The following is a 57,671-nucleotide window of genomic DNA, read 5'->3' on the forward strand; positions in this document are numbered from 1 at the left end:
CATGTCCGTTATTTCATAATTATACAGAAACTCTAATGTGCTGTATTCGGAAAACGGTTCAACAAAAGATAGTGAAGCTCTGGCACCATCTGTACCATTACGTTGCTGAATGAAATATCGTTGCTCGAATTGACTTATTATTGGGTCCACTGGTGTTGAATCAACGGATACATAATAATCCCACACCTCCTCTAATTTACGTTGGCTATTAAAATTAAAGGAAATACTTCCCAATAACTTTCTACCCTGTTTCTTAAAAGCTTTAGCGTACAATATATCAAGATCCAAATTGGGGTTTTTGTGCGAAGATGAATCTCGATATTTTCCATCGTTAGTTATATTGTTATTTTCAACCAACCTGGTCCTCCGATTCCAAACAGAAACTTCGTTGTATGAAAATACCGGCTTTACCTCCAAGATATCGTGATTCTTGAAACGGTGTTTAAGTTCAGCTGTGAGTCGATGAAAATTATCATTATTAGTTATAACATAGTCTTCCTTATTCCGAATCCGGTTACCGACATAATCCGAGCTCAGAATGGAATTCCCCTCCGTAACGTTTTCTTTCCTGGTGAAGCTATAACTCGCATTGAACTGTGTATGTTCCCCCAAATTGTCCGAAAAGCTAAATCCCAATGATTTTATATTATTAAGACCGTCTGTGGGATCTACAAAATCATTGACATCAAACAGTGATTTTTCTCTTTCTCCAATCCCGGTCGGCGAACCAAACGAAAATAAACTCGTATTGGTATTATTGATGGACCCTATCAACGAGAATTCCTGTCCGTCATCAAAGCGATTAAATCCCCCACTGCCGATATAGCGTTCCCTCGTTCCTACCCCTCCGGTTAACTGGCCAAAAGAAATACGTTTCCGGTCATCTTTAAGGACGATATTTAGAATTTTCTCCGGGTCTTCCGCCGTAAATCCTCTATCTATTGCATGATCATCGCGATGGTTTAATATTTGTATGCTTTTGATAAAATCAGCGGGCAAATTGCGGGTGGCCGTCAGTACATCGCCTCCAAAGAATTTTCTACCGTCCACCTGTACAGATGAAATAGGTTTCCCCTGTGCGTATACCGTACCGTCGCGAGAAACCTGGATACCCGGTAATTGCTTCAGGGCCTCCTCTAAAAGTGAATTCGCCCGAAAGTTAAACGCATCCATATTATATTGGATGGTATCACCGGCGTAAACTACCGGAATAGTCTTTACAATGTATACGCCCTCTATTAATGAACTTTGCGGTCGTAATACCACATTGGGCATGACAATAAAGCTTGATAAATTTTGGGATGACAGTGTTCTGTTGACAATCTGATAACCCAACATGCTGTAAGAAATCCGGATATCCGAACCTTTAACATCTTTAACACGATAGTATCCCGCATTCGACGTTATAGCCGTAACCGTGTCTTGTGTACTTGTCAATCGTACCGTGACACCTTTTAGTCTCGTTCCAGCGGTATCCACCACAAATCCCTGAATCTGGCGTGACTCCGTTTGGGCTTTTGCTCCAACCGAACCCAGCCCAATAAAAAAGAGCGTTGCAATCAGGAATATAAGATACCGATGATGTCTCACAAAAAACTAACGTTTACGCATTTTCGTCAATATACCAAAAAAAATGAAATTCAATAAAAGTTTATATAATAACGTTATATCACGGTTATTGCGTATAAAAGAAAAGCGGGTCATTCCATTTCGAAACGACCCGCTTACGTAGTTCTTTTCAGGAATTACTCTCCGTCAAATGTTACTTTAACCAAATGCTTATCAATTTCCCAACGGCCTGTACCATCTTCACCAATCACATCAAACAATTCCAAGATACGACGGGCTACATATTCTTCTTCCACCTGTTCTTCTAAAAACCATTGTACAAAATTGAACGTAACATAGTCTTTAGACTTCATACATCTGTCTGCAATATTGTTAAACTGCTCTGTTACGTGCATTTCCTGTTCTAATGTTTGCTCAAAGACACCACGGAAAGATTCGAAGTCCACGGGTATATTCGTTATCTCAGGAGAAATGGCGCGTCCACCACGGTTATTGATGTAGTTGAAAAGTTTTAACATATGCTCGCGTTCTTCGTTCGCTTGCTTAGCAAAAAATGTTGCTGAATTGTCAAGCCCTTGATCATCACACCAAGACGACATCGCTAGATAAAGTGCTGATGCATGTGCTTCTACCTTTACCTGTGCATTTAATATATTTTCTATTTCCTCCGATAATGAAGATTTTAATTTCAATAGATCTTTCATATTTATTTTGTTTTAATCTTAAACACCTTTACTTACAAAATAACAATGTATCCCTCACATTGTTTATGCAAAGATAAATCAAGAAAGCGCAAAACAGATAAATAAAGTGCAATACAAATTAAGTCTAAATTACAGAAAATCGACCTTAACTTGTTTAGAATCAGTACAATTAAAAGAGTTAAATAGCAAGCAGAGCATCCTTGCGAAGAATCTTTTTTATCTCGCTATTCAGTTCTATCATAAACTTTGCACCAGTTAAAACTTCCCTTAAGTTTAAAATATCTTGCACGGAAAGGAGAAAGCATCTTTCGGTACGGTGTGGCATTATAATCTCAAAATCAGCAGCACGTGATGTGTCAGCTAACATACGGGTGATATCCAAAGTATCTATACGTTTCTTAAACAGGAAAAAATCCGAGATTTTAAATGCAGTAGTTGTTTGTTGAAATTCTAGCCAATAGCAGTTTTTTCGACTACATTGGTATACTGCTCCATGTGTTGTTTTAAATACTTCTTCTACTTGTGATAATGGACAAATCATCGTTCTTTTGAAATTCGCTGAGCAAATATATATCTTATTCAGATTCAATCCAAATAAATTGCAGAGAAAGTAAATAAAAAAAGCTGATCTTTCGATCAGCTTTACCTTTTTTCCATTTTGCTTTTTAAAATTCCTCTTCGGGATCGCTCAATAGCTCCTTGTGGTTACTTACTGCTGTCCTAGTTTTTGTTTTATGTTTATTGATCTGTCGCCGTAGTGATTCTACAGCAATGTCGGTTGCTTCTTCAAAACTTTTCGCCTGTGCTTTGGCAAATAACTGGTTACCCGGTATGTTCATCTTCAATTCTACCACCTTGTTGGCTTCATCGTCTACATTCTCCAGACGAAGATAACATACGCTTTCAATGATGTTGTCCAAAAACTGCTCTAGTTTAGCTGTTTTCTTCTTGATGAATTCAACTAACTTTTGATCAGCATCAAACTTGATAGATTGCACAGTAATGTTCATTTTTCCTCCTTTTTTGTTTAAGCCTTTGGATGGGCTTGTTTATAAATAGATTTTAATCTTTCCACAGAGTTATGCGTGTAAACTTGCGTTGCCGCTAAACCAGCGTGACCCAGTAATTCCTTTATTGCATTCAAATCTGCCCCATTATTCAAAAGTGCGGTGGCAAAGGTGTGTCGCAACACATGTGGGCTTTTTTTCTGCTGGGAAGTGATACGTCCCAGATACCGCCGTACTGTCCGGTAAATCAACGAGGGATAAGCCTGCTTTCCTTCTTTGGTAACGATTAAATAGGTTGATTTGTTTTTAAAATCTTGCGCATATTTCAACATCAAATAGCGTCGAATTTCTTCCAACAGTGTTTGGTGCACAGGCACTAACCTCTCCTTTCCTCGTTTTCCAAATATGAGTATCCGTTTGTTATAGGTATCGATATTGCGCTCTTGAATGGCAAGCAATTCCGATAACCGTATACCCGTTCCAAACAACAACTCTAAAATGACGAAGTCGCGTGCCTCCTCAAAGCTTTCCGGATCCGTACCGCCCATATCTAGCAAATCCACCATTTTTTCCTGCTCGACCACTACAGGCAATCTTTTAGGGGTTTTGAGCGCATGAACCAGCTGCATAGGGCTTGAAGCCACAAAGTCTTCTCTGACTAAAAATTTATAAAAAGAACGTAAGGACGATATAGAGCGATTGATACTTGAAGCTTGTCTACCATTCTCTTTCATCATCGCTAGATAATGTCGGATAATTCGATAATCTACTGCTTCAAAAGCAATTTCTTCAGTTAATAGAAAGTTTAGAAAACGATCTATTTCCAACGCATAGGCCGAAATGGTATGAGCAGAATAACGTTTCTCAAACTCTAAAAAACTCAAAAACCGTTGCTTATTCATCATCTATATCGTTCTTCTATAAATATAGCAAAAAGAGTGATATAAAAAAATTTATTAAGGTATTTTAAGAAAACGAAGAATAAAAAATAGCTCACAGTTTTAGACTGTGAGCTAAGTTATAGGGTAAACCGGCAATAAATACTTACAGTTTCGTATTTACGTCGATAGCATTCAATTCGTTAAAGGCTTGTTTTAGTCGTTCTACAAATGTCTCTTCACCTTTACGTAGCCACACGCGTGGGTCGTAATATTTTTTGTTCGGAGAATCTGCACCTTCCGGGTTACCGATCTGTGCTTGCAAGTAATCCCGATTTTTTGCTTCATAAGCACGAACACCATCCCAGAACGCCCATTGCATATCGGTATCGATATTCATTTTGATAGCTCCGTAAGAAATAGCTTCTGCAATTTCTTCCGGTGAAGAACCTGAACCGCCGTGGAAAACAAAGTTGACCGGTTTCTCCGCAGACAGGTTAAATTTCTCACGGATATACTCTTGTGAGTTATGCAAAATAACCGGTTGCAACTTCACGTTACCTGGTTTATATACACCATGTACATTTCCAAATGCCGCAGCTACTGTAAATTTATCTGATACTTTTGATAACTCTTCATAAGCATAAGCTACTTCTTCTGGTTGCGTATACAATTTCGAACTGTCTACATCCGTATTGTCGACACCGTCTTCCTCTCCTCCCGTCACACCCAATTCAATTTCGACAGTCATGCCAAGCGGCTTCATGCGCTCTAAATATTTTCTTGAAATCTCGATATTCTCTTCGATCGGCTCTTCTGATAAGTCCAACATATGTGAAGAGAATAATGGCTTTCCGTGTTGTGCAAAGAATTTTTCGCCCGCATCTAAAAGACCGTCAATCCATGGCAATAATTTTTTAGCCGCATGGTCTGTATGTAATATAACAGCCACTCCATAATGCTCCGCTAGCAAATGTACGTGCTGTGCAGCCGATACCGCTCCCAAAATACAGGCTTGCAATCCATCATTGTTCAATGATTTACCTGCATAAAACTGTGCTCCCCCATTTGATAATTGAATAATGACAGGTGAGTTGACAGCTTTTGCTGTTTCCATAACGGCATTGATTGAATTTGTCCCAATCACATTTACCGCAGGTAAAGCAAATTTATGTTTTTTAGCAATCTCAAAAAGTTCTTGTACTTGATCACCAGTTAAAACACCCTTAAAATCTTTTAGGCTCATATTTTTTCTATTATTTGTGTTATTCGAGACTAAAGGTATGGAGTTTTTTTGTACCACGCAACACTTAGTGTAAAAAATACACAGCTGTGAATTGTATACGTAAAAAAAAGTAAGATTGTAAAAATTCGAAAAATATACGACTACTTTTTCCCGACATCGTCCTATTTTTTCTTTTTATATTGATAACAAAGCGAATTTGTCGCGTTATATTTTTCTTTGGTAAGGCTATGAATTCAAAAAGTTGCCGTAAAAAGGAAATAAAGAGGATGACGATTTCCATAACAAATACCGCTATTTTTAATAATATTAATATCTTTATCACATCAACAAATTTAAAAGAATAGCTAATGGCACTACAGGTATACGGAATTAAGAATTGCAATACAGTAAAAAAAGCATTGACATGGCTGGATGAAAACAAAGTTGATTATACCTTTCATGACTACAAAAAAGAACCTACAACATTGCAGCAACTAGAGACGTGGGAGAAAGAGGTTTCGTGGGAATCCTTAGTCAATAAAAAAGGAACAACCTGGCGGAAACTAAGTTCCGAAGATCAGGCAGCCGTAGTTGATGCCGATTCGGCGAACAAAGTTCTTTTAAATAATAACAGTATGATTAAAAGACCCTTAATAGAATCACCTAAAGGTATTATATTAGGCTTCGATGAAGAGGAATACCGGGCAAAACTTAAATAGCACTATGATAAAAAAAATTATTTGCACATCGCTTGCTGCTGTGTTGCTGGTGGCAGGTCAGTTAAGTGCACAAACAAACAGCGTCTACGATTATACAGAAGCTTTTAACCCTATTTTTTATACGCAGAATGGCTCTCCTTATCGTTCCGCCAGCGGAAAACCAGGGCATGCATACTGGCAAAACCGGGCGGATTATACCATCAAAGTATCTTTAGATGAACAAACAAACCGGGTTTCTGGACGTTTATCCATCCACTATACCAACAACAGTCCGGACGATTTACAACATCTTTGGTTTCAGCTCGACCAAAACCTCTTTCATGAAGATTCACGGGGACAAGCTACTATTCCGTTGCAAGATAGCCGCTACGGCTCTGCAGAATCTGACTTCAAAGGAGGGTTTCAATTAACAAATCTTCATTTTTCAGACGGTTCGAAGGCATCCTACGAAGTCATTGATACGCGGATGCGATTGGAATTGCCTAAAGTATTAAAAGCTGGTGGCAATTCGCTCAGCTTAGAAATGGAATTTTCTTATACAGTTCCGGAATATGGAGCCGACCGTACAGGAATATTGGATACTAAAAATGGAAAGATATATACCATCGCCCAGTGGTATCCCCGGGTATGTGTTTATGACGATGTTTTGGGCTGGAACACAGAACCCTATATCGGCCCAGGTGAATTTTACCTTGAATTTGGTGATTACTTAGTGGAGATTGATGCTCCAGGCGACCACATTGTCGTAGCCGGCGGAGAGCTCCTTAACCCTAACGAAGTGTGGACGTCCGAGCAGCTTTCCCGGTATAAACAAGCCTCTGGAAGTGAAAAAACGGTCTTGATCCGATCAGCAGAAGAGGTAACTAACGCTGCATCACGTCCAAACAAAAAACGCCTAACATGGAAATATAAGCTGGATAACGCCCACGATTTCGCTTGGGCCTCTTCAAAAGCTTTTATTATAGATGGCGCAAAAATAAACAACCCTAGCGGTAAAAGCGCTTTGGCGTTATCTGCGTATCCAGTTGAAAGCAATGGAGGCAATGCTTGGGAGCGTTCAACGGAATATACGAAAGCATCTATCGAGCATTACAGTAAAAAGTGGTTTGAGTATCCTTATCCGGTAGCTGTCAATGTAGCCTCCAACGTTGGAGGTATGGAATATCCCGCTATCTCCTTCTGCGGCCATACGGCAAAAGCAGGTAATTTATGGGGTGTAACTGACCATGAATTTGGGCACAACTGGTTCCCGATGATTGTCGGAAGCAACGAGCGCCTACATGCCTGGATGGATGAAGGCTTTAATACGTTTATCAATGGTATATCAACCGAAGCCTTTAATAAGGGAGAATATCACAAAAAATTCGGGAACCGCAACAGTATGGCTCCCGCATTTTCCAGACCTGATTTGGAGCCCATCATGTCGACACCTCAGAACATGAAAGAAAAAAACATTGGCATCCTCGCCTATTATAAACCCGCATACGGCATCCGACTATTACGTGATGAGGTGATCGGTGCGGAACGTTTTGACAGGGCTTTCCGCAAGTATATCGAATACTGGGCATATAAACACCCTACGCCTGATGATTTTTTCCGTACTATTGAAAATGAAACGGGTGAGAACCTCGCGTGGTTTTGGCGCGGGTGGTTTAAAAATAATTGGGCGTTAGACCAGGCCGTCCGCTCCGTTGAATACGAAGGTTTAGATCCTAAAAATGGCGCCGTTATCACAATTGACAACCTACAAAAATTACCAATGCCCGTCGTCATCGAGGCAACAATGGAGTCAGGAGAAAAAATAAGGAAAAAGCTGCCAGTAGAAATATGGCAACGTAACATATCTTGGCGTTTTAAGCTCAAATCTACAGAAAAACTAACGAAAGTCGTCATTGACCCAGATAACGTTTATCCGGATATTGATCCGAAAAATAACGTCTGGCCAAGGAATTAGTGATGAGTAATGATAATAATTGAGAATATAATGAAAAACATATCATATTTGGTTTCCCTATTCTTTCTGCTTCTTTTTGGAATAGGTTTTAGCTTTTCAGTAAATGCGCAGGAAATTAAGGGTATCGTACATGAATTGGAAAGCAGCCAGCGGTTGAGAGAAGTTACCGTCAAGAACCTTCGTACAAACGAAACCACAGAAACGGATACAGAAGGTAATTTTACAATATCTGGAAAAATTAACGATTTATTAACTTTTAACCAACCGGGGTATGAGGTGGACACTGCCTTTATTTATCAGGAAGGTGTACAACGGATCTACCTAGTCCGCGATAGCAAGTCGATTGTAATCGATGAGATCGTGATAAGCCGCCTTACGGACAGTCGGCTGGCCGCCGAAATAGAAAAAGCTAAAAATGAGGGACAGGTTACAGAAGCTTCGCAAACGCGTGGCGGACTAAGGCTTTCGCTTTCCCGCTTATTTGGCAGACAAAGCAAGATGGCCCGCAAAAATTTGGATCTTCTGCTGGAAGAACAGAATAATCGAAAAGTGGATCGCTTGTTTAGCGAACAGGCTATTCGTGCTGTTATACCACTTACAGTTACGGAAATGGCGCTTTTTAGGGAGCAGTTCCGTCCATCGTTGGAATTTATAGAAACGGCTTCGCCAGAGGATTTGAGAGTATATATACTCGATTCTTACAGCAAATTTAAATCGAAAAAATAAGACTTCATCAACCCTTATAAACAACAGAATTATGTTATATAAAAAGTCTATACCACAAATCATCCAAGAAGCAAGAGAAAGTGGGGAGCATACGCTAAAACGGACACTTTCAAGTACCGGATTGGTCTCTTTAGGAGTTGGTGCTATTATAGGTGCAGGGCTTTTTTCCCTTACAGGGATTGCCGCAGCCGAGAACGCGGGTCCAGCCGTTATCCTTTCTTTTATCATCGCTGCTTTGGCATGTTCTTTTGCCGGACTTTGTTACGCAGAATTTGCTTCCATGATTCCCGTGGCAGGCAGCGCATATACCTATTCCTACGCAACGATGGGCGAATTTATGGCTTGGATCATCGGTTGGGATTTAGTCTTGGAATATGCATTGGCGAGTGCCACGGTAGCCGTCAGCTGGTCGCAGTACTTCAATGAACTCCTGATGACTTTCGGGCTATCTATCCCATCGGAATTCTTAAAAGGTCCTTGGGAAGGCGGCTATGTAAATATTCCAGCTATTATCATTGTTTGTCTCTTATCCTTACTATTAATGCGGGGCACAAAAGAGTCCTCCACAGTTAATAATATACTGGTTATTCTAAAAGTTGGGGTGGTTTTGATATTTATCGCTTTGGGATGGAGCTTTATTGATTCGTCAAATCACGTCCCTTTTGTCCCGACAAACGAAGGGGAAGAAATGGTAAAAAGTGGCGATATGAGTTTATGGTCTTTTCTACACAGTGACTATTTCGGAGAGTTTGGGATTAGCGGTATCCTGAGGGCTGCGGGCGTTTTGTTTTTTGCTTTCATCGGGTTTGATGCCGTGAGTACAGCAGCGCAGGAAGCTAAAAATCCCAAACGTGGTATGCCAATCGGGATTATCGGATCACTCATTATCTGTACGCTTCTATATGTCCTTTTCTCTTATGTGATGACCGGTTTGGAAAACTACAAATCTTTTGAAGGGGATGCCAAGCCCGTAGCCACGGCATTCGCAAATACAGGCTATACATTTCTCAATACGGCGCTTATCATCACGATCATTGCCGGTTATACCTCCGTTATCCTTGTGATGCTGCTAGGGCAAAGCCGTGTGTTTTATTCCATGAGCAAAGACGGATTGCTACCTAAAATATTCTCCGACCTTTCTAAAAACCAGACACCTTGGAAAACGAATCTCATATTCATGGTATTCGTATCTCTTTTTGCCGGCTTTGTTCCTATCTCCGATTTGGGGCATATGGTTAGTATCGGGACTCTATTTGCCTTTACGTTGGTTTGTATTGGCGTGTTGGTACTTCGGAAAACAAGCCCGGAAATCGAAAGGCCATTCAGAACGCCATTAGTTCCGTTAGTGCCCGTATTAGGTATTATTGTCTGTTTGATTTTGATGGCGTCTTTACCCGTAGAAAGTTGGGAACGTTTAGCAATTTGGTTAATTATCGGTATTGCAATTTATTGGTTCTATAGCAAAAAGCACAGCAAGGTCAGGCAATCTCATCGTAAATTATAACTATAGCGCTATGAAATACAGATTGTTAATGGTTCTTTTATTTTCGACAGCATCGATTAGTTATGCGCAAAAAAAGGATGCTAAATTGGAGCGTATACTACGGAACGAAATAAAAGATTTTCAGGGGGATGTAGGGATATTCGTACAGCATTTCAAAAAAAACAGAACGGTAAGCATACAGGCGGATACTATCTTTCCTACCGCTAGCGTAGTTAAAGTACCTATTCTTGTTGGGGTTTTCGATAAAATAAAGCAAGGCAAGCTGAAATTAAATGATTCTTATATCTACGATGCGAAACGTGTTTACGGCGGTTCAGGGCTGATGCAGTTTTATAAAGATAGTGCACAGACGAACCTATCCACGATGGTTTCGTTAATGCTGACCTATAGTGACAACGTAACTTCGATCTGGTGTCAGGAACTTGCCGGTGGCGGCACGGAAATCAACCAGTTAATGGATGAACTGGGGCTTCCGAATACCAAAGTAAATTCACGTACGGAAGGTCGCCAGAAAATCTGGGAAAAATACGGGTGGGGACAAACCACACCGCGAGAAATTGCTCAGCTAATGACATTAATAAGACAGGGCAAAGTCATCACTCCTCGCCTTTCCGATAAAATGTATCGCTACTTGAAAAATCAATATTATAACGGTGAAGCCCTATCCCAGCTTCCAGCCCATATCGCAACAGCCTCCAAAACCGGTGCATTGAACCAAACGCGTAACGAAGTGGTATTTGTGCATGCTCCATCGGGTGACTTTGTTTTTGCTATTTTAACTAAGAACAATAAAGACCAGCGTTGGACGCGCGATAACGAAGCGGAAGAGTTGACAAGACATATTGCCAATATATTATGGAATTATTTTGAACCCAAAGAAAAGTTTAAAGCATACGATCCTGTACTTTAAACTTTTCTTTCACGGGGAAAATTACCTTTTTACAATTTGGATATCATCTAATACAACGTTTGTTTTACCGTTATTTTTAAACCAAACCCGCATTTTCTTCTTGTAATTATCATATTCCTTTCCCGATCTGAAATCTACTCTATTTCGCCGGAACTTATTACCTCCCCGCCCTTCAATCGCGACTACGGAACTTAATGAACCGTTGACGAGAGTAACGTTATCAACCGATCCGACAATATCTGTTTTACCTTTTGATTCGTAAGTTAAACGATAGTCTTGATCGTTATCCAGATATACATATTGTTCAATGTATTGTCCAGGTTCCAAGACGATAGCATTGGTCTTTTTTGTACCTGCTTCTGCAACGATATGTCCTGTACCCTCCCATGGCATTAATGCGTCACCATCATCAAATCCGGGGTTAGGGAGCTCATTCCCATCTTTTAAAGGCCATTGATACATCCGAATGTAATCCACTTCCATATTTACTGTCCCTCCACCTCCATAACTACCCAGAAACACGTTCATAAAATGGTTTGGTGAATGCATATTTTCCTTATCACTATATTCTTTGATCAAGTCGCCATTGATGTAATGCTTAATGGTGGTTGGCGACCAAAGGATACCGTGGATAACCCAATTATCAAAGTGATCGTATCCTTCTGCGATATGGGTATTCAGATTGCGTAAAAACCTACCGTTTTGATCTACATGACCGTGCAACACAAATTGGGCAGAAATATATTCAAACACATCGATTTCAAAGACCTGTCCTTTTGGGCGAACGCCTTTTACACCGTTTACTTCTGTGCCTTCTTGAAAGTAATTCCGTAAATCCGGGCCGGGGGCATCAAACCAAAAGGCGGTATTCAATCCTCGAGGTTTGCCTGTATTCTTTCTTTTTACTTTCACCTCAAAATATCCCCCTCGGCTATTATCCAACAGGCATTCGTTTGTACGCCAATCATACGTTTGTATAGAAGATATTTTTTTATTATTTTTTTGATCGTATACACGAACAGGCAAGCTATCGCTAGTATATAAATTGATCGTCTTACCATTTAAAATGTAAGCAGGTTGCGCTAGGTTGTCATTGCGCATATCTTCTTCAAAATCACCTCGCAATTGATCTATACTGGAGTAATAGTTGGTAGACCATTTATTCCGGTTGAGTAGAAGATCATTAAACTCATCGTGCCAAAAAAGTTCCATTCCCGTCGGGACGGCTGTAGAACTCGGGGTATTCTTGAGCTCTTCTATCTCTTTTGGCGAAAGGCGCCAGCTTTTCTCTGTGATTACCTCTACCGATACGGATGTGCTTGTCCCTGAGCCGTTACAAGCTTCTACCCAAACCTTATACTTGCGATCAGCTGTTACGTCCGTGATGTAATATCGGTTCTGTGGCGATTCAACTATTGCATTCGCTTCATTTGGTTTCTTTCCTGTATCCGACCAATACAACTTATAACCGCCCTCGTGATTCGGGGCCGGATCCCAGTCAACCCGAATCCAGCTTCTCGTTCCCAAGGCTTCCAATTGAGAAGGAGCCATAGGAAGCTGCGCGTAGCTTCCTATAGTTAAAAATAAAAAAATGACTGTTAATATTTGTTTCATTAATGTACTCCTATTGATATCCTTCATTTTGTTTAATAACATTATTGCTTTCGTTCACCGCTGTACGTGGTAAAGGAAAGAGCACACGCGTTTCATTGACATTACTTGCACCATCGTCGATAGCGCGCTGTATAAAAAGACCCCAGCGAATTAAATCATCTCTTCTCCATCCCTCACCCCAAAGCTCAAATAGACGTTCATCCTGTATCTTTTCTAAAAATTGTGTCTTATTAAGGTTCTCTGGCAAAGGATCTAATCCGGCGCGCTCCCGAACATCATTTATTGCGCTATACGCTTCTTGATTCGGTCCTCCGTTTGCTTCATTAATACTTTCTGCCAACATGAGCAGGACATCCGCATACCGATAAACAGGGTTATCGACCGCGCTGTTCTGGCTGCTGGTGCGGGATGGATCGGGTGCAAACTTAACGGGTACTGCTCCTATATGACCCGCCGTACGCGCATTCTTATAAATAATATTTCCGTCACCATCTCGTCCGGTGGGATACTCTTCCAGTAATACACGGAGACGTCTGTCATTTTGGTCGAACTTATCATAACTATACCAGCGCATTTTATAGCCATCCCACGCCGTTAACTCGACACCCGACGGGTCTCTATAATCCGTAGGTAATGCATGTGCCAACCACATATTGGTGTAGGCGTCTCCTCCTGTCGCGGTGGAAACCACGGCCAGAATCATCTCATTGGAGGCGCCTCCTTTGCTCGCCATGCTGAACAGATCTTCATAATTCTCATCCAGGCTGTACCCTAATGTTTTTATTTCCTGCCCTACCGTCACGGCTTCTTCCCAACGTTTTTCCTGCATATACAGCTTCATCAGGCCGGTTAACGCAGCAGCTTTGGAAAACCGTCCGTAATTGTCTCCTGTAAATCTACTGGGCAATACAGCGGCAGCATCTTTCCAATCTTGCTCGATTTGTTTCACCATCTCTGCTGCTGATGGTCTGGGTACCGGTGGAGCTGCCGGATCGGCGGCGATGGTAGCATCCGTAATGATGGTCAGCGGACCATAATTGAAATACAGCAATTGGGCATAATGTGCGCGCAAGGCTTTTAACTCTGCGATGTAACGATCTTTCAGCGCCTGATCTATCACCGCGTTCTCTATATCGTTTAACACGATGGCAATCCTAGATATATAAGGCAGATAACGTCCGTAATTATGTGTAACCCAGCCGAAATCCGGTGTGAAATTAAGGTTGTGCATCCGTACCCAGTCGCCTCCCCAAGCACATATGCCTTCATCGGTGGTCATCATGGCTTGTGTACGCCAGCCATACGTGCCGCTTCCCCATCCCCCTTGCCAGTCATCTCCACCAGCCATACCTCTATAAATTGCATTAATGCTTGCCAGCAGGCCTTCCGGTGTAGCAACAACCGAATTTAGATCGCCGTATGTCTTATATTCCAATCCTTTCTCACAAGCACCAAATAACATGGATAGGCCCAGAAGAGGAGTGATCCATATTTTTTTTCTCATCTTACTTATATTGATTTTCATGATTCTACAACATTAAAAATTAGCGTTTATTCCAAATACAAAACTTTTTACCAGCGGATAGAAGTTACCGGCGTCAAGCTCGGGATCTAGTCCGGGATACTTCGTAATCGTAAACAGATTTTGCATATCAAAAGACAAACGTAGATTCGAGAATAACTTCTGTTTACGCATCATCTGTTGTGATAATGTATATCCTAACGTGATGTTGCGCGCACGCAGAAATGTCGCATTGAGCAACCAATAATCTGCCCCGTTTTGAAAACTTGAATAATTTTCATCATACAGCGCGGTCGGCATTTGTCCGTATGTGTTGTTGATATGCCATCGATCACGCGAAACCGGCATCGCATTAAACCCGTATCTATCTGTGGTAAGCTCCTCGACTCTGCCGCTCGCTATCGGCGACCATTTTTTCAGTTTCATTCCGGACAGGAAGATGTTCAGATCAAACCCTTTGTAGTTAAGTGTGTTCCCGATACCAAAATTGAACTGTGGATCAGCGTTGCCAATATACGTTTTATCTGCTTCTGTGATCTGCCCATCTGGTTCCGTTAAATTGCCATCGGTATAGCCGTGAATATCCCGCAAGATTATTCCGCCCGGAAGCATGCCGGACATGTGGGCAGGAGCTTCGCCGTACCTACCGGTAAATATACCATCCGAAAGATAGCCAAAGAGCGGATTGAAGAGCGCATCCCTTCCTGTCGCTATTTCATGTCTCTCTAACGTGCGCAGCATTTCAGGAGAACGTTCTAACCAATAATTCAAATAATGGGAGAAATTGAATGTTGTATTCCACGAAAAGCCGTCCGGCTCGGAAGTCACGAAGTTTCTGGTTTCCAGATTAATTTCATATCCCGTAGAACGGGTCTTGCCTGCGTTGCCATAAACACCACCGATGAGAAAGCCCGATGGATAAGGTATCCAGGAAATCAAATTCCGAATGGTTTTGTTATAGTAATCAACCGATCCGGAGACACGCTGATTAAATAATCCAAAATCCAGACCGACATTAAACTCTCCCGCCGTCTCCCAGGTTAAGTTCGGGTTAGCGGCACGACTCAATTCCAGTCCAGTCTTAACTATTCCGTTCCCGAAAAATGTATTACTCGCATTGTACAATGCAGACGCTGCTGATTGAAAATCACTATTACCAGTCTCCCCGTATCCAGTTCTCAGCTTCAAAAATGAAATCGGCTCCAAGGTTGACATCCAACTTTCATCCGATATAATCCATCCCGCTGATAATCCCGGAAACATACCCCACTTTCTGTTCTCGGCAAACACGGAAGCACCATCACGGCGTAGGGAAGCCTGCAAGGTGATATTGTTATTGTATGTATAGATTACTCTTCCGAAATAAGATGCCCAAATACTTTCACTCTTACCCGACGCGACAAACGGCCTATCAGCCTGACCAGCTCCTAAATCATAATACTGTAAAGCATCCGAAAGAAAGTTTTGATGTCCGGCACCAAACGTATTCCACACTGTTTGTTGGAAACTATATCCTAACATCGCACCAAATGTATGTTTTTCATTAAATTCTTTATCGTAATTAATGATATATTCATACAATTTCGTTTGATGATCTGCCTGACTAATATTGGCGGCACCTCCTACCTGTGAGCCATACAGAAAGTCGGTTGAAAAGTATGACGAGCGTTTTTGATACGATTGGTCGTAGCTGAAGCTTGCTTTTGCCTTTAGTCCATCTATTATAGTCCACTCTCCATAAGCAGATGTGAGTACGCGCTTGGCGTTGGTCAAATCGGTATTGGTTGTATAGGAAAGCGGGTTGGGTATATTCGGATAAAACGGATTCAGTGGGTAACTTCCATCCTCCGCCTGCAACGGTACAACAGGTGCCCAATAAATTGCCGAGGTAACGATACCCCCATTTTCTAACGTTCCTCCGGTAACGGTATTATTTGCCAATGAATTGGACACGATCACGTTACTTCCCAATTTGATTTTTTCGGAAAGCTGATGGTCCAGATTCATTCTACCGTTATATCGTTTGTAGTCTGTCCCGATAATCACCCCTTTTTGGTCGAAATAGTTGCCGGAGATAAAGTAGGTTGTCTTATTGCCTCCTCCGGATAAGGAGATATTATGCTGCTGTGTATATCCACCTCGTACAATGGCATCTGTCGCCAGCTGTCTGTCCGACGGCATATTGTTCATCTCATCGTCGGTAAATGCCGGTGTGTACGGATCGGTTATCTCATTTTCATTCTTTGTACCATACCACGGCCCTATCTCGTTGTCGCGGTGCCACATTTCCAAGCGAAGTAGATTTCGCTGTTCCATATATTCTCTTACACCAAACACCGGATACATCTTATCTGCCTGCTGTATCCCATAATTGCCCGAATATTGCAAAGTGGATTGCCCATCTCTCCCTTTTTTTGTCGTAATCAATACTACCCCTGCTCCTGCCCGTGCACCGTAGATAGAAGCCGCACTGGCATCTTTCAATACTTCGATGGATTCGATATCGTTGGGATTAATAAAATTCATAGGCGATTTGCTAACGCCTGCGCCGCCGTATCGCCCTCCGACACCACCAGACCCCAATTCCGGTTGTCCGGCATTATCGTTTACGGGAACACCATCTATCACATACAATACACCCGCGTTTGCAAAAGAGGGATTACTGCGGATTTTCACATTTACCCCTGCACCTGGCTGCCCCGTAGGTTGCGTAACTTCCAGACCAGCAGCCTTACCTTGTAGCATCTGCTGAAAATTGGCCGCTACACTCGTATTTAGATCGTCATTGTTAATACTTGATACAGCGCCGGTCAAATTCCTTTTTCTTACCGAACCATAACCAATGACAACTACTTCATCTAAAGAACTGCTTGCTGCAGCCAGCTGGATTTTCAATGCAGATTCTCCCTGAAATACAATCTCCCTCGTTTCATATCCCATTAAATTGACAACCAGAATATTACCCTGAACTGCTTGGATACTGAACCGCCCTTCATTATCAGAAGACGTTCCTCGGGATGTCCCTTTTACCGATATGCTGGCTCCTGCTAACGGAGCTCCCTCGTTACTGAGAATCGTTCCTTCCGCTTGGGTTTGTTGCTGCTGTGCCATGGAAGTGATGGTTTTGGTACCAGCGCCCTTACGTTTTAGGACAACAATCCCCTCTTTAATCTCATAGGTCAATGGTTGTCCCTTCAAGAGCTGATCAAGAAGTTCCGTAATACTAGCGGCTGTTACAGACAACGAAACAGGATGTGTATCTCTAAGGTGGTTTTTAACATAGAAAAAATCCAAGTTTGTCGTTTTCTTGATTTCCGCTATAGCTTGCTCAAGGCTTTGTTTTTTTAAACGAAGCGTGATAGACTGAGATTTGGCTTGAGCCGTTAAATACAGAAAGGAAAACATACAGATGCATATCAAAAAAATCTTATGCTCTGATAGGCTATACCATTTCCTTAAATTTGAAACACGGGGCTTCCATATTCTTTTTTTTGAAATCATATTTATTAAGGCTAATTGTTATTATTTAATTGTCGTATTTTACTTATTTTGTCCGCTTGGAAAGGCTCTTCATATTTGTTTACATAGGCATACTATTTTAATTTTCATATAATTCGGTTATTTAACGTTTAGTAACTATTACTGTCCTGTCTTTTATCTCGAATTTTAATAGCTCTGTCTGTTCAATGACGGTCAGCACTTTTGAGATATTCTCAAATTTCGAGATGGTTCCTTTCATAACATCATTCGGCATTTGCCCTTTGTAAATGACTTCTACACTATACCATCTAGAGAGCTTTCGCATGATTTGATAAATATTTTCGTCATCAAATTCAAAAAAGCCCATTCTCCAGGCTATTGCAGCAGATATATTGGCGGACTCTATACTACTCATTCCTTTTGCATCCGTCTTTAATTGTTGACCTGGCTTCAATATAAAGGCACTGTTTATTCCTACGCTTCCTTCTAATAAGGTGGTTCTCGTTTCTCCCTCGTCTGCATAGCTGCTCACATTAAAATGTGTTCCATATACCCTTATCTTCTGATCTTTAGTTTCCACGATAAATGGTTTCTTTGTATCCTTTGCTACTTCAAAATACGCTTCACCTTCGAGTTGAACTTTACGCTTTTCTGCAGCATGGAAGGACGACGGAAATGTTAATGTGGACGCAGCGTTTAACCAAACCTTGGTTCCATCTGGCAATACCAGCTGATATTGCTGTCCTCTATCTGTTATCAGCATGTTCGTACCAGCTACACCTCCCGATTGCACAATGCCTTCTTTGTATTGTAATGTACTATCAGATGTTTTTACAATAGATGCATCTGTAGCATCAGAAACTGTTCCTATTCCGGTAGACTGTAAATCTATTTTTCGTCCATCTGCTAATACCAGTACACCTGCTGATTTTCCCGGCTGTATATCTTCGATTTCGGCATACTCATGATTTTCAGAAACTTGATCTCCATTCCATAACCAGATACTAAACAAAAGACAGACAAGCACTGAGGCCGCTACTTTACTTATATTAAAATATAGCCGCCTGCGTCTTTGTACGATAATTTCGGCGGAAACATGTTCAAATATTTGAACCTTTTTCTGGTTCAATAAGGTTTCAGACAAGGGTATGCCTTTATCCTGTTTTATACGACAGAAGGTATTATATAATACAAAATCGGCATCATCAGCAGTTCCTTTGCATATCCGATCTATAGCTTGATTCAATTGTTGTTTATCCATATACAGTTCCTCTTTTTTCAGAGGTATCTATATAATAAGATACATAGATAAGGGGCATCCCCTAGTCGATAAGGATTTTACATTAAAAAAATAAGGAAGGAGTTTTTTCCGAGATAGGTCCTCAATTTCTTAAGGATAGATGTCATGTGATTTTCCACCGTCTTTTCCGAAATATTCATCTCTGTAGCGATTTCTTTATTCGTCTTATATTGTTCCCTACTTAAACGAAAAATCTTTTGGGCTTTGGGAGGAAGGGTATTTACAAATTCCGCGATGATGAGCTTTAGCTCTTTAATTTCTAGCGGATCTTCAATCAAAAGAACTTCTTGAAAAGGAACCGTATTTAAAATAGCTTCTCTTCGACGACTAGTCGAGATTATCCGCAGCACACGATATTTGACTGCGGCTATTAGATATCCTTTAAGTTTAGAAATTTTAAGGTGACGGCGGTTAGTCCAAAACCAGACGAAAATATCCTGGATAACATCTGTACATTCCTCTTCATCTTGTAAAATATTGTAGGCAAACTGGTACATGAGGCTGGCATATCGATCATAAATAGTACTGAAAGCCTTACTGTCATCCTTTTTCAATAAGTCGATTAATACCTCATCGGAATAATCAGTATATGGACTAACTTCAGTCATTGGGAAGATTTATTTACCCGCAAAGAACGCAAATAAAGTAGGAATAATCAAATTTTCTCCGGCTTCAGCGGTATTTTCCAGTGTTCGAAATATAACATAAAAAAAGCTGCCTTTTGGACTGCCCCCAAAAGTTTGGACAAAACTAGTTATTAGATTTGTAATAATGAGCTCGATATTCTGTCGGGCTCATTCCATTTAAATTTAGTTTTATTCGCTTTTTATTGTAATAGGAGATATAGTCTTTTATATCGCTTTTTAACTGCTCGGTTGATTCGTATTCTTTTAGATAGAAAAGCTCTGACTTTAATATTCCGAAGAAATTTTCAATTACAGCGTTATCCAGGCAATTTCCTTTTCTGGACATGCTTTGGGTAATTCCGTTTTCCCTGAGCAGTTGTTGATACTTCTGCATTTGGTATTGCCATCCCTGATCTGAATGTAATACCAACTGTGAGGATACTTTTGCCAGGGGCAGTGATTTTTTCACCATGTCCATTACCCCCTTAAAGAGGGGCCTGTCAGTAACTTCATAACTGATAATTTCCTGATTGAACAGATCAATGATCGGGGCAAGGTAGAGCTTCTTTCCCCTGACCTTGAATTCTGTAACATCAGTAGCCCATTTTTGGGATGGTCTGTCAGCCTTGAATTCCCTGTTAAGAATATTGGGAGCGATCCTTCCCAGATCACCCCGGTAAGACCGGTATTTTTTCACCCTGATCAGGCTCTTCAATTTCATTTCTCCCATCAGCCTAAGCACGGTCTTATGGTTGATGGCCATTCCATCCCGTTTGAGCAGCAGGGTAATACGGCAATAACCAAAACGCCCCTTATGGTCTTGGTATATCCTGCTGATCAGGTTCTTGACCTGTTCATATCTGTCCGGTTCCCCGGCTTTCCTGGAGTAATAATAAAAAGTACTCCTTGCCATTTTAATACAACTCAACAGGATACCTAGGTCGAATTGATGCCTTAGCTCCATTATGGCTTGCGCTTGTTTTCTTCTTGAGCTAAGGCTTGGAGCTTTTTTAGCAAAGCATTTTCCGCCCGTAAATACTCGTTCTCCTGCAAAAGTTCCTCCTCACGGCTAAGTGGCTTATTCGATTTTCTAACTTTCCGCTTGATCTGTTGGTTCGCTTTCTTAGTCATAGGTCGTCTTCCTTTAGTCCGAGGCTCCAATCCTGCCGGACCAAACTCATCCAGCCTTTTCTGCCAGTTGATGATGTGGGCATCCGAGGAAAGGTCGAAGCGTACGCGGGCCTCTTTCAAAGATAAGCTTTCTTCACGGATTGCCCTAAGGACCGACAACTTAAAAGTCGGACTAAAGATCCTTTTCCCTTTTCTGGGAAGCAGTCCTGCAGACCCATGATGCTTATATATACTATACCAGGTCTCAAGTAGCGAATAGGTAATTCCCAATTCTTCACCAAGAGATTTCGCCGAGCGATAATGCTCATCCATCTGTTTAACACAGGCCAACTTAAATTCAAAACTGTGTCTCTTTTTCTTATCCATAAAAAATGCCCCCAGAAAGTGTCTAACTTTTTGGGGGCACTGCATTTTTAGACAGCTTCTTCTTTTTTATCTTCCACTTTTGCTTTGGGATGCTTTCTTGGGCGTTTCTTTCCATACGATCCCATAATAATTTTTCCTCTACGTGTTTTTTTATCTCCTTTACCCATAGTTTTGTATTTAAATTTTACAATTATTGATCGATTAAAAGCAATTTAATAATTATAGCGTTTAAATCCAAGTACAAGAGGAAATTTATTGCGCCTTAGCCTCTACTGTAGTTAGGTGCCTCTTTCGTAATCGAGATATTGTGCGGATGTGATTCTCTCAGACCTGCACCAGTAATCCGCACAAATTGTGCTTTTTTCAATGTTTCGATGGTAGCCGCACCACAGTATCCCATAGATGCTCTTAATCCACCGATATATTGATATACTACCTCTGCCAATGTTCCTTTGTAGGGCACACGTCCCACAATACCTTCTGGCACCAATTTTTTGATATCCTCTTCTACATCCTGAAAATAACGGTCTTTCGAGCCTTTCTCCATTGCCTCTACCGACCCCATACCTCTATACGATTTAAACTTACGTCCTTCGTAAATAATAGTTTCGCCTGGTGCTTCTTCCACACCTGCAAATAATGAACCAGCCATAATTGTATCGGCTCCTGCTGCGATAGCTTTGGCTATATCTCCAGTTTGTTTGATACCACCGTCTGCAATTAATGGAACACCAGTACCTTTTAATGCTTTAGCTACCTCATATACCGCATATAATTGTGGTACACCGACACCCGCTATAATACGTGTCGTACAAATAGATCCCGGGCCGATACCTACCTTTACTGCATCTGCTCCAGCTTCTGCTAAGGCTTTCGCCGCCGCGCCTGTTGCGATATTCCCGACGATAACCTGTAACTCGGGGAAAGTCAATTTAACCTCCTTCAACTTCTCGATCACACCTTTAGAATGTCCATGAGCCGTATCAATAGTAACGACATCCACACCTGCTTTCACGAGTGCCGTAACACGTTCTAACGTATCAGCAGTTACACCTACCGCAGCACCTACCAACAAACGGCCATGGCTGTCTTTGGCAGCATTCGGATAATGCTTATATTTTTGAATGTCTTTAAAGGTAATAAGACCTTTTAAATTCCCTTCCGTATCTACGACAGGCAGTTTCTCTATTTTATGATTCTGTAAAATCTCCTCTGCACGAATCAGGTCTGTTCCTTCTGGCGCTACGACTAAGTTAGTCTTCGTCATCAGCTCGTTGATCGGCTTAGACATATCCTTTTGGAAGCGAAGATCACGGTTGGTAACAATACCAACAAGTTTTCCGTCGTTGTTCACAATTGGGATACCACCTATCTTATGCTCTTTCATAATCTTAAAAGCATCACCGACGGTCGATCCTTCCACCAACGTTACCGGGTCCTGTATCATCCCGCTCTCCGAACGTTTTACCTTGCGCACTTCAGCTGCCTGCTCTTCTATAGACATATTTTTATGCAGCATTCCTATGCCCCCCGCTTGTGCGATGGCTATAGCTAAATCAGCTCCAGTTACCGTATCCATCGCTGCAGATACCAAAGGAATATTTAAGCGGATTTTTCTTGTGAGTTGCGTGCTCGTGTCGACGTCGCGAGGCAAAACTTCTGAATAAGCAGGAATCAATAAAACATCGTCGTATGTGAGACCTTCTGCTACGAATTTTTGTGGATCTAATTGCATATGGCAAATATCTTTGGAGTTTCTATTTGCCAGGCAAAATTACGATTTTTATTGAGATTATCAAAAAATTTCATTTTTTTATAAACGTTAGACAATCCCATTACAATAGGTTTAACGCGTCCCTTTATATACTCATCCGGCCATTAGTACTTACAATTTGGCAAACTATTTGCTTTCGTTTATCCAAATCCAATAGGTGAATGAATAAAATCTGATAGCTTCATCACCTTAAAAAAACAATTTATTAAGATGAAAAAGATATTTTTATCATTATTAGCAGCTTCATTTGTGGTTGCTGGTGCACAAGAAGTAACTGCACAAGCACGTTACCGAACAGCTTTGGGATTAGGTATAGATGTGGGAGATGGCCCAACATTAGTAGGCCCCCAAATAAAGCACTTTTTTGATGGTACAAACGCAGGGAATGCCCAAGTATTGTTTGGCGATGATGTCACCGTCTTGGGTGTGGATTATTCATATAACCAAGCGATTGCTGGAACAAATGGTTTGAACTGGTATGTAGGTGTTGGTCCACAACTAGCGTTTGTTGATCGCGGACGTTGGTGGTACAACGACTGGGATGACGACGATCGTACGTATTTCGCACTTCGTCCGGCAGCAGGATTGGAATTTAAAATACCGTCAGCTCCACTAGCTTTCCATTTTGATTGGAAACCTTGGTGGAACTTATCCAATAGGAGCCACTTTGAACCGGCACGTTTTACGTTAGGATTCAAATTTACGTTAAAGTAAATCAAAAAGGGTGGGCAGATGAAATTTTCGCATATTTCTGGATAGTATTTGCGTTGTACTTTATCTTTGCCCACCCTGCCATTAATTGAATTTAATCTGGATGGCTCATTGCAGTCTTTCGAACAAAATTAAACCGTCTTTTTAATCTAAAGGGTGAAGAAAACACTATCTTCATCCAAATTTATGCTAAAGTTATGAATAAACATTTCCGCTACTCGGATTGGGCAAGCAAATTTGTTTGTACAATATTGCTATGTCTCTTATTCACATTTTCTCGCAGTCAAGGCAAGGAGTTACAAGGAAAATGGGTTTTAGATATCACGTTAGAAGAAGATGGAAATTCGGTATCCGTCAGACATCCTATGTTCTCCGCGTATCTCGTGTATGAATTTAAGGATACCCAATTGTTCATTAATGACAAACCTTTATCGGTGACATATATGGAGTCGAATACAATAAAAACACCGTATCAAACATTACATTACACATTAGATAGTATATACTTATTCGTTCGCGAACAAAATGAAAATGTAACGCTGGCATTTCTTCGGGAGGAAGACTTCCTCAATCATAATCCAGTCTTTCGATCAAAAACTGTGATAAGAGACGGTAAAGAAGTTATCGTAAAAAACGATTTACCGATATCCGATTTGACAATGAGCTGGAATTAAATCATTATATAATCAAAAACACCCCCCTCCTAGACAAGCAAACACATAGAAACATCCATGTTGAGGTTGAATTCATAGTTGATACCACCAATAACATACGAGACATTCGATTCTTATCCCCCGTAGATCCCAGTATGCAAAAACAATGTACCCGCACAATAGAACGTTCAAAACGGTACTTCCATAATAATACGGGAAAAGACGTGCTCATTACGGAGAATTTCAATTTTTTTAAAATGTTCGAGGGCATAGATGGAAATCAAACAAAACAGGCTTATGAATATTATAGAAAAGGTGAAAAACTTTTCACAATTGGGGATTACGAGCATGCAATTATGGAATACGAAAAGGCAAAAATAAATGAAATCGACCCAAAACGATATGGTGGTTTGTTTTACAATGATTTAATCATTCATTTAGGTATTTCTTATATCGCGACCGAACAAAAAGAAAAAGCGTGCAATACGTTCCGTTTAATCGGTGATGAAACTAATTTTCGAGTCCGTAATTACTTAAAATTCTTCTGTTTGTAGTGCAATAAAATACACGTCTTCAAAATTGAAAAAAACACTATCTTTGCACTAGATTATATGATTAAGCTAGAGCAAGTCAGTAAAATATTCTATAAAAAAAAAAGGGAGATTCAAGCCCTTAAAGATATTACCCTCCGGATAGAAAAGGGAGATATTTTTGGCATTATCGGTTATTCTGGTTCTGGAAAGAGTACGCTTGTGCGTACGATTAATCTGTTAGAGCGCCCCACTTCGGGGAGCATATATTTGTCGGGCAAAAATATCGTATCACTTTCGGAAAAAGAGTTAATTCCACTTCGACGGAAGATAGGCATGATCTTCCAACATTTTAACTTGCTGTCATCCCGCACCGTTTTTGATAACATTGCTTTTCCGCTACAGCTGACAGGAATGACTAAAGCAGAAATAAGCCAAAAAGTAGATAACTTGCTGGATATGGTAGATTTATCCGAAAAACGAGACGAGTACCCGGCGGCATTATCTGGCGGACAAAAGCAACGGGTGGCTATTGCTAGAGCATTGGCTTCTGATCCTGAGATACTTCTTTGTGATGAAGCTACAAGTGCTTTAGATCCTCAAACAACGCGTTCTATCCTTTCCCTTTTAAAACGTATTAACCGCGAACTGGGCATTACGATCATATTGATTACGCATCAAATGGAAGTCGTGCGTGCGATATGTAGCCGGGTAGCTGTTATATCCGAAGGCGAATTAGTCGAAGAAAACGACGTAAACACGTTATTTGAACTTCCGAAATCTCCTATCACAAAGGAATTGTTAAATCCCACCTTGACCATTGATTAATAAAGTGAATATGTCTGAAGCAACATTTTGGTTATTGGCAAATGGTACTTGGGAAACCATTGTGATGACGTTTTCTTCCGGATTCTTTAGTTTTCTGATCGGATTGCCGCTAGGCATATTACTATTTTTAACACGTGAACGGCAATTACTCGCAAACAGACCATTGAACAGCACTATCGCATTTTTTGTAAACATTTTCCGCTCCATTCCTTTTATTATCCTCATAGTATGGATGATTCCTTTTACCCGCGCCTTAGTGGGAACCTCTATCGGTATGGAAGCGGCTATCGTACCGTTAAGCATCGGTGCCGCGCCTTTTGTCGCGCGTTTAGTGGAAAACTGCCTGCTGGAGATTCCATATGGCATCATAGAAGCAGCTCGATCTATGGGAGCGACAACAATGCAAATTGTTCGCAAAGTGCTTATTCCAGAAGCCCTTCCTGCGTTGATAAATAGCGCTTCTCTTACACTCATCACATTAGTGGGGTATTCCGCAATGGGTGGCGCTGTAGGTGCTGGCGGATTAGGACATATTGGGTATCAATATGGGTATGTAGGTTATGACGCGTTAATTATGAATATGGTGCTCGTGCTATTGATTGCTATCGTATTCGGAATACAGTTTATCGGCGACCGATTATCGAAATATGTGGATCATAGAAAGTGATGAGTGATGAATTATGGGTGATAAGTTATAAAAAATATGTACAATACAATCAAATCTTTATTTAGTTCAGCGTTTATCGTAGCCACCCTTTTATCCTGTGGTGGAGGCAACCGTTCTTCCGATATCCTTCGGGTAGGTGTACAGGCAGGCCCTGAATACAGTTTGGCAGAGGAAGCTAAAAAGGTAGCAAAAGAAAAATACAATCTAGAGGTCGAACTGATTTCTTTTAATGATTACGTTATGCCAAACGAGGCTTTACATCAAGGTGATATTGACGTTAATGTTTTCCAGACGACTCCTTATTTGGACGACCAAATGGCAAGTAGAGGATATAAACTAGCCATTGTAGGCAATACCTTTGTTTATCCTATGGCCGGTTATTCCAAGAAAATAAAAAATATAAGTGAGCTTAAATCTGGAGACACGGTGGTTATTCCTAATGATCCTACTAATTTGGGCAGAGCACTTTTGCTCATGCAGGAAGTTGGTCTTATCCAACTACGAGATGACGTAGGGTTACTACCTCGTTCACAAGATATTATTAAAAACGAGTTAAATCTTAAAATTATCGAGTTAGAAGCTCCCCAGCTGCCGAGGACATTGGATGACGACAAAGTTGCTGTGGCGGTTATCAACAATAATTTTGCAGCAAGTCATAATCTGACGGCAAAAGACAATGGCATTTTTGTAGAAAATGAGAAATCGCCCTACGTAAATATCATTGTGAGTCGGGAGGATAACAAAGAGGACGAAAAAGTATTAAGTTTTGCAAAAGCTTATCAATCCGAAGAAGTAGAAGCTGTAGCGAACAAGGTGTTTAAAGGCGGAGCTATAAAAGGCTGGTAGTTAAATTATTTTACAGAGCCATCATGTGGCTCTGTAAAATATTGGTTGTTAACGATTTGGAACAGTCCACAAAAATATAGTACTACCGTCCACTGTTATTGTCTTTTCAGGTTCCCAGTCACCCATATCAAAAGCATGCGATACAATGCGTGTTCCGGGTTTCAGTTCTTCCAAGATTTTCGGACGCAATTTCAAATTGACTTCAGGGAGTAAGTAAAGTGTTAATACATCTGCTTTGCTAAAGTCAAAATCAAATAGATTTCCTTGAATAAAGGTCACTTTGTCTGTTACACCTGCTTCTTTTGCATTTTCATTGGCTTCCTTTATACGTTGTGGATCGAGATCAACACCTGTAGAGGTAGCTCCACGTTTCGCTGCAGAGATTGCGATACGTCCGTCACCACAACCTAAATCATAATGGACATCCCCCGCTTTCACTCCTGCCAAATCCAACATTGCATCTACGACGGGTTGTTTTGTAGGTACGTAAGGAACATCCAAATTAGGTTTCTGCGCAAATACCTGGAAACCCACTAACAAACAAAACACCAGTAAATAATTTTTCAATGCATTCATCTTATTTTAATTTAAAGGGTCAAAAATATATTTCATTTAATTATTGTAAAAGCCCAACATACTATAGTAGTACGCCAAAATCATGCCTTTTGTTTCGTTTCTTTTGATTTTGGTATGAAAAAGAAAAACACCATCCCCAACAGCAACACACCTACGCCGAGCCACGCTCCTCTTCCAGCAAACATCAAACTGGAATACAATAAATACGTGGAGGTAAGACAAAAAATAATCGGAAGAACGGGATACAGCGGTACTTTAAATGGTCGGGGCGCATGCGGTTCCTTATAACGTAAAACAAAAAGCGACAATCCAGTACACAAAATAAAAAACCAAAAAATCGGTGCTGTAAAATCTACCATCGATTCAAATCCGCTACGGGCAAAAGAACCTAGAATGATCAATATTACCGCTATTATCCCTTGTGTCAAAAGCGCGTTGACAGGTGTAGAGGTCTCAGATTTCCAAGTGCGCATAAAAGAAAAAATCGAAAAATCCCGTCCCAAAGCATGGTTGGTGCGCGCTCCCGTAAAAATCGTTGCATTGGTAGACGTTAGTGCGGCAAGAATAACCAATAACCCTATAAGAAACACACCGGTATCTCCCATAATAACACGCATAGTTTCCACACCAACGGCTTCCGAAGAAGCTAGACCATCAATCCCCAAAACGTTAAGGTACGCTAGATTTATCAGTAGATAGATAGCCGTTATGATAAGGATACTGGCAATCATCACCGTGACCATTTTTTTACTTCCGCCCCGCATCTCCGAAGATATATAGCCTGCTTCGTTCCACCCGCCAAATGTCAACAGCACCATAACCATCGCTCCTCCTATTGCCGGTGTTATACCAGAACTTACAGGTGCCGCTGTCGCAGTACCACCACTTTCGGGAGCAAAGAAAAGCCCGGCAACGATCAAGGCGAGCAATCCTACAAACTGCAAACTGACTAATATTTTCTGTGCCCCTGTTCCAACATGTACCCCGATAATATTGACAAATGTGAGCAGAATGACCACCAAAGCAGCATAAATAGAGGAGGAAAAAGCGCCCAAGCTATATAATTCACTCATATAATCGCCTACTATAAAAGCTAGCAACGCTATGGAACCTGTTTGTATAATACTCATCCTTGCCCAAGCAAACAAAAATGCGAAGCGCTGACCAAAAGCACGATGTAAAAAATGATAATCACCGCCCGTATTGGGAAAAGCAGTACTCAACTCCGCATAACACATCGCACCGATAAGGGAGATCACCCCTCCTAGCACCCATACGCCGAGGAATAATTCTGAACTGCCTGTATTTGCAGCAACAATAGAGGGGGTGCGAAAAATACCCGCACCTACAACGATGCCAACGATAACGACAATGGCATCGATTACTCTTAAAACTTGTTTTGGATTGATTGATTTATCAGTGCTAGCGGCAACACCATTACTGTTTGTTTGTGTTATTTTTTCAATACGGTTTCCTAGGTTCTGCGTGTCTTTCATGCGCGCCTTTCCATTTTATAGGGTTTATGAATTATTCCTTATATAATAGTACAAACAACTATACTATATAAATTGTTTGTAATACCCTTGATACAGTTGAAGATAGATGCCATAACGATTGTAGCTACAATGAAAAACCTATAGACAACATCGCGCTTCTCGGCATTCCAATAAAACCTCTCGTATAATCAAAGCCACCCAGATAGTAATACGTATCAAATATATTATTGAAATTTAGTGTCAACCGTGCTCCCTTTAAATGGTAATAAAGCGCCGCATTCCACACCTCATAACCTGGCCATCTGTCCCATGCCATAGTACCTTCGTCATCGATAGCCATGGGATTTTCCATACGTCTGCTGTTCATAAAATTCATACCAGTACCAAAACCTAATCCTTTGAAAGTGGCGTTTGGGATTACATATTTCATCCACACACTCCCCATGTGCTTGGGTGCATTTGCCAAGGGCATTCCCACTTCGATCTCCATCGAGGATCTTTTCACTTCCGTATGGTTAAAGCTGTAATTAGCCATCACTTGAAACTCTTTGGTTACCTGCCCCCTAAAATCCAATTCTACTCCTTGCGATATCACTTCACCAGACTGTCTATATACGGGAAACCCGCTATCACTCATTTCGCCAGTAGCAATCATCATATTCTCTCTGCCGATATGGAACAGGGAAAGTTCTGTTTGCAGTTGGTTATTAAAGAAGCCCGTTTTTAGACCTGTTTCCACTTGAAAGCTACGTTCGGGACGAAAGGAATTATCGGAACCATATTGCTCGTGGTTATGAATAAAATCTGCTCCCACCGGAACATATCCCTGCGAATAGCTCGCAAAATAATTCATTTGATCGTTGATATGATACGTCAATCCAAAACGTGGTAACCAAGCATGTTGGCTCGTTTCGTAAGACTCCGCGAGATCTGCACTGCTTGAACGGTAATATTCATGGCGCAATCCCACCACTACATTTAAACGTTCTCCTATTGTTACTTGATCTTGTATATAGAATCCCATACTTTTATAAGGGTTCAAAAAAGGAAATTCAGCCTGTGCTAGCCAAATGTAAGAACCAACATCGATCACATCCCGTACAGGATTTTCCAAATTGATCGTCAGGGGAATCTCTTCCCCGTCCAGCATACGTCGTCTCGCTTCCCGCTGTACATTGTTTTTGTCTCCACCATACTGGGCATAATCTACTCCCAATACGAAACGATGTGTATGTCCCGGTCTGTTCAGGTTATAGCTCAGGTAGCTCACCAGATTGTCGGTGTAATCTTTTACATTCTTAGACAGAAAACGCATGTTCATGATTGTGTTTGCCGGTGGATCGGCAAAGGTGTTTAATGTGCGGAACTCGTTCAAGTCTTCACTATAAATCGATTTCATGTAATTCATATGAAAAGACAAGTTCTGTGTAATGTCCTGCGAAAACCGCGTCGCAAAAGTCAAGAACTTCGAACGGTAAAAATCCGTCGGCTGGTTTACATTAAACGCTCTATCTAGCCCATAAAAATCTTTATTCCGAATACCTATGCCTCTATCTAAAGCACCATCAAAATCATCGTATGTCAGGTCGACATCAATTTGCGTTCCTTCTGTGGGACGAAACGTAAACGAAGGAGCAATCAATATATTTCGCCTTTGATTGTTATCCCGAAATGTGCGTGAAGTTTCATAGGCTACATTAATACGGTACAGAAATCGCTTGTCTTTATCCAACGGGCCGCCTATATCCAGTGTGGATCGGAGTGTCTGAAAGCTTCCTACACTGAAATCAATACTTGTTTTTTGCTCTTCAAGTGGCTTTTTCGTCACTAGATTAATTGTACCTCCTGGCACAATATCACCAAAAAGAGAAGCGCCCGGCCCTTTTAATACCTCTATACTTTCCAGGTTTGCTGTCAGCGGTGCACGCCAAAAGCTTGTGCCATAACCGTAGGCTGACCGCATCCCATTGACCAAACGAAGCCCGTTCGTATAACCGCTATTAAAACCTCGTATTGTTAAATCGTCGTATACAGACGCTTGACTGACGCCCGCCAGATCCTGCACCATATCCGTAATCTGAAACGCTTGTCTATCTTCCATAAACTCCCGGCTCACCAACGACACCGATTGAGGAAGGTCTTTCAATATACCCGAAAACTTGCCGCCAAGCTCTGTCGTATTGATTAAATAGGAATTATTCCGTCTCCCCGTAATTAGCACCTCTTCTAAGGCTATGACGGTTGTATCGACTTGTGCATATCCCGTTACGGTACAACATATCAAAACAGCAGTATAAAAAACTTTCATCATTAGCAGTTCTCCATAAAAGAATTAAAAGTGTCTGTTTTTATCACTTTCGTTTTATCCAGTGTCATATGCAACGTCTCAAAACCAGATTCTTCACACGACAGCATCAAATCAAACCCTTGCTTTAACCAAAACTCATAAGCACCTGTTAAAAAGGGATGTGTATGTAAATAGAGTAATTCAACACCTTGTTTCTGGCTTATTTTTTTTAGTTCGTGCACCAATCTTGTCGCCAAACCCGATCTCCGATAAGCAGGTTCGATAAAGAGCTTAACTACCTCCACAATTTTTGTTGCTGTAAAAGAAAAATAGGGAAAGCGGTCATTGTACACCATCATCCCGATGGTACCGATGAGCTCCCCTTGTCCCGTACGTGCTTGCAAAAAAACACCTAGATCAGTCTCTACATACGTTGAGGAAAATTCTTGCAGATCTTTGGGTATAACCTTATGGTCCAACATGGGAAATAGTTGCTCCCTCGTTTTCAATACGTAAGCGATAACTTCCTCTTTGTCGCGTAAACCTACAGGCAATATGTTTATACTGTCGATCATAAATGCTTTTGTTTAGGGATAATCAATGTTCGTCCGTTATGTCGGACATCCGTTAGGGCAACGTGATAAGTCTTCTCCAACGTAGATAATAATACTACGGGGTCTTTTTCTTGCAATGAATGTAATTTTTTTTCCTGCATTACATAAAATCGATCTCCGTATAAAAGCGCAAGATTAGGATCATGCATCACACATACGATTGTCGTGCCTGATTGCACAAGACGTTTGAGATGTTCCATTACGGCAACCTGATAGTGTAAATCCAAATGGTTTGTCGGCTCATCGAGCAACAACACATCAGGTTGTTGCACCAAAATCCGACATAGCAAAACTAACTGCCTCTCTCCTCCCGAAAGAGCAGTATATGGTTTATCTTTTAAGTGCCATAACTGAAAAGCCCGTAGATTTTCCTCAACCAAATCAAAATCTACCTGACGTGGTGCAAATCTGGAAAAGGCAGCGCGTCCTGTTAACACCACATCAAACACCGTAAAAGGAAAAGTTGTTTGATGAAATTGGGTCATGAAGCCTATCCGTAGCGTATTTTTCTTTCCCGCATGAATATCTTTTCGATTTTGATCAGCAAACAGCACATCGCCTTTGTAATGGCGTTCCATACCGGAAAGAATGTTGAAAAGCGTTGATTTTCCGCTACCGTTCCTGCCAAGAATCACCGTCAACTCTTCCCCATAGAAATCTGCCGTCAATTCGGCAAGCACTTGTTGCTTACCAAACGAAAAGGACAAATTATGAATCTGTATTAATTTCTTCATGCGTTCCAATTTACAGCGTTTTTACGCATCAGATAAATAAACAGGGGCGCTCCCAATATCATCGTAAATACACCTACCGGAATTTCAAATGGCATAACGGCACGTGAAAAATCATCAATCAGTAACAGAAATGTACCGCCGATACTCATATTGGCAAAAACACCTATTTGGTTATTTGGACCAAAAAGAATACGACTGATATGAGGTACAATCAACCCGAATAAGCTAATCATACCGACTGAAGCTACTGCTGATGCTGTAATCATTGTCGCCAATCCCACGATGATAAACTTAATATTCCGCGGATTTATGCCCACTGCCATCGCTTCCTGATCACCCAACGCCAATAGATTGAGCTTCCAACGGAATGCGGCTATAGCGAGCAAACCTCCTATTATCGGTATAAATGCTGTTTGAACCTTGTCCCAAGAGGCTGTATGTAGATTACCCATTGTCCACTGTACGATCGCCTGTAATTTATAGGGGTCGCTTAAATATTGCAATACCGTTAGAAATGCCGTAAAAACGCCAGTGATAATCATCCCTGCCAAAACCATGGTAATCATAGAGGTTCTGGCACCCGCATAAGACACGAAATAAGTAATTGTTACCGCTACTACGCCAAATAAGAAAGCCGATAGATTAATCGGTATCAATGGTATCAACATAGACAGTGCCGCCCCAAATGCGGCGCCGGAAGAAATACCTAAGGAAAACGGATCAACAATAGGATTTCTAAAAATGGCTTGTAAGACCCCACCCGATACTGCTAAAGCCGCCCCTACCATAAACGTTAATAAAATACGCGGTAAGCGCACCTGCCAAAGAATGGTCTCTATATCAGTCGTTGCTCGGGCCAATTCTTTGCCAAATAGGCGCTGAACTTCCTCCCACATATAATGGGCTAAATCCGATATACCTACATATCCTGTGCTTCCCAATGACAGCGAAAAAAACAAAACTACAAATGGTGCCAAGACGAGTGAGAGCACTTTTACACGTTGCCGCATCCCTCAAACCTCCTTATTTTTGAGATGATACAGCTTATCCAATGCTTCCTGCATTTCATATTCCAATTCTTCAGCACTTTTCTCCGGATAACACCAATGCCGCAACTGTTTTGCAAACAAGATGAATTTAATCGTATGTGGATCATAATTAAATGTAGGCGCCAAGACATATACTTCTTTATTTTTTACAGCCGCAAGTGCCGCCAGTTCTTTTAAGTTATAAACATCTTCCAGTTGCGAATTCCACAGTACGATAATATCGGGATTCCAACTGTAAAGCTGTTCTGCACCGATATTAGGAGCTTCCATCTCTAGTGGGCAGGCATTTTCCGCGCCTGCTGCTTGAATAGATAAATCCATCAACGAACCTTTACCTGAAGTAGATAAAATACGTCCTTTTGACCAGGCGTAGTATACTTTTTTCCGCCGACTATTCGCTGGCCTTTCCATTGCTTTCAACTCTTCGTCAACATAGGAGATAAGTTCCTCGGCCCGATCTGCCTTATCCAGCAACGTGGCAACACCTCGTAATTCTTTATAAATACTTTCTTTATTTTTACTGGAAACAGCGAAAACCGGAATATTCAATTTTTCCAATTGGGTAATTGTCTCCTTATCCTGCTCATATGCAATTGCGAGATCTGGTCTCAACCCGACAATGGATTCGACGTTGTTTGCCCGGCCACCGTAAGTAGGCGTCGCAATTTCTTTACGCGCTATACGTTCGTCTAATTGGGAAAAGAAACGAAAAGAAGATTCATTTTGATAAACCTGTTCTGGAATACCGACAATACGGTCATGGACACCTAACATAAACAGTTCGTCTACCATCGGCTCAAATAACACCAAAATACGTTCTGCGGGTCTGCTGAGTACTATTTCTTGACCTCGACTATCTTCTGCATAGTAGCTCCCACTATGCCTTTCCCCATGCTTGGTTGTTTGTTGACAGCTCGTCATAAAGAAGATAGCGCAAAAGGATAGCAACGCATACTTCACTCTTATATCTATGTATCTTTTCATTATTTTTATTTATGCGATAATCGCAAGCCTATTTTTTACAAGTATATATCACAGACATAATAATCCCGTTAATATTATATTAGAACGAAATTAGAAAACCGAATGGAGTGCTCTACAGTCGTATTATCATCTTATTTTCAAATAAATAGATGAAGTATTTAATACGCTATAAATCGAAAATATTTTTTATTTGAATGCGATTAGAATAGATTTCGAAAACCTATTCGCTGCTTACGTATAGAACTCAAGAATTCGTTCGTTATAAATACGCCTTTATAGAAGCCTGTATAAATGGGAATATGCATTCTCGGATGAAGGATATTTTACAGATAATTTCCGAAAGCCTTGATAGCATATTTCACATCAAGTACTTTTGTTACCACCTGTACTTTATCACCGTACTTACCTGATAAGGCTTGAAACAAACGTCCATCGTAAGAGACAACGATTTTATCTTCAATTAAGAATATCGGGAGATGGCGATTACCTACATCAAAACAAAAACTTCCAACGATGGCTATATCGTCAGCATGCAGTACAATACAGATGCAAGGTTCGATACGGGCTTTTACGGTCACACCATCTTCCATACATACAATTTCTCCATCATGAATAGGTGTTTCCGATGACCGAGAGAGGGAAACATCTCTGCCCCCCTCCGTCTTCCGTTTTATTACTGTTCGATTGACTTCATACCATTGGAGTGATAAAAAGTCTATTTCCCGATTGGAATCTGTCATATATTTCTATGATTTACCCTGTAATCTTTTTTTTGTGCTCACTTTTTCCTTCAACCAATTACACCAATCATCGACACCATCACCGTTCAGCGTACTAATCGATATCACGTCCAGGTTGGGGTTGACTTCACGCGCATCCTTCGTCACGGCTTCCACGGAAAACGGTACATACGGCAGCAAGTCTGCTTTCGAAACAAGCATCAGTTCGCTCGTCAAAAACATACGTGGATATTTTTTTGGTTTATCATCTCCTTCAGTTGATGCCAATAGCGTAACACGGTAATCTTCACCCAAGTCGAATGCTGCCGGGCAAAGCAAGTTGCCTACGTTCTCGATAAACAATAAATCGACACCGTCTAAATTAATATGATCCAGTGCTTGTAAAACCATCTGTGCTTCAATATGACACATACCGCCGGTCACGATTTGCAAGGCATTGATCCCAACTTCGCGCATACGGACAGCATCACGTTCCGTTTCGGGGTCACCTACCAAAACGGCAATATTCAACTCACTACTCAAGCGCTTACCTGTTTCTTGCATCAATGTCGTCTTACCACTTCCTGGCGATGAGCATACATTGATCACGCATATATCTTTCAAACGCTCCCGGATGGCTTTAGCAACAAAATCGTTGGCTTTTAACAGGTTCAGTGTGGTATTATCACATTGAACAGATCCTACAGGCATTTGGTTGCTTTTTGGGGTTGTTGGATTACTCATTTTTTATCCTCCTTAAATGTTACTTGACTAATTCTTAATTCTTCACCTTGTATAATGGAATCGGATGTTTGGCCACAATCGCATACAAAGCGATGATATTGAACTTCAAATTGTTTATTACACCTTTTACAATATGCTATAATGGGCAATATGGACACTTCCAATTCCGTATTTTTAAACCTTGTATCGTCCAGTACATAGGCTTCAAATGCATTTTGGATAAGTATTGGCTGCAAGCTACTTAATAAACCCGCCTCCAGATTAATTTTGATAATAGTTTCATATTTATCTGGATAAGCCTCTTCCAAGGTTCTAAAAATATCTTTTACAATACCTAATTCGTGCATATTATTCTATATTAAACGGCTTTCTTACTTACCGTTCTCTGTTCAACGGTCTTTTTTACTGCTTTCTTTCCTTTTGCTATGGTTTTCTTCTTCACTGCTTCTTTAGCATCTACCATTTTAGAGGCGGTTTCTTTTGGCGCTGTTTCGGCTACGATACCAGCCGTTTCTTCAGCTTTGGTAACTAATTGATCTTGCGTAAATACCCAGCACATCTGCGCCAACATAGTCAAAAAATTATACAACAATTCTCCATCCGTGCCCACCGCACGAAGCAAGAGTGTGTTTTCCGCACATTCGGTAAACCCAAATGAGACATCCTCATACTCCATTGTTAGAATCTCGTCCATCTCCCCCTTCATCAGCTTCGCGAAAGGGCCACAATAAATAAGGGTAGCTTGGTGTGTATATCCTTCAAAAAACAACAAATCGGACACGGGTTGCTCCTGTGGCAATAAACATTGATTGTCGGTCACGAGCAATTTACCATCTTGATAAATGCGCGTAATACTATGCAGTTTTCGAAAAGCAAACACCTCGTCCCGATGTACCCTTCCCGCGCTGATAATATCACCCCATATCAAGGTAGCACCATCATTAACATGGATAGTATTCACTGTTTTAAAAATAGAATCCTTAAAAGGCGTGACGGGGTGTGGTACATAGTTGAACACACTGTCTTTATCTAGTAGCACTTTTGTCTCTTGAGAAGCACCCTCTTTCATAGGATGTAATTTATTGAAAGATTGCGTAAAAAGTTTTAAGTGTGCATTTTCCTTCACGTGTACATCGATTACTAAGGAATCTTTGTCCATAATTCCCGGAGAGGCACTCATGATAATCATCTCCAAATGATCCTGTGCCCGAGGCGAACCATAATGCGTCAATTTATAAGGTGCATTATGATAACTCTCCTTTAGCCGACTCTGACGCCCGTCTCGCTCTACATTAATCTTGATTATACTATCCATTTATTCCGGTTATTATTCCTCTAATAAAGCGTTTTTCTTAATCCAGTCCTTGACCTTATCCAAACCTTGCAACGTCATGAGGTTGGTAAAGATGAACGGTCTTTCTCCTCTCATCCTTTTCGAGTCACTTTCCATAATGCGCAAATCGGCGTTGACGTAGGGAGCTAAATCTATCTTATTAATCAATAATAAATCCGAACGTGTAATGCCCGGTCCGCCCTTACGTGGGATTTTTTCACCCTCAGCCACATCAATCACAAAGATGGTTACGTCTGCCAAATCAGGACTAAACGTAGCCGTAAGGTTATCTCCTCCACTCTCAATGAAGACGATTTGTGTGTCTGGAAATCGCTGTACTAGATCTTCCACAGCTTCAATATTCATAGACGCATCCTCACGGATAGCCGTATGGGGACATCCTCCAGTTTCTACACCGGCAATGCGTTCTGCTGGTAATGCCGAATTTTTCTGTAAAAACTGTGCGTCTTCGCGAGTATATATATCATTAGTAACAACACAGATGCTGTAATCTGCAGACATCTCTCTTGTCAGTCTTTCAATCAAGGCTGTTTTTCCAGAGCCCACTGGGCCTGCTACGCCTATTTTCACATAGTTTCTTTCCATTTTAATGATTAAGAGATATAAATTCTTGTATAAAGTTTTTCATGCTGCATGCAACGGATATCCTGCGCGACACAACAGTTTCCTATCATATCCGGATCCATATCTGCCTGCTTATCGACCAGCTCTCTTATTAGCGGCTGTAATTTAAAGAGAATCTTTTGCCCGTCCATTTGACTAATGGGAACAAGCTTAGCACAATTTGTTACTATCCCGTTTAACGAGTTATAATAAAATGCACTTAAGGCGTCGTCCAAGTTGATATTTTGTGCATGCGCATACATAGCAAATGCCATCGCGTAATGCCCATGTGCTTCGCCCGCTTGAATCGCTTCCAAATAGGCTTTACAACGTCTTATAGATTGAAAACTTTCCACGACTTTTAGAAACCGAACAGCCAACTTTTTACTGGCATCTCTGATTTCATAAGGTGATTTAAGCGATGTAATAAAGTTATCGAGTTCAATCAGTTTTTGTTTCAACGCTTTCTTCTCACATATTTTCCAGGTTTCATGGAAAAATGCAGCATCATTGTAGAAGAAATTATAGCGCAACATCTTTTCGGCATAGGCTTCGGTAGACTTGCTATCGTGCACTATCCCTTTGTGGATATAGGTTTCCAAACCGTAGGAATGAGTAAAACTTCCTATGGGGAAAACGGAGTCATTGATTTGCAGCAACGTCAGTAATGGATTCATTTGCCTTATTTTGCTAGTGTTATTTTGAATTTTGTTTTTCTTGACCACTCATGCATCTTCAGTGTTTGAGTTTGTGGGATTACGCGCACACTTACCGTAACATCATAGTCGCGGTTTTTCAAGAGCTGATGCACAGGCCATTCATACGCTAAGACAACTTCCGCCTTTTCGTTTATATAGATTGGTAAATGGCGGTTGCCTATCTCGAAGCAGACTTTCGCCATTTCCATCTTATCTCTAGGATGAAATATCAAACAAAGGCAGGGTAATATCCTGACAGTGATACGTTGTTGCTCACTTTCATACAAAATGTCGCCATCTTTTAACGGTGCGCCACTCAGATTACGAAAACCAATTTCCTGACCACCGACCGTACGTAGTCTTAAAATACGTTTTTCGGTATCAAACCATTCCAGTTCGACAAGATCAGTAGGTTTTTCTTTCCGTATATCACCTATCCGTATATTACCCGCTATGCCTTTAGATATAATCATTAAAATAAGAAATAACGTTGCGCCATTGGAAGCTCTGCCAACGGTTCACAAGTCGCTAACACACCATCTACTGTTACATCATACGTTTCTGGATTAACCTCAATATTCGGCGTTGCATCATTATGTACCATATCCTTCTTCATGACTTTTCGACAACCTTCTACCGGCAGACTTTCTCTAGATAATCCCAAAGACTTGATTGTACCGTTATCGATAGAGACTTTCGACACAAAATTGAAAGATGTTTTGGTTTTAGCCTTACCGTAATTACCGAACATCTGACGATAGATAATAGGTTGCGGTGTTGGAATAGATGCGTTGGCGTCTCCCATTTTCGAACTAAGGATCATACCTCCTTTGATAATCATTTCCGGCTTTACACCAAACATTTCTGGTTTCCAAAGCACAAGGTCAGCAAATTTACCCACCTCTACGGAACCGACATATTTGTCGATACCATGTGCTTTTGCCGGATTGATTGTAAATTTAGAGATATAGCGTTTTACACGGAAATTATCGTTATTGTTGGCTTTATCTTGCTCCAACGGTCCACGCTGTACTTTCATTTTGTGTGCCGTTTGGAATGTTCTGGAAATCACCTCACCAACTCGTCCCATCGCCTGGCTGTCCGAGCTCATAATCGAAAAGACTCCCATATCCTGCAAGATATCTTCTGCTGCAATGGTTTGTGGACGGATGCGCGAGTCGGCAAAGGCCACATCTTCTTTTACGTTTTTATCTAAATGGTGACAAACCATCAGCATATCTAAATGCTCTTCAGCGGTGTTAACCGTGAATGGTTTTGTCGGATTTGTCGATGCGGGAAGAATATTCGGATACATCGAAATCTTGATAATATCCGGGGCATGGCCACCACCTGCACCTTCGGTGTGGAACGTATGGATTACACGACCATCAATAGCGGCAACTGTGTCTTCCAAAAACCCAGCTTCGTTCAATGTATCGGTGTGGATGGCCACCTGTACATCGTATTTGTCGGCTACTTTCAAAGCTGCATCAATAGTTGCCGGTGTTGAACCCCAGTCTTCGTGAATTTTCACCCCCAATGCACCAGCCTCAATCTGCTCCTCGATAGGTTTCGTTGTAGATACATTTCCTTTGCCAAAGAAACCGACATTGATAGGCAAATCTTCAAATGCTTCCAGCATTTTATGGATAAACCATTTTCCCGACGTAACTGTCGTTGCATTCGTACCGTCAGCAGGACCTGTACCACCACCGATAAACGTCGTCACGCCGCTATACAATGCTGTTTCGACTTGTGTAGGACTGATAAAGTGAATATGTGTATCCACACCACCTGCCGTAAGAATATAACCCGCACCACCGTGTACCTCTGTTGATGGTCCGATAACCATGCCCGGCGTCACGCCGTCCTGTACATCCGGGTTACCTGCCTTACCGACCCCAACGATTTTTCCGTCTTTAATACCTACATCTGCCTTCACAATACCCCAATGGTCGATGATGATCACATTGTTTATACAAAAATCAAGTACATCTTCGTCGCGCATGGCGCGTGCCGACTGTCCCATACCATCGCGTATTGTCTTACCGCCACCGAATTTATTTTCTTCGCCATACACCGCGTAATCTTTTTCGATTTCGATCAACAGTTCTGTATCTGCCAGACGTACGCGGTCGCCCGTTGTCGGGCCAAATAAAGAAGCATATTTATCTCGTGGTATATACAAAGCACCGTCATCATCATAGTGGATCGACGATTTATCCAAGCCTAATTTTTCGAGACCTAAGGCATTTAATTTTGTTGTAGCTACGCCTGCTGTAGCCAATCCAACAATCTTAATCCAGTCTCTTCTATTCCATTCTCCCATAATATGTTCTTTTTAATTATTTAGAAGATTTAAAGTTTTGTTTTTTCATTTTGTCGATAGCCGAAGCTTTCACTTTCGCACTGGTGTATTTCCCGTTGGTTAAGCCGTTAAAACCGTGGACTTCCTTGTTTCCGCCGATTTCCACCAAGATGACATTTTTCTTCTCACCGGGTTCAAAACGCACGGCTGTGCTTGCCGGAATATTCAAACGCATGCCAAATGCTTCTTCTCTATCAAACTCCAAGTCTTTATTCACTTCAAAAAAGTGATAGTGCGATCCTACCTGAATAGGTCTGTCACCTGTATTAGCGACCGATATCGTCTTGGTCTTGTAGCCAATGTTGGCTTTGATATCGTCATTCTTCAAAAAGTATTCTCCTGGAACCATTTTTTTTGATTTTAAGGGTTAACGAATAGGGTTATGTACGGTTACTAATTTCGTACCGTCAGGGAAAGTCACCTCAATCTGTACGTCATGTATCATCTCCGGCACACCTTCCATGACTTGTTTTCTTTTTAGAAGTGTAGTACCGTACTCCATCAACTCGGCAACGGATTTTCCATCGCGTGCGCGCTCCATCAATTCCATACTGATATAAGCAATACATTCAGGGTAATTGAGTTTTACCCCTCTTTTAAGCCTCTTAGCTGCAAGTTCGCCAGCTAAATGAAGCATTAATTTTTCGATTTCACGTGGTGTTAAACGCATAGTTTTATCGATTTATTTTATTTAGAAATTCATTTAAAGCTTTTATAGTAAAGGGATCGTAAAGTAAGCACCCAGTGCCAATCTATTTAACTGTTGCCGATCCACATTCATTTTATCCGCATAGGATATGCTGTTGCCGATATAACCTAAATAAAAGCGCATATCTTGATTTCGGAAGGGTTTGTGTTGCAGTGCAGCAAAGTAGGTATAGTTCTGTCTGAAATCTTTACCCAGCTCCTCATCTTTTGTGCTTCCGGCAGCCTCAACCGCTCCCTTCAAAGCGATTTCCCATTTGTCTGTTAGAAATTGATCATAACGTAACACGGCAGTTTTATACACAATATCCTTCGCTAATACTCGGCCTGCACCGGTATGATCGTAAAAATCATTGATACCATTGGAGGCAATCAGTGCATGGTCTACGCCCATGTGTGAATATTGCAGATCCAAGTAAACCATTTGCTTATCGGTTTTATACTTATTTGCTAACGAGATAGCATGATTGGTGTGTTTATCTGCAAATTGTGAAACGTGATAGGACCATTTGGTATGTATTTTCTGATCAGCAAAAGCGCCAACCCAAGTAAAGTAAGCACCCATTGGTACTTTTGAACGTTGCAAGTCACCTATAGCGAAGCCATTATTGAGAATATGCTCATTAAAGTTATTGTTGACTGTATTATGCACCTGTACGTGAAAGGAATGATTGGGGTTTATATGATAACCTAACTTGGCACCCGTCACAAATAAGTTTAATATACGATCTACGTAATCGGTGAACATAAATTCATAAATCGGATTATTTTCAAATTCATACGATCCCACCATTGCGCTTTGCTTACCCACGGTAACATCCCAGTTTCGGTTCTTACCGAATTTGTATTCGATCAACGCGAAGTCTAGTGCCCCCGACCCATTATCCAGGGAGTTTGGAGCAAACGGACGATTTAAACGTAGCCGAACTTTATACGATAGATCATCGTTGTAATTTCCATGTAAGTGGAGACGGATTTCCTCCATTTTTGCCCGAGTGACAGCATCATCCTTGCCCAAGTTGTCGCCAAGAAGCGCACCTCTGAACAGTACATCAAAATTAAATAATTTAGATTGGTTACGCTCGTTTTCTGATGTATCCTGAACGGCGGGTGGTTCCACACTAACGGCATCTAAATTTTTATCACCCTCATTCGTATAACCGGCTTTTACTAAAAAGCCTAAAGCAAAAAACAGAAAAATTTTTTTCATGAACTGTGATTAAACTTACTTTTCACAAGTATATCACAGTCACATGAGAATCAGATTAATGTGAGATTAAAACGAAATTAGAAAATTAAACAGGTATTTCAATAGTTACATTAGTACCCTGGTTTTCAACGGAAGAGATTCTAAGCTTAGCGCCATGTAAATCGAAAATATTTTTAGCTAAAACGAGACCTAAGCCATTCCCATATATCTGTCCTACATTCGAAGCTCTAAAAAAGGAATCGAAAATATGCGGTTGATCCTGCTGGGGGATACCGATGCCGTCGTCGGTAATCTTTACCATAACATTTTTTAAATGACACTCTAATGAGACAGTCACCGTATTGTCTTCACCATATTTACAAGCATTGGATAAAATATTACTAAATGCGATATAGAACAGATCTGGGTTGACAAATATATTCAGTCGCTGACTTTCTTCCGGGATATTGGAAAAATCCAAACGGATACGGGATTCCGGGCTGACCGCCTTTTCGTTACGTTGTACGTCATATAGCAATTCATCTATCCGTATAAGTTGTTTGTTCTCTATTTTCCTATCAAAGCCAGAACGAGAGAGTAACAAAAGGTTATTGACTATCAACTCCATTTTATTAACCTGCTTTGAAATGGTCTCTACGGAATAATAAGCTTCATGCTGCCTATCCAAACTCTGTAATGCCAACTCGGCCTCTCCTCCGATAATAGTAAGTGGTGTACGTAACGAATGTGAGGCGTTGCCGATAAAACTTTGCTGGGATTTTACCGAAATATCCAAGCGGTTCATCATTGAATTAAAATTGGCTATTAGTGTACCTATTTCATCGTTTTCGCTATTAAATTTGTTCTGCAGGCGCATATCGAGGTGGGAAATATCAATTTGGGTAAGATCATTGTTAATCGCCTGGATGGGTACCAATAGTTTATTAGCGAAATAAAAAGATAATAAAAAAATGAGTACAACGGCAATCGAGGCGCCCGACACGACCGTGCGGTCTAACGTACGTTGTTCGTCATGTCCATATTCATCAATTCCTTCAGAAATAACCAACAAATCTTCTTTATGGAGGGAATCAACAAAAAACACAGCTATATAAGATGTTTTTCCATGCAGATATTGCGCTTTACCACTCACTATTGCTTCGGTATAAAAAGACTCCGGCATGGGAAGATTAGGTTTAACCCGTATATTCGTACTATCTTTTACAATCCGCAAGAGATAATCTTTCCCTTCTGATAATTGCGCCAGATATTTGCGCCTTACTTCATAGTATATTTGATTGTTATATTCATCATTCTGAACGATATGATTTCCGACGATGGTGGCATTCTCTTCCAATCGATGGTAAAATTTAGTCTGTAAGCTATCACGTGTGAAATACGAAACATATATGGCAAACGATACAATATAAAATATGGAGATCGTTGTAAACAATAGGATGATTCGAGTCTTAATTTTCATTTCTCAACACATAGCCCATACCAATCACGGTATGAATTAATTTCTTTTCAAACGGATGGTCAATTTTTTTTCGCAGATAATTTACATAGACGTCGACAACATTCGTACCCATATTGAAATCCATACTCCAAACCTTCTCCAGAATGTCCACCCGCGACAATACTTTATTTTTGTTTACAAGCAGATATTCCAATAAACGATATTCGGTAGCAGTCAATATAATAGGTATATCGCCACGAACCACCGCCTTACTGTCGCGATCAATAACGAGGTTATCAATAGAAATCGTATTTGGTGTGGAATTTCTGTTGTTTGCACGACGTGAAAACCTATTGACCCGCGCGCGGAGCTCGTCCAGTTTAAAGGGTTTGGTCAAATAATCGTCTGCATCACGGTTAAATGCTTCGACAATATCTTCCGTTTGGTTCAATGCACTGAGAATAAGAATAGGAACCTCTTCATTAGCCATACGGATGTTCTTACATACATCCAAACCGTTCATTCCGGGTAACATCACGTCCAATATAATTAAATCATACGCATGACGTCCAGCCATTTTTAATCCTGTAAAACCATCCATAGCTACATTAATATGATGCCCCTCACCTTTTAACCCTCTTTCAATCAAAGATATGACAGATGGTTCATCTTCTATTAGAAGTATTTCCAAACTCCTCCTCCTTTAAATAATATAAGAATTGATCAGCTAAATATACATTTTAGACTTTATGAAGGAGCACCCTTTGATTTCTTTTTTGCATCTTTTTATTTTTTTTACGCTTAGCTTACGAAAAGAATCAAATTGTTACCAAGGTCTTCCCTCAAAACTAATCATAAAATTCCGTACCTTTGCCGTGTTTTTATTTTGAGAAACTAAAATTATGCGAAATATTTATTCATCCCGACCATATGCTGCTATTACCGCGATAGGTGGTTATCTTCCCCAAGGACGAAGAACCAACCTTGATTTAGAACAAGTATGCGACACATCGGACGAATGGATTGTAAAACGTACTGGAATTAAAGAGCGGCGTATTCTAGAACAGGGATTGGCCACTTCGGATATGGCCGTTATGGCGATTCGGGATTTGTGTACACGTTACAACAAGGATATTGTTGATGTAGACGCCATCATCGTTGCGACCTCGACACCCGACGTATTGATGCCAGCAACCGCAAATATCATTGCTCAAAAACTTGGTTTAAAAAATGTATGGGCTTTCGATATGAATGCCGCATGTTCCGGTTTTTTATATGCACTTGATATGGGCGCATCGTTAGTGGAAACAGAACGATATAAAAATGTACTTGTTGTCGGCGCCGATAATATCAGCGCGTTTGTCAATATTAACGATCGCTCTACCAATATTCTTTTTGGAGACGGAGCCGGAGTAATATGGTTGGAGCCCTCCGCAGAAGAAGGCGTCATTGATGCCTTTATGCAGAGTAATGGCGATGGACGTGAGTTCCTAAATATTGAAGGCGGCGGCTCCTTGTACCCCGCCAGCGACAATACATTTACGGATGAACGCAGGTATCTACGGCAAGATGGCAAGGTTGTATTCAAACAAGCTGTACAATCGATGAGCAATGCCTGTAAAAGTGTACTGGAACGGAATCAACTGGCTATAGAGCAGGTCGATTGGCTGGTGCCGCATCAAGCGAATAAACGTATTATTGATGCTGTAGGTAAGGAGATTAATATTCAAGAGGACAAAACATTGACCAATATAGAGTATCGTGGCAATACAATTGCGGCAACCATTCCCTTATGTATTTGGGAGAATATTAAACTGATACAAAAAGGAGACCTATTGATGTTGACCGCGTTTGGTGCAGGATTTTCCTGGGGAGCCAGTTTATTGCGTTGGATGATATAGCGATATCAAAATATATACTTATATTCACCCTTTAGCTTTAATATTCACTAATATGCGGATAAAATCCCTCGTCTCATGGTTATTTATAGTTTTCATGTTATCGGGTTTAGGAGCATGTAGGGCTGTAAAAGATGCACACATACAGCAACAAATGATAACGAGTAATTGCAATCAGCAAAACATCTACGATTATACCGAAGATGATATGCCGAAACCACTGCATACGCTCGCTATTGACAAAACGTTGTCTACGTATCTAAGCTATGAAAACTTGAATATGGCAAACGCGATTGGCATTTTAACTGATCTTACGTCATACGTCCGCTTAAAAAACGATAATAATCCCACAGAAATAGAAAAACGAATCAGCCTTTTGGAATTAAAGCAACGCATAGACCATAAGATTAATATGGCCTCTCTGGAGGTTTCCGCCATTGCTTCGGAAATGGATTGCGAAGAAGAGCGAACCAGCCAAGTAGCTAATTATTTAAAAGGCGGAGAAAGTGAACTGGAATCTAAACTTACGGTCGCGGCAATTGTGGTAGGTGCAACAGGCGCTATAGCAACAGGTGGTGTTATAAAGAACGAAACCGCAAGCAATACGGTAGGGATTGCAACAGGTATTACTGAAGCCTCGTTAGGTCTCATCATGCTATTCAACAACCGGAAAATTGACTTCTACCATGAACGAAATGCGCTTCGGGAAGTTTGGAAAGGAAAAAAGATTTCATCCAACTTTCCGCCATCCGTTTGGTATTATCTCAATTACAATGACCCAACGACTGATGCGCAGTCAGTTAGAATGCAAATCATCGACAAATGGAAAAACTTCGGACAAATTGCGGAAAACGAAGATACGTCCATTGAGCAAATATATTTCGGTAATGGAGGCAAATATACGACCGAACAATTGGTCAACCGGGCTGACATGTATGATCAGCTTGAATCCCATATTACCTTAATGAAACAAGATTTGAAGTCGCTGTCGCTGGCACTGGAAAAACTCTAATCAATCATTTGGCATAACCTTATAGGTAGGATCTTCCGATATATCAATTTGGACAAAGCCTTGCGCATTCTTTAACAGGGAGCGGCAATCCGGGCTTAGATGCTTCAACTGCACATGCTTATCCTGTTTTGCATATCGTTCGGTAATTTTGTTCAACGCATCTATTGCAGACATATCCACCACCCTACTCTCTTTGAAATCAATAACAATATATTTTGGATCATGGAATACATCGAATTTTTCCATAAAGGCAGCAGTAGATCCAAAAAACAATGGTCCGTATATTTCATAATGTTTCACACCATCTTCGTCAACATATTTTCTAGCGCGTATACGCTTAGCGTTATCCCATGCAAAAACTAGGGCAGAAACGACTACGCCGGCTAATACCGCCAAAGCAAGATTGTGTAGGACAACGGTAATGGCCGCTACCAACATTCCTACAAAAATATCTGACTTGGGAAATTTATTAATAATACGTAAACTGACCCATTGGAATGTACCAACAGCTACCATCATCATCACACCGACCAGTGCTGCCATCGGAATCTGTTCGATAAATGGTGCACCCACCAAAATAATAACCATAATGGCTATCGCTCCAACAAAAGATGAGATTCGCGTACGAGCACCCGCATCGATGTTAACCAGCGTTTGCGCGACCATGGCACATCCCCCCATTCCGCCGAAAAAACCGTTTACTACATTAGCTATGCCTTGTGCCATCGCTTCCTTATTTGATTTACCCTTTGTGTTGGTTATTTCGTCTACCATATTAAGGGTTAAAAGTGATTCGATAAGCCCTACCCCCGCCATAACCAACGAATAAGGAAAGATCAGTTTCAGCGTATCCCACGTCCATGAAACATCCGGAATATAAAACGCAGGGAGCGTCCCACTTACCGATGCAATGTCTGCCACTTTTTTTGTATCGATACCCAATGAGGCTACCAACCCAAATACGACTAAAATAGCAACTAGAGACGCAGGAATTTTCTTTGTTATTTTGGGGAACCCTAAAACGATCAGAATCGTGAGAGCCGTCAATCCCAACATCGTATATAACGCCGTACCTGTCATCCAAGAGGACGAATCAGCGGGTAGCCGAAATTGTTGCACTTGCGCCATAAAAATAATAATGGCCAGCCCATTTAAGAATCCGTACATCACTGGCTGCGGAATTAAACGAACAAACTTGCCTAACTTAAATAGACCAACCAGCACTTGTAATATACCTGCCAACACGACTGCTGCAAAAAGATATTGAACACCGTGTCCCGCTGCTAATGCAATTAATACAACCACCGTAGCACCAGCTCCACCCGATACCATACCCGGCCTTCCACCCAAAATAGACGTCACAAGCCCCATCAGAAAAGCAGCGTATAATCCCGTCAACGGTGAAAGACCTGCTAGAATAGCAAAAGAAAGAGATTCGGGAATCATCGTCATGGCGACTGTCAGTCCCGCCAGAATTTCATTTCTTAAATTAATAGTGTCCAGTAATTTCAAGATAAAAAAGAATATATTTTATTCGCGCCAAAGGTAATTATTTTTTGAGTTTATGATGTCGTAGATTTTTTTATAAAAACATTTGCTTTTATAAAAAAATAACTTTACCTTTGCAGTATCATAATTTAGGTTTATAATTGGTTAGCTAAAGGTTTTCATTCTCCCCGTTTGAAAACCTTTTTTTATGCCTTATCAAAACATTTTCATACATTTAGTGCTTAAATAAAAAAGACATACTAAAAAAATAATATTTTACAGATGAAACGAACATTTCCAGCTTTTTTATTATTATCGGCAGCTTCGTTAACAATTGCTTCTTGCAATAGTAACGGGGCCTCTAAAACGTCAGACGACAGCACTGTAACAGACAGTGTTTATCCTCCTGTAGAAAAAAACAAACCCAATACAGACTATAAACCTGCTTTTGAAGGCCAGACACGAGCTCCGGGAGTAAAGACGCAGACTCCCTATGACAGTCAGGTTGTAACGGACAAACTTAAATCTCCTTGGGGAATTGCTGTACTTCCCGATGGCCGCCTGTTGATTACCGAAAACGAAGGCAATATGCGCATCGTGTCGGATAGCGGCGAACTTAGCGAAGCAATTGGTGGTATCCCGAAAGTGGACGCACGTGGGCAAGGCGGGCTTCTTGGGCTTACACTCGATCCCGATTTTGCTTCCAACAGAATGGTATATTGGGTATTCTCGGAACCTGTATCCGGAGGAAACCATACAGCGGTAGCGAAAGGGCGCCTTGCAGATGATGAGAAATCGATAGAGAATGCCCAAGTTATTTATCAAGCTTTGCCTACTTATGACGGAAGGCTTCATTACGGCGGACGTATTATCTTCGATAAAGAGGGCAATCTATTCGTGAGCACCGGCGAACGCTCCGACTTGGAAACAAGACCGCAGGCGCAAGACCTCAAATCTGCTTTAGGAAAAATTGTCCGCATCACAAAGGATGGTCAGCCGGCATCCGGCAATCCGTTTGCTTCAAATAACGAAGCCCGTCCGGAAATTTATAGCTACGGAAATAGAAATGTACAAGGTTTGGCAATACATCCTGAAACGGGAGATTTATGGTCTACGGAATTCGGTCCACGTGGCGGTGACGAACTGAACCATATCGAACCAGGAAAGAACTACGGGTGGCCTATTATCACCTACGGGCTGGAATACAGTGGAAAAGAGATAGGAAATCCGCCTATCCAACAACAAGAAGGATTGGAACAGCCTGTTTATTATTGGGATCCTGTATTGTCACCTAGTGGTTTGATGTTTTATACACACGATGCCATTCCTGAATGGAAAAATAATTTGTTTAATGGTGGCTTAAGCAGTACGCACATTGCGCGACTTGTTCTTAAAGACAATAAAGTAGTCGGTGAAGAACGTCTCCTTGAGAAAGAAGGTCAACGTTTCCGCGATGTAGCACAAGGTAAGAACGGTGAAATATTTGCTATTACGGACGCCGGTAGACTTTACAAAATACACAAAAAAAGCTAGTCAGTCTTTATTTTATAAAAAGTTATAGGACGGACGCTTTAAAAGTGTCCGTTTTATTTTTATACATTCCTTAGCAACTTGAAAAAATTAGTACAACTCTATGTAAACTCGTATCGGGGTTTATCTACTGAAGCCTGGCTGTTGGCACTTGTGATGCTTATTAACCGGACAGGTTCTATGGTAATTCCATTCTTGAGCATGTATATGGCTTCGGAACTGCACTTCAGCAAAGCACAAGTCGGAATGGTATTAGGTTGCTTTGGACTAGGTTCCGTATGTGGTTCATGGCTGGGTGGTTGGTTGACAGACCGATTTGGCAATTTCCGTGTACAAGCGATAAGCTTATTACTCACCGTTCCGATCTTTATTATACTGCCTCAATTCAGAACTTTTGAGAGTCTAGCGGGCATGATTTTCCTATTGACGCTTATCGCTGACACATTTCGTCCTGCCAACTCCGTTGCCGTGGCTCGGTATGCTAAACCAGAAAATTTGACAAAAGCATACTCTCTCAACCGCATGGCGGTCAACCTCGGTTTTTCTGTAGGCCCTGCGTTGGGTGGATTTTTAGCCATGATTTCCTATAGCTGGATCTTCTATGGGAATGCTATTGCTGCTGTATCGGCGGCAGTTGTCTTTCTTATCTTTTTCCGGAACCGCAAACCGCGTTCTGCTATACGCACACAACGAAAAGAAGAAAAAATATTAACAAAAAACGACAGGAATGCTTATTTAGATATACCTTTTATCATCTTCAACGTCTTCTGCTGTTTATTTTCTATGGCGTTCTTTCAACTATTGAGCACCCTACCTTTGTATTATAAGGAAGTTATTCAGCTTACCGAAGTACAAATTGGTATACTTTTAGGCTTCAACGGTTTTAGTATCGTTGTATTTGAGATGTTGTTGGTGCACGGTGTCGAACGTCGCTTCACCCCTCGGCAGGTCATGATTTTCGGGACGGCAATGGCAGGAGCTTCATATTTTATGCTCACTTTCCCCTTTGGCATTGCCTGGTTATATGGTGCGATGTTTATCCTTTGTGTTGGCGAAATGCTTACACTACCCTTCACAGCAACCATCAGCGCATCGCGCGCTACACCAAATACACAAGGTGCTTATATGGGATTCAATTCATTGGCATTTGCTGCTGCGAATATTTTCTCACCTTATCTAGGCACATACGTTGCGGAACATTTCGGTTATCAAATCTTATGGTTTGGTACCGCTGGTGTATTGGTTTTCACCAGCATTGGTTTCTCCTGGATATTGAAGAAATTGTAGTATAGTATAGATAATCTTATCCTATATTTCTTTCATAAGGTACGCGGGTGGCAATGGATCGCCCCAACGTGATTTCGTCGACGTATTCCAATTCTCCGCCAAAAGCAATACCTCTTGCTATCGTGCTAATCTGTACATCAAAATCCTTTAATTTTCTGTACAAATAGAAAATAGTGGTATCCCCTTCCATTGTTGCACTAAGCGCTAAAATAATCTCGCGGACTTCACCTTTCTTCAATCGCTCCACTAATACATCTATCTTTAAATCGGAAGGTCCCACCCCATCCATCGGCGAAATAAGTCCACCGAGTACATGATAAACACCTTGATATTGATTGGTGTTCTCGATGGCCATCACATCCCGTGTATCCTCCACCACACAGATTGTCGCATGATCCCGTTTTACGGAAGTACAGATTTCACATACTTCGTGATCAGAAATATTAAAACAGGTTTTACAATAACGTATCTGTTCTTTAAGTTGATCTATAGAATGGGTGAAACGGCTTACATCGCTATTTGATTGTTTCAACAAATGCAGCACCAGACGTAAAGCGGTTTTTTTTCCAATTCCGGGCAAACGCCCAAATTCATCTACTGCCTGTTCTAAAAGTCGCGACGAAAAATGCATGCACAAAAATAAACAAAAAAATCCCTATCTTGGAAATCTCAACAAGTTGAATCATGTATATGGTTAAAGAAGACAAAATAAGAAGATCATTTGCCAATAAAACCTGGCAAGAAATAAAAGTAAAAGACTCTTGGCAGATTTTCAAAATCATGGCAGAGTTTGTTGATGGTTTTGAAAAATTAGCTAAAATAGGTCCCTGTGTATCTATATTTGGCTCCGCAAGAACCAAAACCGATCACAAATATTATGAAATTACTGTCGAAATAGCGCGTTTGCTTGCCGACAAGGGATATGGTGTGATTTCCGGTGGCGGCCCCGGGATTATGGAAGCTGCCAACAAAGGTGCCCACGAAGCAGGTGGCAAATCGGTCGGGCTTAATATCGAGTTGCCTTTTGAGCAATTTCACAACAAGTATATAGACCGAGACAAGTTACTAGAATTCAATTATTTCTTCGTGCGCAAAGTCATGTTTACCAAATATTCGCAAGGGTATATCGTGATGCCAGGAGGTTTTGGTACGATGGACGAACTCTTTGAGGCCATCACCTTAATCCAAACCGGAAAAATCGCCCGCTTCCCAATCGTGTTGGTTGGAATTGAATATTGGAAAGGATTATTTGATTGGATTGAGCATTCCATGCTCGGTAATGCCTATATTTCCGAAGAAGACTTGAAACTTTATCGCTTTGTAGATACCGCAGAAGAAGCTGCTGATCATATCTTCCGTTTCTACGACAAATATTTAATGAAACCGAATTTCTAAATATAAAAACGTTAAACTTTCTGAGTATGAAAACCGTTATACTATCAATGCATGATAACGGCAGTTAATATTAATTGATAATATGATATGTTTGAGTGGCTAGAAGACGTTCCTATCCAGAGTGTATTAATATCCATTTTATGTGGTGCCGTAGTAGGCTTTGAACGTGAATTCAAGAATAAATCCGCGGGCTTCCGCACCATCATCCTTATTTGTTTAGGATCCACCATCTTCACCCTAACTTCTCGTATGGGAAATATCTCTGACGATCGTATAGCGGCGAATATTGTTACGGGAATTGGCTTTCTCGGTGCAGGGGTCATTTACCAAGGTAAGTTTACGGTACAAGGATTGACAACAGCCGCTGTCATCTGGTCTATGGCAGGGGTAGGTATGATGATTGGCTTCGAGAATTATGCGCTCGGATTTGTTCTCACTTTTTGTATGGTAGTTATTCTTTCCCTGTTCCAAAAGATGGAAAACCTGCTTGCCAACATTTATTTTATACGAACTATCCATGTCACTTTCCAAAAAATTGAAGTATCCCATTTAGGTGAATTTGAAAACTTTATGAAAGAACATAAAGTAAAGCCTCAACGTAAAGGCGTAGAGAAAAAAGGAGAGCACCTGACCGTCGTTTATGAGATAACGGGTACGCAAAAAAATATTCGCCGCGCTAATGACGCCATTATTTCATTAGATTACGTGTATTCGTTTAATAATTTGGGCTAAGCGAAGCCCTCCCTCTACTGAATATAAGCGTACGTAATACCATCGCCACCTCGGTCGGCATGCTCATCTTCAAAATGGGATACATGGCTATATTTCCGTAGATAATCACGAATAAATTTCCGGAGGATACCGTCTCCCCTGCCGTGCAAAATCTTCAACGAAGGATAACCAATCATTACGGCACGATCTAACACCGTCTCCAACTGACGTAAAGCATCTTCTGTCCGCATTCCTCTTACGTCAAGTTCTGGTTGAAAATCCGCAGCCGATTCCGTGGAAATAGTTTTATGTTTCTTGATTACTTTCGCTTTTTCCTTTCCCTGCAATTTAACTACCTTATTTTTCTTAACAACCGTACGCAACTCTCCAAGTGCCAAAATCAGATTATTGCCTTTCGAAACTTCGATGACCTGAGCTTCTGTATCTGCATCCAAAATCTTCACCCAGTCTCCTACTTTAATGGACACATCAACCTCCGCAATGGCTACCTGTTTAGCGACAGGCTTCTTCTCCGTGTGCTTGTCCACTTCGGCATGTAGGCGACGTCGTATTTCCTTTGTCTTGTCTTTGTCCGCTTGTACCGATTTAATCTCCGCAACCGTATTCTCAATTAGTTTATTAGCACTCTTTAGAATTTGACGAGCCTCTTCTTTCGCTTCCCGGATGATTTGCTTCTTATTTTCTTCCAGGTATCCCTGCAAGCTTTCGTATTCAATCTTCAACCTTTCTAACTCGCGTTCCCGCATCGCGATAGCGGTCTTCGTGTCGTATATTTCCTTTTTATCACGTTCTAAGTCAACTAATAAGGTATCAACTTTCTTTTGACGGGTACCTATTTTGTCTTTTGCAGCATGTAAAATTTCTTTATTCAAGCCAATTTTCTGTGCAATTTCAAATGCGTACGAACTCCCCGGCTTTCCTACTTGTAATATATATAGCGGACGCATTGCGACGTTATCGAATAGCATTGAAGCATTTTCTAAACCTGCGGTATTACTCGCAAATACTTTAAGATTAGAATAGTGAGTTGTTATGACGCCACGCACCTCTTTTTTGTTCAGGACTTCCAACACTGCTTCGGCAATCGGCCCTCCAAATAATGGATCCGTCCCCGTACCAAACTCGTCAATCAACACGAGTGTTCTTGCGTTTGCAAATTCGGTGAAGTGCTTCATTTTTGAAAGGTGAGCGCTATATGTACTTAAGTCGCTTTCGATGGATTGGTCATCGCCTATATCGGCAAATATCTGTCGAAAAACACCTAATTTAGAGGTAACCTCTGCTGGAATGAGCAATCCCGATTGTACCATAAGTTGCAGTAGACCGACAGTTTTCATGCAGACCGATTTACCTCCTGCATTTGGTCCCGACACCAGAATGACACGGTCTTCTTTATCGATTTTGATATTTAAAGGAACGACAGGCGGATGGTTTTCTTTACGTGCATTTATTAACAATAATGGATGCCTCGCATTGACCAGATTAATCTCTGCCTCTTTTGACAATTCAGGCATCTCAGCTTCCATGTCAATGGCAAACAACGCTTTCGCTCTAACAAAATCTAGCTTGCTCAATAATCCATGATACGCTAATAATAACGGAACATGTGGACGCAGTTCAGTGGTCAGTTCCGTTAATATACGGATAACTTCCCGCCTACGCTCAAATGCTAAATCCCTCACTTTATTATTAAGATGAAAGACCTCTTCCGGCTCTATATAAGCCGTTTGTCCAGTAGCAGATTCATCGTGTATAAAGCCCTTAAGTTTACGCTTATTTTCGGCGAGTATAGGAATACACAAACGGCCATCCCTGATTGTCAAGTTCCCATCCGCTGTCCAACCATTATTTTGTGCTTGCTTAAATACCTGGTCAATACGCTTACGGGCTTCCTGTTCGCTTTTAAGTATCTGTTGTGTCAAATCCAGCAACAAGCGAGACGCATTATCTTTCATTTTTCCTCGGTCGTCTATCACCGCTTCAATCTGTCGGATAATTTTCGTTTCGATAGGCAGATGTTCAAATAGCAGCTCCAAATGTACATATTGTCCTTCCCGATCATTGAAATAACGAATAACAGCATACACTGTACGCAGTGAAAGCAAAATGCGATGAAATTCCTCCTCTGCTAAAAAAGAACCTTCTACGCGGGCTTTTTCCGCCAGCGGTTTTATAGGATACAAGTGGTCTACAGGAAGTGGAGCATCATTAATCAGCAAATCTTTAAACTCCTGTGTTTGACGAAGAAATCTATCTATTTGTTCAAGTTTCACCTGAGGTTGGATTCTCTCCACCATCTCTTTCCCGGATTCACTTAAACATTTATCTTTTATTAGGTCTTTAATCTCAATAAAACCTAGTTTATCTATTGCATTTTTTGGGAAAATCATAAATTCCTTAATTTTCAAGCGGCTTCGCTTCTACTTTTTGTGGTACGGGGCTTTGAACTGGAGTCGGCCGGACTCGTCGGGATGTAGTAGCTGGTTTCTGTTCAACAGATACGGCATTAGAATCCACCTGAGATTTTTCCGATGCTTCCGCGTTCGGGTCATCTGTTTTTTTGGATGCAGAAGGTTGAATTGTCGGTTGATACGTTTGAATAGCATACAGTTCGGTGCCTTCCATAAAATCTTTTTGATGAACGCGATATGTCAGCGGGATCGTATCCACGTGTACATCCAGAATTAATCTACGAGCAGACTCTTTTAAACGTTCATATCGTTGGACGACACGTATACTGTCTGAAACCCGTGCATTTTTTAAAGAATCCGTTCGGCGGTAATCGTCCTCATAGGCGTTTAATTTTTTCGTTACCTCCACATATAGTTCCTTAGAAGCTATAGGATTACCTAAATAATAGGTTATATTTTCCTTAAATTTAACCGAATCAATACCATACTTTTCAAATACCTCTTCATACAGCCCATCGATAACTTTACGCGTGCTATCTACAGGCAACGTGTTCAAATAGCCATCCACCAAGTGTACATCTGTCAACAAGTCTATCATTGTCTTTTCCGAAAGAGTTCCTTTCGGCTTCGATCTATCACAGGAAATCATCAAAAAAAACGACGACAATATAATAAGTATTAAGCGCTGCATTTCGTAAGTTTGTACAAAATTACAAAAAGGCATTATAATAACAGCTTTTTTCAGTTTCTGAACGTTTGAAATTACACCAAAATGAGTATTGCAACAAATATTGAATCTTTACAAATCGACCTCAAACCCATCGGTGTCACACTTGTTGCCGTTTCCAAGACGAAATCGAATGAAGAAATCATGGAAGCTTATGAGGCAGGACAACGCATATTTGGCGAAAATATGGTACAGGAGATGGTAGAGAAATATGAAGCTTTACCTAAAGATATTGAATGGCATCTTGTAGGGCATCTTCAGACAAATAAGATAAAATACATCGCTCCTTTTGTATCCATGATACAGTCTGTTGATTCTTTAAAAGTTTTAAAAGAAATTGATAAACATGCAGGCAAACACCACCGAAC

General features: G+C 40.9%; 57 protein-coding genes (2 of these 57 running past the window's edge). 18 read left to right on the forward strand and 39 right to left on the reverse strand.

What is annotated here, in order from left to right; all coding sequences use genetic code 11:
* The 6 genes from H8B21_RS12510 to fbaA all read right to left on the reverse strand — a co-directional run.
* Positions 1–1,590 carry the 5' portion of a TonB-dependent receptor gene (locus H8B21_RS12510; RefSeq protein ID WP_317170392.1) on the reverse strand. 1,164 nt of this gene lie to the left of the window's left edge, so 1,590 of the gene's 2,754 nt are visible here — the first part of the coding sequence; it begins with the start codon at positions 1,588–1,590; the stop codon falls past the left edge of the window.
* A gap of 155 nt (positions 1,591–1,745) precedes the next feature.
* The gene (locus H8B21_RS12515) at positions 1,746–2,273 is read right to left on the reverse strand and encodes a ferritin (RefSeq protein WP_190314125.1); all 528 of its coding nucleotides are present in this window, start codon (positions 2,271–2,273) and stop codon (positions 1,746–1,748) included.
* Between the two features lie 178 nt (positions 2,274–2,451).
* On the reverse strand, positions 2,452–2,814 hold the full coding sequence (locus H8B21_RS12520) for a hypothetical protein (protein WP_190314126.1): 363 nt from the start codon (positions 2,812–2,814) through the stop codon (positions 2,452–2,454).
* A gap of 124 nt (positions 2,815–2,938) precedes the next feature.
* Positions 2,939–3,283 (reverse strand): ribosome hibernation-promoting factor, HPF/YfiA family, encoded by a 345-nt coding sequence (gene hpf / locus H8B21_RS12525; protein ID WP_165292979.1) that lies wholly within the window; start codon positions 3,281–3,283, stop codon positions 2,939–2,941.
* A gap of 17 nt (positions 3,284–3,300) precedes the next feature.
* Positions 3,301–4,185 carry a tyrosine-type recombinase/integrase gene (locus H8B21_RS12530; protein WP_317170393.1) on the reverse strand — a complete coding sequence of 295 codons (885 nt, stop codon included), beginning with the start codon at positions 4,183–4,185 and terminating at the stop codon, positions 3,301–3,303.
* Positions 4,186–4,324: 139 nt separating this feature from the next.
* Positions 4,325–5,404, reverse strand: a complete 1,080-nt coding sequence (fbaA, locus tag H8B21_RS12535) for a class II fructose-bisphosphate aldolase (protein ID WP_190314127.1) — start codon at positions 5,402–5,404, stop codon at positions 4,325–4,327.
* Positions 5,405–5,751: 347 nt separating this feature from the next.
* Between fbaA and H8B21_RS12540 the strand changes: the two genes are divergently transcribed.
* Genes H8B21_RS12540 through H8B21_RS12560 form a run of 5 tightly spaced genes read left to right on the forward strand, consistent with a single transcriptional unit; the run spans position 5,752 to position 11,196 of the window.
* Positions 5,752–6,102: an ArsC family reductase gene (locus H8B21_RS12540; protein WP_190314128.1), complete on the forward strand. Its 351-nt coding sequence runs from the start codon at positions 5,752–5,754 to the stop codon at positions 6,100–6,102.
* Between the two features lie 4 nt (positions 6,103–6,106).
* Entirely contained in the window at positions 6,107–8,056 is a 1,950-nt protein-coding gene (locus H8B21_RS12545) for a M1 family metallopeptidase (RefSeq protein ID WP_190314129.1), read from the forward strand.
* Between the two features lie 30 nt (positions 8,057–8,086).
* A complete protein-coding gene (locus H8B21_RS12550) occupies positions 8,087–8,782 on the forward strand; it encodes a hypothetical protein (RefSeq protein WP_190314130.1) in 696 nt (231 codons plus the stop codon).
* 31 nt (positions 8,783–8,813) lie between these two features.
* Positions 8,814–10,286: an amino acid permease gene (locus H8B21_RS12555; RefSeq protein WP_190314131.1), complete on the forward strand. Its 1,473-nt coding sequence runs from the start codon at positions 8,814–8,816 to the stop codon at positions 10,284–10,286.
* 10 nt (positions 10,287–10,296) lie between these two features.
* Positions 10,297–11,196 carry a serine hydrolase gene (locus H8B21_RS12560; RefSeq protein ID WP_190314132.1) on the forward strand — a complete coding sequence of 300 codons (900 nt, stop codon included), beginning with the start codon at positions 10,297–10,299 and terminating at the stop codon, positions 11,194–11,196.
* Between the two features lie 21 nt (positions 11,197–11,217).
* Here the strand turns inward: H8B21_RS12560 and H8B21_RS12565 are convergent, their stop codons facing one another.
* From H8B21_RS12565 to guaB, 9 genes are all read right to left on the reverse strand, one after another.
* Complete coding sequence (locus H8B21_RS12565) at positions 11,218–12,810, reverse strand: fibronectin type III domain-containing protein (RefSeq protein ID WP_190314133.1); 1,593 nt, start codon at positions 12,808–12,810, stop codon at positions 11,218–11,220.
* Positions 12,811–12,820: 10 nt separating this feature from the next.
* A complete protein-coding gene (locus tag H8B21_RS12570; RefSeq protein ID WP_190314134.1) occupies positions 12,821–14,314 on the reverse strand; it encodes a RagB/SusD family nutrient uptake outer membrane protein in 1,494 nt (497 codons plus the stop codon).
* A gap of 33 nt (positions 14,315–14,347) precedes the next feature.
* Positions 14,348–17,737 (reverse strand): TonB-dependent receptor, encoded by a 3,390-nt coding sequence (locus tag H8B21_RS12575; RefSeq protein WP_190314135.1) that lies wholly within the window; start codon positions 17,735–17,737, stop codon positions 14,348–14,350.
* 217 nt (positions 17,738–17,954) lie between these two features.
* On the reverse strand, positions 17,955–19,073 hold the full coding sequence (locus H8B21_RS12580) for a FecR family protein (RefSeq protein ID WP_190314136.1): 1,119 nt from the start codon (positions 19,071–19,073) through the stop codon (positions 17,955–17,957).
* Positions 19,074–19,150: 77 nt separating this feature from the next.
* A complete protein-coding gene (locus tag H8B21_RS12585) occupies positions 19,151–19,720 on the reverse strand; it encodes an RNA polymerase sigma-70 factor (protein ID WP_190314137.1) in 570 nt (189 codons plus the stop codon).
* A 142-nt stretch (positions 19,721–19,862) separates the two neighbouring features.
* On the reverse strand, positions 19,863–20,702 hold the full coding sequence (locus H8B21_RS12590) for an IS3 family transposase (protein WP_223815010.1): 840 nt from the start codon (positions 20,700–20,702) through the stop codon (positions 19,863–19,865).
* Positions 20,702–21,235 carry a helix-turn-helix domain-containing protein gene (locus tag H8B21_RS12595; protein ID WP_190314138.1) on the reverse strand — a complete coding sequence of 178 codons (534 nt, stop codon included), beginning with the start codon at positions 21,233–21,235 and terminating at the stop codon, positions 20,702–20,704. The genes H8B21_RS12590 and H8B21_RS12595 overlap by 1 nt, the downstream gene beginning before the upstream one ends.
* 47 nt (positions 21,236–21,282) lie before the next feature.
* On the reverse strand, positions 21,283–21,402 hold the full coding sequence (locus H8B21_RS12600; protein WP_190314139.1) for a 30S ribosomal protein THX: 120 nt from the start codon (positions 21,400–21,402) through the stop codon (positions 21,283–21,285).
* A gap of 95 nt (positions 21,403–21,497) precedes the next feature.
* Positions 21,498–22,970: an IMP dehydrogenase gene (guaB, locus tag H8B21_RS12605; protein ID WP_190314140.1), complete on the reverse strand. Its 1,473-nt coding sequence runs from the start codon at positions 22,968–22,970 to the stop codon at positions 21,498–21,500.
* Between the two features lie 249 nt (positions 22,971–23,219).
* On the opposite strand from guaB, the gene H8B21_RS12610 reads away from it, so the two are divergent.
* The 6 genes from H8B21_RS12610 to metQ all read left to right on the forward strand — a co-directional run bounded on the left by H8B21_RS12610 (position 23,220) and on the right by metQ (position 27,244).
* Positions 23,220–23,723 (forward strand): hypothetical protein, encoded by a 504-nt coding sequence (locus H8B21_RS12610; protein ID WP_190314141.1) that lies wholly within the window; start codon positions 23,220–23,222, stop codon positions 23,721–23,723.
* A gap of 194 nt (positions 23,724–23,917) precedes the next feature.
* Positions 23,918–24,394 carry a hypothetical protein gene (locus H8B21_RS12615; protein WP_190314142.1) on the forward strand — a complete coding sequence of 159 codons (477 nt, stop codon included), beginning with the start codon at positions 23,918–23,920 and terminating at the stop codon, positions 24,392–24,394.
* A gap of 134 nt (positions 24,395–24,528) precedes the next feature.
* The gene (locus tag H8B21_RS12620; RefSeq protein WP_190314143.1) at positions 24,529–24,927 is read left to right on the forward strand and encodes a hypothetical protein; all 399 of its coding nucleotides are present in this window, start codon (positions 24,529–24,531) and stop codon (positions 24,925–24,927) included.
* A gap of 57 nt (positions 24,928–24,984) precedes the next feature.
* Positions 24,985–25,731, forward strand: a complete 747-nt coding sequence (locus H8B21_RS12625; RefSeq protein ID WP_190314144.1) for a methionine ABC transporter ATP-binding protein — start codon at positions 24,985–24,987, stop codon at positions 25,729–25,731.
* Positions 25,732–25,741: 10 nt separating this feature from the next.
* On the forward strand, positions 25,742–26,398 hold the full coding sequence (metI, locus tag H8B21_RS12630; protein ID WP_190314145.1) for a methionine ABC transporter permease MetI: 657 nt from the start codon (positions 25,742–25,744) through the stop codon (positions 26,396–26,398).
* A gap of 36 nt (positions 26,399–26,434) precedes the next feature.
* On the forward strand, positions 26,435–27,244 hold the full coding sequence (metQ, locus tag H8B21_RS12635; protein ID WP_190314146.1) for a methionine ABC transporter substrate-binding lipoprotein MetQ: 810 nt from the start codon (positions 26,435–26,437) through the stop codon (positions 27,242–27,244).
* Between the two features lie 48 nt (positions 27,245–27,292).
* On the opposite strand, the gene H8B21_RS12640 is transcribed toward metQ, so the two are convergent.
* The 20 genes from H8B21_RS12640 to H8B21_RS12735 all read right to left on the reverse strand — a co-directional run bounded on the left by H8B21_RS12640 (position 27,293) and on the right by H8B21_RS12735 (position 45,514).
* On the reverse strand, positions 27,293–27,820 hold the full coding sequence (locus tag H8B21_RS12640; RefSeq protein ID WP_190314147.1) for an SAM-dependent methyltransferase: 528 nt from the start codon (positions 27,818–27,820) through the stop codon (positions 27,293–27,295).
* Between the two features lie 80 nt (positions 27,821–27,900).
* The gene (locus H8B21_RS12645; RefSeq protein WP_190314148.1) at positions 27,901–29,316 is read right to left on the reverse strand and encodes an APC family permease; all 1,416 of its coding nucleotides are present in this window, start codon (positions 29,314–29,316) and stop codon (positions 27,901–27,903) included.
* A gap of 124 nt (positions 29,317–29,440) precedes the next feature.
* Positions 29,441–31,627 (reverse strand): TonB-dependent siderophore receptor, encoded by a 2,187-nt coding sequence (locus H8B21_RS12650; protein WP_190314149.1) that lies wholly within the window; start codon positions 31,625–31,627, stop codon positions 29,441–29,443.
* On the reverse strand, positions 31,627–32,178 hold the full coding sequence (locus H8B21_RS12655; protein WP_190314150.1) for a GNAT family N-acetyltransferase: 552 nt from the start codon (positions 32,176–32,178) through the stop codon (positions 31,627–31,629). Before H8B21_RS12655 ends, H8B21_RS12650 begins: the two co-directional genes overlap by 1 nt.
* A complete protein-coding gene (locus H8B21_RS12660; protein WP_190314151.1) occupies positions 32,175–32,951 on the reverse strand; it encodes an ABC transporter ATP-binding protein in 777 nt (258 codons plus the stop codon). Before H8B21_RS12660 ends, H8B21_RS12655 begins: the two co-directional genes overlap by 4 nt.
* Positions 32,948–33,961: a FecCD family ABC transporter permease gene (locus H8B21_RS12665; RefSeq protein ID WP_190314152.1), complete on the reverse strand. Its 1,014-nt coding sequence runs from the start codon at positions 33,959–33,961 to the stop codon at positions 32,948–32,950. Before H8B21_RS12665 ends, H8B21_RS12660 begins: the two co-directional genes overlap by 4 nt.
* Positions 33,962–33,964: 3 nt before the next feature.
* Positions 33,965–34,984, reverse strand: a complete 1,020-nt coding sequence (locus tag H8B21_RS12670; RefSeq protein WP_223815011.1) for an ABC transporter substrate-binding protein — start codon at positions 34,982–34,984, stop codon at positions 33,965–33,967.
* A gap of 323 nt (positions 34,985–35,307) precedes the next feature.
* The gene (locus tag H8B21_RS12675; RefSeq protein ID WP_190314153.1) at positions 35,308–35,724 is read right to left on the reverse strand and encodes an urease accessory protein UreE; all 417 of its coding nucleotides are present in this window, start codon (positions 35,722–35,724) and stop codon (positions 35,308–35,310) included.
* A gap of 6 nt (positions 35,725–35,730) precedes the next feature.
* On the reverse strand, positions 35,731–36,447 hold the full coding sequence (gene hypB, locus H8B21_RS12680) for a hydrogenase nickel incorporation protein HypB (protein ID WP_190314154.1): 717 nt from the start codon (positions 36,445–36,447) through the stop codon (positions 35,731–35,733).
* Positions 36,444–36,794 (reverse strand): hydrogenase maturation nickel metallochaperone HypA/HybF, encoded by a 351-nt coding sequence (locus tag H8B21_RS12685; RefSeq protein ID WP_190314155.1) that lies wholly within the window; start codon positions 36,792–36,794, stop codon positions 36,444–36,446. Before H8B21_RS12685 ends, hypB begins: the two co-directional genes overlap by 4 nt.
* An 11-nt stretch (positions 36,795–36,805) precedes the next feature.
* Positions 36,806–37,762 (reverse strand): urease accessory protein UreD, encoded by a 957-nt coding sequence (locus H8B21_RS12690; protein WP_190314156.1) that lies wholly within the window; start codon positions 37,760–37,762, stop codon positions 36,806–36,808.
* Positions 37,763–37,774: 12 nt separating this feature from the next.
* A complete protein-coding gene (ureG, locus tag H8B21_RS12695; RefSeq protein ID WP_190314157.1) occupies positions 37,775–38,386 on the reverse strand; it encodes an urease accessory protein UreG in 612 nt (203 codons plus the stop codon).
* A gap of 8 nt (positions 38,387–38,394) precedes the next feature.
* Positions 38,395–39,081, reverse strand: a complete 687-nt coding sequence (locus H8B21_RS12700) for an urease accessory protein UreF (protein ID WP_190314158.1) — start codon at positions 39,079–39,081, stop codon at positions 38,395–38,397.
* Between the two features lie 5 nt (positions 39,082–39,086).
* Positions 39,087–39,575 (reverse strand): urease accessory protein UreE, encoded by a 489-nt coding sequence (locus H8B21_RS12705; RefSeq protein ID WP_223815012.1) that lies wholly within the window; start codon positions 39,573–39,575, stop codon positions 39,087–39,089.
* On the reverse strand, positions 39,575–41,431 hold the full coding sequence (gene ureC / locus H8B21_RS12710) for an urease subunit alpha (RefSeq protein WP_223815013.1): 1,857 nt from the start codon (positions 41,429–41,431) through the stop codon (positions 39,575–39,577). The genes H8B21_RS12705 and ureC overlap by 1 nt, the downstream gene beginning before the upstream one ends.
* Positions 41,432–41,447: 16 nt before the next feature.
* On the reverse strand, positions 41,448–41,819 hold the full coding sequence (ureB, locus tag H8B21_RS12715; protein ID WP_190314159.1) for an urease subunit beta: 372 nt from the start codon (positions 41,817–41,819) through the stop codon (positions 41,448–41,450).
* 18 nt (positions 41,820–41,837) lie between these two features.
* Entirely contained in the window at positions 41,838–42,140 is a 303-nt protein-coding gene (gene ureA, locus H8B21_RS12720) for an urease subunit gamma (RefSeq protein ID WP_190314160.1), read from the reverse strand.
* 42 nt (positions 42,141–42,182) lie between these two features.
* Complete coding sequence (locus H8B21_RS12725) at positions 42,183–43,385, reverse strand: porin (RefSeq protein ID WP_190314161.1); 1,203 nt, start codon at positions 43,383–43,385, stop codon at positions 42,183–42,185.
* A gap of 85 nt (positions 43,386–43,470) precedes the next feature.
* Positions 43,471–44,844 carry a HAMP domain-containing sensor histidine kinase gene (locus H8B21_RS12730; protein ID WP_190314162.1) on the reverse strand — a complete coding sequence of 458 codons (1,374 nt, stop codon included), beginning with the start codon at positions 44,842–44,844 and terminating at the stop codon, positions 43,471–43,473.
* Entirely contained in the window at positions 44,834–45,514 is a 681-nt protein-coding gene (locus H8B21_RS12735) for a response regulator transcription factor (protein ID WP_190314163.1), read from the reverse strand. Before H8B21_RS12735 ends, H8B21_RS12730 begins: the two co-directional genes overlap by 11 nt.
* A 211-nt stretch (positions 45,515–45,725) precedes the next feature.
* Between H8B21_RS12735 and H8B21_RS12740 the strand changes: the two genes are divergently transcribed.
* Both H8B21_RS12740 and H8B21_RS12745 read left to right on the forward strand, forming a co-directional pair.
* Positions 45,726–46,724 carry a beta-ketoacyl-ACP synthase III gene (locus H8B21_RS12740; RefSeq protein WP_190314164.1) on the forward strand — a complete coding sequence of 333 codons (999 nt, stop codon included), beginning with the start codon at positions 45,726–45,728 and terminating at the stop codon, positions 46,722–46,724.
* 151 nt (positions 46,725–46,875) lie between these two features.
* Positions 46,876–47,733 (forward strand): hypothetical protein, encoded by an 858-nt coding sequence (locus H8B21_RS12745; RefSeq protein ID WP_190314165.1) that lies wholly within the window; start codon positions 46,876–46,878, stop codon positions 47,731–47,733.
* Here H8B21_RS12745 and H8B21_RS12750 read toward each other — a convergent pair whose 3' ends face one another.
* Entirely contained in the window at positions 47,734–49,245 is a 1,512-nt protein-coding gene (locus H8B21_RS12750) for a SulP family inorganic anion transporter (RefSeq protein ID WP_223815014.1), read from the reverse strand. It abuts the gene before it with no gap.
* Positions 49,246–49,503: 258 nt separating this feature from the next.
* Here H8B21_RS12750 and H8B21_RS12755 point away from each other — a divergent pair, with 258 nt between their 5' ends.
* Positions 49,504–50,754 carry a PQQ-dependent sugar dehydrogenase gene (locus H8B21_RS12755; RefSeq protein WP_190314166.1) on the forward strand — a complete coding sequence of 417 codons (1,251 nt, stop codon included), beginning with the start codon at positions 49,504–49,506 and terminating at the stop codon, positions 50,752–50,754.
* A gap of 78 nt (positions 50,755–50,832) precedes the next feature.
* Positions 50,833–52,038, forward strand: coding sequence for an MDR family MFS transporter (locus H8B21_RS12760; protein WP_190314167.1), 1,206 nt, complete (start codon positions 50,833–50,835; stop codon positions 52,036–52,038).
* Between the two features lie 16 nt (positions 52,039–52,054).
* Here the strand turns inward: H8B21_RS12760 and recR are convergent, their stop codons facing one another.
* On the reverse strand, positions 52,055–52,669 hold the full coding sequence (gene recR / locus H8B21_RS12765) for a recombination mediator RecR (RefSeq protein ID WP_190314168.1): 615 nt from the start codon (positions 52,667–52,669) through the stop codon (positions 52,055–52,057).
* A gap of 59 nt (positions 52,670–52,728) precedes the next feature.
* Between recR and H8B21_RS12770 the strand changes: the two genes are divergently transcribed.
* Together H8B21_RS12770 and H8B21_RS12775 are read left to right on the forward strand one after the other, a co-directional pair.
* On the forward strand, positions 52,729–53,433 hold the full coding sequence (locus H8B21_RS12770; protein WP_190314779.1) for an LOG family protein: 705 nt from the start codon (positions 52,729–52,731) through the stop codon (positions 53,431–53,433).
* Between the two features lie 87 nt (positions 53,434–53,520).
* On the forward strand, positions 53,521–54,165 hold the full coding sequence (locus H8B21_RS12775) for an MgtC/SapB family protein (protein WP_190314169.1): 645 nt from the start codon (positions 53,521–53,523) through the stop codon (positions 54,163–54,165).
* Between the two features lie 14 nt (positions 54,166–54,179).
* Here H8B21_RS12775 and H8B21_RS12780 read toward each other — a convergent pair whose 3' ends face one another.
* Together H8B21_RS12780 and H8B21_RS12785 are read right to left on the reverse strand one after the other, a co-directional pair.
* Positions 54,180–56,555, reverse strand: coding sequence for an endonuclease MutS2 (locus H8B21_RS12780; protein WP_190314170.1), 2,376 nt, complete (start codon positions 56,553–56,555; stop codon positions 54,180–54,182).
* A 7-nt stretch (positions 56,556–56,562) separates the two neighbouring features.
* Complete coding sequence (locus H8B21_RS12785) at positions 56,563–57,300, reverse strand: DUF4296 domain-containing protein (RefSeq protein ID WP_317170394.1); 738 nt, start codon at positions 57,298–57,300, stop codon at positions 56,563–56,565.
* Positions 57,301–57,348: 48 nt separating this feature from the next.
* On the opposite strand from H8B21_RS12785, the gene H8B21_RS12790 reads away from it, so the two are divergent.
* Positions 57,349–57,671 carry the beginning of a YggS family pyridoxal phosphate-dependent enzyme gene (locus H8B21_RS12790; RefSeq protein WP_190314172.1) on the forward strand. The gene runs 370 nt beyond the window's last position, so only the first 323 of its 693 coding nucleotides appear in the window; the start codon lies at positions 57,349–57,351; its stop codon lies beyond the right edge, outside the window.

The organism is Sphingobacterium chuzhouense, from assembly GCF_014692525.1.
In the GTDB taxonomy this organism is placed as follows: domain Bacteria; phylum Bacteroidota; class Bacteroidia; order Sphingobacteriales; family Sphingobacteriaceae; genus Sphingobacterium; species Sphingobacterium chuzhouense.

Coding starts and splice junctions, on each gene's coding strand:
- H8B21_RS12770 (WP_190314779.1), top strand. CDS start 52,729: ATGGTTAAAGAAGACAAAATAAGAAGATCATTTGCCAATAAAACCTGG.
- H8B21_RS12620 (WP_190314143.1), top strand. CDS start 24,529: ATGCAAAAACAATGTACCCGCACAATAGAACGTTCAAAACGGTACTTC.
- guaB (WP_190314140.1), bottom strand. CDS start 22,970: ATGCAATTAGATCCACAAAAATTCGTAGCAGAAGGTCTCACATACGAC.
- H8B21_RS12785 (WP_317170394.1), bottom strand. CDS start 57,300: ATGCCTTTTTGTAATTTTGTACAAACTTACGAAATGCAGCGCTTAATA.
- H8B21_RS12625 (WP_190314144.1), top strand. CDS start 24,985: ATGATTAAGCTAGAGCAAGTCAGTAAAATATTCTATAAAAAAAAAAGG.
- H8B21_RS12540 (WP_190314128.1), top strand. CDS start 5,752: ATGGCACTACAGGTATACGGAATTAAGAATTGCAATACAGTAAAAAAA.
- H8B21_RS12705 (WP_223815012.1), bottom strand. CDS start 39,575: ATGATTATATCTAAAGGCATAGCGGGTAATATACGGATAGGTGATATA.
- H8B21_RS12580 (WP_190314136.1), bottom strand. CDS start 19,073: ATGGATAAACAACAATTGAATCAAGCTATAGATCGGATATGCAAAGGA.
- H8B21_RS12545 (WP_190314129.1), top strand. CDS start 6,107: ATGATAAAAAAAATTATTTGCACATCGCTTGCTGCTGTGTTGCTGGTG.
- H8B21_RS12690 (WP_190314156.1), bottom strand. CDS start 37,762: ATGGATAGTATAATCAAGATTAATGTAGAGCGAGACGGGCGTCAGAGT.
- H8B21_RS12640 (WP_190314147.1), bottom strand. CDS start 27,820: ATGAATGCATTGAAAAATTATTTACTGGTGTTTTGTTTGTTAGTGGGT.
- H8B21_RS12595 (WP_190314138.1), bottom strand. CDS start 21,235: ATGGATAAGAAAAAGAGACACAGTTTTGAATTTAAGTTGGCCTGTGTT.
- H8B21_RS12560 (WP_190314132.1), top strand. CDS start 10,297: ATGAAATACAGATTGTTAATGGTTCTTTTATTTTCGACAGCATCGATT.
- H8B21_RS12530 (WP_317170393.1), bottom strand. CDS start 4,185: ATGATGAATAAGCAACGGTTTTTGAGTTTTTTAGAGTTTGAGAAACGT.
- H8B21_RS12555 (WP_190314131.1), top strand. CDS start 8,814: ATGTTATATAAAAAGTCTATACCACAAATCATCCAAGAAGCAAGAGAA.
- H8B21_RS12670 (WP_223815011.1), bottom strand. CDS start 34,984: ATGAAAAGATACATAGATATAAGAGTGAAGTATGCGTTGCTATCCTTT.
- H8B21_RS12780 (WP_190314170.1), bottom strand. CDS start 56,555: ATGATTTTCCCAAAAAATGCAATAGATAAACTAGGTTTTATTGAGATT.
- H8B21_RS12590 (WP_223815010.1), bottom strand. CDS start 20,702: ATGGAGCTAAGGCATCAATTCGACCTAGGTATCCTGTTGAGTTGTATT.
- H8B21_RS12515 (WP_190314125.1), bottom strand. CDS start 2,273: ATGAAAGATCTATTGAAATTAAAATCTTCATTATCGGAGGAAATAGAA.
- H8B21_RS12745 (WP_190314165.1), top strand. CDS start 46,876: ATGATAACGAGTAATTGCAATCAGCAAAACATCTACGATTATACCGAA.
- H8B21_RS12575 (WP_190314135.1), bottom strand. CDS start 17,737: ATGTTTTCCTTTCTGTATTTAACGGCTCAAGCCAAATCTCAGTCTATC.
- ureB (WP_190314159.1), bottom strand. CDS start 41,819: ATGGTTCCAGGAGAATACTTTTTGAAGAATGACGATATCAAAGCCAAC.
- ureA (WP_190314160.1), bottom strand. CDS start 42,140: ATGCGTTTAACACCACGTGAAATCGAAAAATTAATGCTTCATTTAGCT.
- H8B21_RS12660 (WP_190314151.1), bottom strand. CDS start 32,951: ATGAAGAAATTAATACAGATTCATAATTTGTCCTTTTCGTTTGGTAAG.
- H8B21_RS12565 (WP_190314133.1), bottom strand. CDS start 12,810: ATGAAACAAATATTAACAGTCATTTTTTTATTTTTAACTATAGGAAGC.
- H8B21_RS12650 (WP_190314149.1), bottom strand. CDS start 31,627: ATGATGAAAGTTTTTTATACTGCTGTTTTGATATGTTGTACCGTAACG.
- H8B21_RS12585 (WP_190314137.1), bottom strand. CDS start 19,720: ATGACTGAAGTTAGTCCATATACTGATTATTCCGATGAGGTATTAATC.
- H8B21_RS12700 (WP_190314158.1), bottom strand. CDS start 39,081: ATGAATCCATTACTGACGTTGCTGCAAATCAATGACTCCGTTTTCCCC.
- H8B21_RS12740 (WP_190314164.1), top strand. CDS start 45,726: ATGCGAAATATTTATTCATCCCGACCATATGCTGCTATTACCGCGATA.
- H8B21_RS12655 (WP_190314150.1), bottom strand. CDS start 32,178: ATGATCGACAGTATAAACATATTGCCTGTAGGTTTACGCGACAAAGAG.
- H8B21_RS12615 (WP_190314142.1), top strand. CDS start 23,918: ATGAATAAACATTTCCGCTACTCGGATTGGGCAAGCAAATTTGTTTGT.
- H8B21_RS12550 (WP_190314130.1), top strand. CDS start 8,087: ATGAAAAACATATCATATTTGGTTTCCCTATTCTTTCTGCTTCTTTTT.
- H8B21_RS12665 (WP_190314152.1), bottom strand. CDS start 33,961: ATGCGGCAACGTGTAAAAGTGCTCTCACTCGTCTTGGCACCATTTGTA.
- H8B21_RS12675 (WP_190314153.1), bottom strand. CDS start 35,724: ATGACAGATTCCAATCGGGAAATAGACTTTTTATCACTCCAATGGTAT.
- H8B21_RS12570 (WP_190314134.1), bottom strand. CDS start 14,314: ATGAGAAAAAAAATATGGATCACTCCTCTTCTGGGCCTATCCATGTTA.
- H8B21_RS12685 (WP_190314155.1), bottom strand. CDS start 36,794: ATGCACGAATTAGGTATTGTAAAAGATATTTTTAGAACCTTGGAAGAG.
- H8B21_RS12610 (WP_190314141.1), top strand. CDS start 23,220: ATGAAAAAGATATTTTTATCATTATTAGCAGCTTCATTTGTGGTTGCT.
- H8B21_RS12520 (WP_190314126.1), bottom strand. CDS start 2,814: ATGATTTGTCCATTATCACAAGTAGAAGAAGTATTTAAAACAACACAT.
- metI (WP_190314145.1), top strand. CDS start 25,742: ATGTCTGAAGCAACATTTTGGTTATTGGCAAATGGTACTTGGGAAACC.
- metQ (WP_190314146.1), top strand. CDS start 26,435: ATGTACAATACAATCAAATCTTTATTTAGTTCAGCGTTTATCGTAGCC.
- H8B21_RS12645 (WP_190314148.1), bottom strand. CDS start 29,316: ATGAAAGACACGCAGAACCTAGGAAACCGTATTGAAAAAATAACACAA.
- fbaA (WP_190314127.1), bottom strand. CDS start 5,404: ATGAGCCTAAAAGATTTTAAGGGTGTTTTAACTGGTGATCAAGTACAA.
- H8B21_RS12755 (WP_190314166.1), top strand. CDS start 49,504: ATGAAACGAACATTTCCAGCTTTTTTATTATTATCGGCAGCTTCGTTA.
- H8B21_RS12600 (WP_190314139.1), bottom strand. CDS start 21,402: ATGGGTAAAGGAGATAAAAAAACACGTAGAGGAAAAATTATTATGGGA.
- H8B21_RS12730 (WP_190314162.1), bottom strand. CDS start 44,844: ATGAAAATTAAGACTCGAATCATCCTATTGTTTACAACGATCTCCATA.
- ureC (WP_223815013.1), bottom strand. CDS start 41,431: ATGGGAGAATGGAATAGAAGAGACTGGATTAAGATTGTTGGATTGGCT.
- recR (WP_190314168.1), bottom strand. CDS start 52,669: ATGCATTTTTCGTCGCGACTTTTAGAACAGGCAGTAGATGAATTTGGG.
- H8B21_RS12725 (WP_190314161.1), bottom strand. CDS start 43,385: ATGAAAAAAATTTTTCTGTTTTTTGCTTTAGGCTTTTTAGTAAAAGCC.
- ureG (WP_190314157.1), bottom strand. CDS start 38,386: ATGGAAAGAAACTATGTGAAAATAGGCGTAGCAGGCCCAGTGGGCTCT.
- hypB (WP_190314154.1), bottom strand. CDS start 36,447: ATGAGTAATCCAACAACCCCAAAAAGCAACCAAATGCCTGTAGGATCT.
- H8B21_RS12775 (WP_190314169.1), top strand. CDS start 53,521: ATGTTTGAGTGGCTAGAAGACGTTCCTATCCAGAGTGTATTAATATCC.
- hpf (WP_165292979.1), bottom strand. CDS start 3,283: ATGAACATTACTGTGCAATCTATCAAGTTTGATGCTGATCAAAAGTTA.